At 73.8% G+C, this 47,295-nt stretch carries 46 protein-coding genes, 1 tRNA gene and 1 pseudogene; 27 read left to right on the forward strand and 21 right to left on the reverse strand.

Annotated elements, in window-relative coordinates:
• Positions 1 to 47: 47 nt before the first annotated feature.
• The 4 genes from ACIP82_RS35365 to ACIP82_RS35380 all read right to left on the reverse strand — a co-directional run bounded on the left by ACIP82_RS35365 (position 48) and on the right by ACIP82_RS35380 (position 3,799).
• Positions 48 to 971: a reverse transcriptase domain-containing protein gene (locus ACIP82_RS35365; protein WP_400659513.1), complete on the reverse strand. Its 924-nt coding sequence runs from the start codon at positions 969 to 971 to the stop codon at positions 48 to 50.
• 549 nt (positions 972 to 1,520) lie between these two features.
• Positions 1,521 to 1,730 (reverse strand): hypothetical protein, encoded by a 210-nt coding sequence (locus ACIP82_RS35370; protein WP_400659516.1) that lies wholly within the window; start codon positions 1,728 to 1,730, stop codon positions 1,521 to 1,523.
• A gap of 244 nt (positions 1,731 to 1,974) precedes the next feature.
• The gene (locus ACIP82_RS35375) at positions 1,975 to 3,117 is read right to left on the reverse strand and encodes a Fic family protein (RefSeq protein WP_400659517.1); all 1,143 of its coding nucleotides are present in this window, start codon (positions 3,115 to 3,117) and stop codon (positions 1,975 to 1,977) included.
• Positions 3,118 to 3,178: 61 nt separating this feature from the next.
• Complete coding sequence (locus ACIP82_RS35380) at positions 3,179 to 3,799, reverse strand: DciA family protein (protein ID WP_400659519.1); 621 nt, start codon at positions 3,797 to 3,799, stop codon at positions 3,179 to 3,181.
• Positions 3,800 to 3,823: 24 nt separating this feature from the next.
• Here ACIP82_RS35380 and ACIP82_RS35385 point away from each other — a divergent pair, with 24 nt between their 5' ends.
• The 7 genes from ACIP82_RS35385 to ACIP82_RS35415 all read left to right on the forward strand — a co-directional run bounded on the left by ACIP82_RS35385 (position 3,824) and on the right by ACIP82_RS35415 (position 13,368).
• Complete coding sequence (locus ACIP82_RS35385; protein WP_363609423.1) at positions 3,824 to 3,964, forward strand: hypothetical protein; 141 nt, start codon at positions 3,824 to 3,826, stop codon at positions 3,962 to 3,964.
• A gap of 170 nt (positions 3,965 to 4,134) precedes the next feature.
• On the forward strand, positions 4,135 to 4,557 hold the full coding sequence (locus ACIP82_RS35390; protein ID WP_400659521.1) for a hypothetical protein: 423 nt from the start codon (positions 4,135 to 4,137) through the stop codon (positions 4,555 to 4,557).
• A gap of 176 nt (positions 4,558 to 4,733) precedes the next feature.
• On the forward strand, positions 4,734 to 7,067 hold the full coding sequence (secD, locus tag ACIP82_RS35395; protein ID WP_400659523.1) for a protein translocase subunit SecD: 2,334 nt from the start codon (positions 4,734 to 4,736) through the stop codon (positions 7,065 to 7,067).
• 300 nt (positions 7,068 to 7,367) lie between these two features.
• On the forward strand, positions 7,368 to 8,276 hold the full coding sequence (locus ACIP82_RS35400; RefSeq protein ID WP_363609417.1) for an Lrp/AsnC family transcriptional regulator: 909 nt from the start codon (positions 7,368 to 7,370) through the stop codon (positions 8,274 to 8,276).
• Between the two features lie 151 nt (positions 8,277 to 8,427).
• A complete protein-coding gene (locus tag ACIP82_RS35405; protein WP_400659526.1) occupies positions 8,428 to 9,897 on the forward strand; it encodes an APC family permease in 1,470 nt (489 codons plus the stop codon).
• Positions 9,894 to 11,540 carry an amidohydrolase gene (locus tag ACIP82_RS35410; RefSeq protein WP_400659529.1) on the forward strand — a complete coding sequence of 549 codons (1,647 nt, stop codon included), beginning with the start codon at positions 9,894 to 9,896 and terminating at the stop codon, positions 11,538 to 11,540. The genes ACIP82_RS35405 and ACIP82_RS35410 overlap by 4 nt, the downstream gene beginning before the upstream one ends.
• A gap of 190 nt (positions 11,541 to 11,730) precedes the next feature.
• Entirely contained in the window at positions 11,731 to 13,368 is a 1,638-nt protein-coding gene (locus ACIP82_RS35415) for an alkaline phosphatase D family protein (protein ID WP_363609411.1), read from the forward strand.
• Positions 13,369 to 13,473: 105 nt separating this feature from the next.
• Here the strand turns inward: ACIP82_RS35415 and ACIP82_RS35420 are convergent, their stop codons facing one another.
• Both ACIP82_RS35420 and ACIP82_RS35425 read right to left on the reverse strand, forming a co-directional pair.
• The gene (locus ACIP82_RS35420) at positions 13,474 to 13,791 is read right to left on the reverse strand and encodes an SHOCT domain-containing protein (protein WP_400659532.1); all 318 of its coding nucleotides are present in this window, start codon (positions 13,789 to 13,791) and stop codon (positions 13,474 to 13,476) included.
• A gap of 26 nt (positions 13,792 to 13,817) precedes the next feature.
• Positions 13,818 to 14,246 carry a DUF6325 family protein gene (locus ACIP82_RS35425; protein WP_400659535.1) on the reverse strand — a complete coding sequence of 143 codons (429 nt, stop codon included), beginning with the start codon at positions 14,244 to 14,246 and terminating at the stop codon, positions 13,818 to 13,820.
• A 245-nt stretch (positions 14,247 to 14,491) separates the two neighbouring features.
• Here ACIP82_RS35425 and ACIP82_RS35430 point away from each other — a divergent pair, with 245 nt between their 5' ends.
• Entirely contained in the window at positions 14,492 to 14,998 is a 507-nt protein-coding gene (locus ACIP82_RS35430; RefSeq protein WP_400659537.1) for a nucleoside deaminase, read from the forward strand.
• 31 nt (positions 14,999 to 15,029) lie between these two features.
• On the opposite strand, the gene ACIP82_RS35435 is transcribed toward ACIP82_RS35430, so the two are convergent.
• Genes ACIP82_RS35435 through ACIP82_RS35445 form a run of 3 tightly spaced genes read right to left on the reverse strand, consistent with a single transcriptional unit; the run spans position 15,030 to position 17,669 of the window.
• A complete protein-coding gene (locus ACIP82_RS35435; RefSeq protein ID WP_400659540.1) occupies positions 15,030 to 16,046 on the reverse strand; it encodes an NAD(P)/FAD-dependent oxidoreductase in 1,017 nt (338 codons plus the stop codon).
• Positions 16,043 to 16,597, reverse strand: a complete 555-nt coding sequence (locus tag ACIP82_RS35440) for an isoprenylcysteine carboxyl methyltransferase family protein (RefSeq protein WP_400659543.1) — start codon at positions 16,595 to 16,597, stop codon at positions 16,043 to 16,045. The genes ACIP82_RS35435 and ACIP82_RS35440 overlap by 4 nt, the downstream gene beginning before the upstream one ends.
• Before the next feature lie 7 nt (positions 16,598 to 16,604).
• Positions 16,605 to 17,669 (reverse strand): type III polyketide synthase, encoded by a 1,065-nt coding sequence (locus ACIP82_RS35445; RefSeq protein ID WP_400659545.1) that lies wholly within the window; start codon positions 17,667 to 17,669, stop codon positions 16,605 to 16,607.
• 96 nt (positions 17,670 to 17,765) lie between these two features.
• Here ACIP82_RS35445 and ACIP82_RS35450 point away from each other — a divergent pair, with 96 nt between their 5' ends.
• A complete protein-coding gene (locus ACIP82_RS35450; protein WP_400659547.1) occupies positions 17,766 to 18,668 on the forward strand; it encodes a UbiA family prenyltransferase in 903 nt (300 codons plus the stop codon).
• Between the two features lie 103 nt (positions 18,669 to 18,771).
• Here the strand turns inward: ACIP82_RS35450 and ACIP82_RS35455 are convergent.
• Positions 18,772 to 18,845 (reverse strand) — tRNA-Cys (locus ACIP82_RS35455).
• A gap of 184 nt (positions 18,846 to 19,029) precedes the next feature.
• Here ACIP82_RS35455 and ACIP82_RS35460 point away from each other — a divergent pair.
• Positions 19,030 to 19,842, forward strand: a complete 813-nt coding sequence (locus ACIP82_RS35460) for a hypothetical protein (protein ID WP_400659549.1) — start codon at positions 19,030 to 19,032, stop codon at positions 19,840 to 19,842.
• A gap of 76 nt (positions 19,843 to 19,918) precedes the next feature.
• Here ACIP82_RS35460 and ACIP82_RS35465 read toward each other — a convergent pair whose 3' ends face one another.
• The 4 genes from ACIP82_RS35465 to ACIP82_RS35480 form a co-directional block, all read right to left on the reverse strand.
• Positions 19,919 to 20,578: a polysaccharide deacetylase family protein gene (locus ACIP82_RS35465; RefSeq protein WP_363609393.1), complete on the reverse strand. Its 660-nt coding sequence runs from the start codon at positions 20,576 to 20,578 to the stop codon at positions 19,919 to 19,921.
• A 420-nt stretch (positions 20,579 to 20,998) separates the two neighbouring features.
• A complete protein-coding gene (locus ACIP82_RS35470) occupies positions 20,999 to 22,189 on the reverse strand; it encodes an SPFH domain-containing protein (RefSeq protein ID WP_363609391.1) in 1,191 nt (396 codons plus the stop codon).
• A gap of 100 nt (positions 22,190 to 22,289) precedes the next feature.
• A complete protein-coding gene (locus ACIP82_RS35475; RefSeq protein WP_363609389.1) occupies positions 22,290 to 22,511 on the reverse strand; it encodes a hypothetical protein in 222 nt (73 codons plus the stop codon).
• Positions 22,512 to 22,967: 456 nt separating this feature from the next.
• Entirely contained in the window at positions 22,968 to 24,407 is a 1,440-nt protein-coding gene (locus ACIP82_RS35480) for a helix-turn-helix domain-containing protein (RefSeq protein WP_400659553.1), read from the reverse strand.
• Positions 24,408 to 24,727: 320 nt separating this feature from the next.
• Here ACIP82_RS35480 and ACIP82_RS35485 point away from each other — a divergent pair, with 320 nt between their 5' ends.
• Positions 24,728 to 27,931, forward strand: a complete 3,204-nt coding sequence (locus tag ACIP82_RS35485) for a M28 family peptidase (protein ID WP_400659556.1) — start codon at positions 24,728 to 24,730, stop codon at positions 27,929 to 27,931.
• A 94-nt stretch (positions 27,932 to 28,025) separates the two neighbouring features.
• Here the strand turns inward: ACIP82_RS35485 and ACIP82_RS35490 are convergent, their stop codons facing one another.
• Positions 28,026 to 28,790 carry a DedA family protein gene (locus ACIP82_RS35490; protein WP_400659558.1) on the reverse strand — a complete coding sequence of 255 codons (765 nt, stop codon included), beginning with the start codon at positions 28,788 to 28,790 and terminating at the stop codon, positions 28,026 to 28,028.
• Between the two features lie 263 nt (positions 28,791 to 29,053).
• Here ACIP82_RS35490 and ACIP82_RS35495 point away from each other — a divergent pair, with 263 nt between their 5' ends.
• On the forward strand, positions 29,054 to 30,625 hold the full coding sequence (locus ACIP82_RS35495) for an FGGY family carbohydrate kinase (protein ID WP_400659561.1): 1,572 nt from the start codon (positions 29,054 to 29,056) through the stop codon (positions 30,623 to 30,625).
• Positions 30,622 to 31,632 (forward strand): NAD(P)-dependent oxidoreductase, encoded by a 1,011-nt coding sequence (locus tag ACIP82_RS35500; protein WP_400659564.1) that lies wholly within the window; start codon positions 30,622 to 30,624, stop codon positions 31,630 to 31,632. Before ACIP82_RS35495 ends, ACIP82_RS35500 begins: the two co-directional genes overlap by 4 nt.
• Positions 31,633 to 31,829: 197 nt before the next feature.
• Here the strand turns inward: ACIP82_RS35500 and ACIP82_RS35505 are convergent, their stop codons facing one another.
• On the reverse strand, positions 31,830 to 32,465 hold the full coding sequence (locus ACIP82_RS35505) for a class II aldolase/adducin family protein (protein ID WP_363609378.1): 636 nt from the start codon (positions 32,463 to 32,465) through the stop codon (positions 31,830 to 31,832).
• 79 nt (positions 32,466 to 32,544) lie between these two features.
• Positions 32,545 to 33,531 carry a sugar-binding transcriptional regulator gene (locus ACIP82_RS35510; protein WP_400659567.1) on the reverse strand — a complete coding sequence of 329 codons (987 nt, stop codon included), beginning with the start codon at positions 33,529 to 33,531 and terminating at the stop codon, positions 32,545 to 32,547.
• A gap of 197 nt (positions 33,532 to 33,728) precedes the next feature.
• Here ACIP82_RS35510 and ACIP82_RS35515 point away from each other — a divergent pair, with 197 nt between their 5' ends.
• The 11 genes and pseudogenes from ACIP82_RS35515 to ACIP82_RS35565 all read left to right on the forward strand — a co-directional run bounded on the left by ACIP82_RS35515 (position 33,729) and on the right by ACIP82_RS35565 (position 41,798).
• Positions 33,729 to 35,051, forward strand: coding sequence for an MFS transporter (locus ACIP82_RS35515; RefSeq protein ID WP_363609375.1), 1,323 nt, complete (start codon positions 33,729 to 33,731; stop codon positions 35,049 to 35,051).
• Between the two features lie 201 nt (positions 35,052 to 35,252).
• Positions 35,253 to 36,563 carry a cytochrome P450 gene (locus ACIP82_RS35520; RefSeq protein WP_400659570.1) on the forward strand — a complete coding sequence of 437 codons (1,311 nt, stop codon included), beginning with the start codon at positions 35,253 to 35,255 and terminating at the stop codon, positions 36,561 to 36,563.
• A 176-nt stretch (positions 36,564 to 36,739) separates the two neighbouring features.
• The gene (locus tag ACIP82_RS35525) at positions 36,740 to 37,174 is read left to right on the forward strand and encodes a MarR family winged helix-turn-helix transcriptional regulator (protein WP_400659573.1); all 435 of its coding nucleotides are present in this window, start codon (positions 36,740 to 36,742) and stop codon (positions 37,172 to 37,174) included.
• Between the two features lie 17 nt (positions 37,175 to 37,191).
• Positions 37,192 to 38,034 (forward strand): ABC transporter ATP-binding protein, encoded by an 843-nt coding sequence (locus ACIP82_RS35530; RefSeq protein ID WP_400659576.1) that lies wholly within the window; start codon positions 37,192 to 37,194, stop codon positions 38,032 to 38,034.
• Positions 37,994 to 38,869 (forward strand): ABC transporter permease, encoded by an 876-nt coding sequence (locus tag ACIP82_RS35535; protein WP_363609367.1) that lies wholly within the window; start codon positions 37,994 to 37,996, stop codon positions 38,867 to 38,869. The genes ACIP82_RS35530 and ACIP82_RS35535 overlap by 41 nt, the downstream gene beginning before the upstream one ends.
• Before the next feature lie 36 nt (positions 38,870 to 38,905).
• A pseudogene (locus ACIP82_RS35540) lies at positions 38,906 to 39,046 on the forward strand (glycosyl hydrolase); the annotation flags it as partial.
• 54 nt (positions 39,047 to 39,100) lie between these two features.
• Positions 39,101 to 39,265 carry a hypothetical protein gene (locus ACIP82_RS35545; protein WP_363609365.1) on the forward strand — a complete coding sequence of 55 codons (165 nt, stop codon included), beginning with the start codon at positions 39,101 to 39,103 and terminating at the stop codon, positions 39,263 to 39,265.
• Positions 39,220 to 39,477: a glycosyl hydrolase-related protein gene (locus ACIP82_RS35550; protein WP_400659578.1), complete on the forward strand. Its 258-nt coding sequence runs from the start codon at positions 39,220 to 39,222 to the stop codon at positions 39,475 to 39,477. Before ACIP82_RS35545 ends, ACIP82_RS35550 begins: the two co-directional genes overlap by 46 nt.
• 101 nt (positions 39,478 to 39,578) lie before the next feature.
• On the forward strand, positions 39,579 to 40,532 hold the full coding sequence (locus ACIP82_RS35555) for an ROK family protein (protein ID WP_400659581.1): 954 nt from the start codon (positions 39,579 to 39,581) through the stop codon (positions 40,530 to 40,532).
• 163 nt (positions 40,533 to 40,695) lie between these two features.
• Positions 40,696 to 41,082 (forward strand): type I phosphomannose isomerase catalytic subunit, encoded by a 387-nt coding sequence (locus ACIP82_RS35560; RefSeq protein WP_400659583.1) that lies wholly within the window; start codon positions 40,696 to 40,698, stop codon positions 41,080 to 41,082.
• A 134-nt stretch (positions 41,083 to 41,216) separates the two neighbouring features.
• On the forward strand, positions 41,217 to 41,798 hold the full coding sequence (locus ACIP82_RS35565; RefSeq protein WP_400659586.1) for a hypothetical protein: 582 nt from the start codon (positions 41,217 to 41,219) through the stop codon (positions 41,796 to 41,798).
• A 61-nt stretch (positions 41,799 to 41,859) separates the two neighbouring features.
• Here the strand turns inward: ACIP82_RS35565 and ACIP82_RS35570 are convergent, their stop codons facing one another.
• From ACIP82_RS35570 to ACIP82_RS35580, 3 genes are all read right to left on the reverse strand, one after another.
• Positions 41,860 to 42,402, reverse strand: a complete 543-nt coding sequence (locus ACIP82_RS35570; protein WP_363609357.1) for a thioesterase family protein — start codon at positions 42,400 to 42,402, stop codon at positions 41,860 to 41,862.
• Entirely contained in the window at positions 42,399 to 42,722 is a 324-nt protein-coding gene (locus ACIP82_RS35575; protein WP_400659589.1) for a hypothetical protein, read from the reverse strand. Before ACIP82_RS35575 ends, ACIP82_RS35570 begins: the two co-directional genes overlap by 4 nt.
• Before the next feature lie 461 nt (positions 42,723 to 43,183).
• Positions 43,184 to 44,176 carry a DUF6528 family protein gene (locus ACIP82_RS35580; RefSeq protein ID WP_400659591.1) on the reverse strand — a complete coding sequence of 331 codons (993 nt, stop codon included), beginning with the start codon at positions 44,174 to 44,176 and terminating at the stop codon, positions 43,184 to 43,186.
• Positions 44,177 to 44,629: 453 nt separating this feature from the next.
• Between ACIP82_RS35580 and ACIP82_RS35585 the strand changes: the two genes are divergently transcribed.
• Positions 44,630 to 44,779 (forward strand): hypothetical protein, encoded by a 150-nt coding sequence (locus ACIP82_RS35585; RefSeq protein WP_400659594.1) that lies wholly within the window; start codon positions 44,630 to 44,632, stop codon positions 44,777 to 44,779.
• Between the two features lie 2 nt (positions 44,780 to 44,781).
• Positions 44,782 to 45,969, forward strand: a complete 1,188-nt coding sequence (locus tag ACIP82_RS35590) for an enoyl-[acyl-carrier-protein] reductase FabV (protein WP_400659598.1) — start codon at positions 44,782 to 44,784, stop codon at positions 45,967 to 45,969.
• Between the two features lie 194 nt (positions 45,970 to 46,163).
• On the opposite strand, the gene ACIP82_RS35595 is transcribed toward ACIP82_RS35590, so the two are convergent.
• The gene (locus ACIP82_RS35595) at positions 46,164 to 46,646 is read right to left on the reverse strand and encodes a cysteine/serine endopeptidase inhibitor (protein WP_363615392.1); all 483 of its coding nucleotides are present in this window, start codon (positions 46,644 to 46,646) and stop codon (positions 46,164 to 46,166) included.
• Between the two features lie 298 nt (positions 46,647 to 46,944).
• Here ACIP82_RS35595 and ACIP82_RS35600 point away from each other — a divergent pair, with 298 nt between their 5' ends.
• The gene (locus ACIP82_RS35600; protein ID WP_400659596.1) at positions 46,945 to 47,199 is read left to right on the forward strand and encodes a hypothetical protein; all 255 of its coding nucleotides are present in this window, start codon (positions 46,945 to 46,947) and stop codon (positions 47,197 to 47,199) included.
• The last annotated feature ends 96 nt before the right edge of the window (positions 47,200 to 47,295 follow it).

Genomic DNA, 47,295 nt, shown 5'->3' on the forward strand with positions numbered 1-47,295 from the left:
GGCCTACCTCCATCACCAGTGCAGCATCACGTCGGAAGTTTCCGTCTCTACACCGGAACCTCCCTCAGTGTTCGTGGCGCACAGTCGTCCGCGTAGCGGACGAATCGCCAAACAGGGAGCCCCTTCCAGACACGGCGCCGGCGCCTCATCTCGGTCGACATAACCTCTCCTGGCTTCCACGGAGCCGTCATATGCTCATCAAGCACAGACAGTGCAATGTTGGCCAAGAGCGGCGATAGAATGCCCCCTTGCGGCGTACCGCTCCGCGTTTCTGAGACTGTGCCGAGTTCCGTAAGAACCCCGGCTTTCAGGAACGCTTTGATGAGCCGCAGCACGCGCTTGTCCTTGATCCTTCCACGAACCCGTTCCATCAGGGCTGAATGGTCGATGGAGTCGAAGCACGCTTCGATATCGGCATCCAGTACCCATCGGTATCCACGAGTCCCGTAAAAGTGAATCTCGGCAATCGCATCATGTGCGCGCCGCTCGGGCCTGAAGCCATATGAGACTGGTTCGAAATCTGCCTCAAAGATTGGCTCCAGGACAAGTTTCAGCGCCGCCTGGACAACCCGATCCGTTACCGTGGGGATTCCCAGGCTGCGAACCTTTCCAGAACCGCCCGGCTTGGGGATCTTGCGTTCCCGAACCGGTTGCGGTCGGAACTCACCCGACTTGATCGCCGAACGAAGGTCCTCCAGGAACCGCGACACCCCGATCTCTGCTTCGATGCGTACGGGCGTCAGCCCGTCCGTCCCAGCAGTGCGGGCTCCGCGGTTGGCCTCGACCCGCCACCACGCCATCCTCAGCGTGGCTGGGTCATGCACGAGGTTGAACAGGTCGTCGAATCGGCGGCCCTTCTGGTCCGCCGCCCAACGGTGAAGTTTGGCCTGCATCTCCGATACCTGTTGATTTGAACTCGCGGGGAGCCCCTCCAGCACGGCGTCGCCATTCGGCGGCGCATCTTTCGGCATTGCAGTCCCTCCCTTCTGATTCTGCTGCCGCCCTTCGCCATGTGACCGGCTTTCCCGGTCTCGGACTACTACGGCGGCTCCGCCCCGTCCAGGCCCGTTCGACTGACGGTGTGCCCAGCCTTTGTCCGCACTGGATGTGCGGATGAAGGCGAGGGCCTAGACGGTTCCCGTGTTCACTCGCATTCGATCGACGGATTAGGCACCCAACTTTGCCCCCGCGACATCGCCGTGATTACCCCGCAGCACTTCATCACGGCCTCCCCTTCGCTGCACACATATCACTCTGGGAAGTTCTCCGCTCCACGACGGGAGCGGGTCTGCGTCGCCTCCGGCCCAGATCCGCCAGGTTAGAGCCGGTGCCACTTGTAGGAGCGTAAAACGCTGGTTCCTCTCGTATACCTTTCCGTCTTGCTTGCCGAACCCGCCCTATCTGGCAGTGCTAGAACGTCCCGGATTTGTCAGGGCTGCTCCCGCCTTTCTCGGCACCTCCCGAGTCAGGCTGCCCTCAGCTTCGCTATTCTGCTGCGACAGAACAGCGGTGGTGGTCTTTCACCACCACTCGAATACAAGCGCCTCACGGCGCACGTGCGCGAAGTGGCAGACCCGGTCGGTGTAGAGCTTCGTCGTCAGCTGGTCGCCGCGGCCGCCGAGCAGCGACCCGCACCAGAAGGTGTCCTCGCTGTGCTCCTGGCGGAAGGCATCCAGCTCGATCGCCTCCAACGGCAGGATCAGCGGCACCTCCGATGCCGCGCTGCCCAACACCGCCGTCTGAATCCGCCGCTTGTCACCCGGAAACGACAACCCCCAAACTCGGGCCTGACCATGGCTGTTTCATCGTGCCACCACGCCGTGCCGGGCACCGGGGAAACGGCGCAAGTCCCACCAAAGCACTGGTGAAGCCGACGGAACAGAGTGCCGGCGGGGGCGTGGACCGGCAGACGAACGCTCGGGTTGATCTCCAGCAAGCCGGTGGCCGGCCTCCGTACCAATCGCGAACCGCCTGCTATACGGCGGTATACGGGTTGACGATGGTGTGGTGCCGTTGCGCGGTTTCCAGGACCTTCCGCGGAAAGCGGGGCCCGGCAACGTAGTGACGGCCCTTCGTCTGCCCGACCGCTGTCAGAAGTTCCGCCTTGGTCAGGGCCTGCAGGTCCCTCGTCGTCTGTTGGGTGTTGATCGCTTCGGCTTTCTCGTAGCGCGAGCGGCGCACCCGCCCCACCATCGCCACTTCGTGCAGAGCGGTCGTCTGGCGCTCGGTGATCCCGTAGCTGCCGGCTACCTCGATGAGCTGTGTCCAGCAGTCATTGGACCGGTCGACGCGACGCTGGACCCGCTGCGTCTGCTGGTGGTAGGCGAGGAGATTGAACTTGATCCACGGCAGTGCGTCCCGCTGGGGTGACCAGACCGGACCGCCGACCTCGCGCAGCACCTTGTAGTAGTCCCAGGTGTTGCCGGGCATCCCCAGCCACTCCTCGATCGAGGAGAACTCGGGGGCGAGGACTCCGCCCCGGGCGATCAGGAGGGTTTGCAGAGAGCGGGACATCCGGCCGTTGCCGTCCGACCAGGGGTGGATCTTCACCAGGTTGAGGTGCGCCATCGCGGCCCGCACGAGGACGTGGCTTTCGAGGTCGTCATCGTTGAGCCAGTCGACAAGCTCACTCATCAGACCGGGCAGCAGCTCGTGGTCCGGTCCCTCGTAGTCCGTGGCCAGGTCGTCGCCGGGGGCCGTGATCCGAATGGCCGTCCTGCGCCACTGCCCGGCGGTCTTGAGCGGGTGGTGGTGGCCCTGGAGCATCCAGTGCAGGGCGTTGAGCAGTTCCTTGCTGTAGCGGAAGTCAGCGGCATCGTGGAGGGACTGGATGTAGGCCATGGCCTGCTGGTAGGCCAGGGTCTCCGTCTTGTTCTCGTCGCTGGCCTCGACCTCGCGCTCGCCGTCCATCAGGTCGGCGACATCCCTCGCGTCGACCTGATAGCCCTCGATGGTGTTCGAGGCCGCGATGGCACTGGCCGTGAGGGCCTTGCGCAGGTCGAGGGTCCATTTCATGGGGGCCTGCTGAACCGCGTACCGCAGCTGGTCGCGCATGGAGTTGATCTGCTCCAGGACCTGATGGTCGACGGACTCGAGGCGGGGCGTCTGATACAGCATGAATCAATGATACCCAGCTCCTATCATTCAATCATTCCAGGCTGCCGAGCCGCGGTCCTCGTCACGCGGCACCGCGGGTGAGGGCCGGCGGCGACTGGCGGGCGGTGCGCAGCGGGACAGTGTGGCCGCAGACGACGGCGACGGCGGCGTGGTGGCGGGCGAGGAACTCGCGGGCGCGGGCGGCTTCGGCCAGGGCCTGCTCGTCCTGGATGGGCGGGCGGTGATCCCGTTCGGGCTCGCGCAGGCGGTTGCAGTGCCGGCGCAGGATCTCCTCCCGGGCTGCGGCTTCTTCGTCGAGCGTGGCCTGGCGGGCCTGGGTCTGCTCACGCATCTGTTGGCGGAGCTGCTGGTAGGCCACGCTGTCGGCAGGTGGCGGCGCGGTCGGCGCGGGGGCCGGGTCCGTCGTCGGCCGGACGGGGGCGACCGGCTCGGTGTCGGGTGTCGGGGCGGGGGTGGCCTGGCCGGCGCGGATGTCGATGGCGCGGACGGTGTCGGGCCGCGCCGCGTTGAGCTTGGTCAGGAGCTGGCGCTGTTCCAGGCGGAGCTTGGTGGCCCAGGCCGGGGAGTCGCAGGTGATGCGCAGGGTGCGGGTGTCGGCGTTGAACCCGGCCGGGAACCAGTGCAGGGCGGCGTCGGCGCCCGTGGAGGTCGCCTCCGCCTGGGGCGGGCCCGCCGTCCGCACAGGGCCAGGGAGGGCCTTCACCGGGTGCGGGGCACCCAGGACCCGCGCTCCGCCGCACCGTGCGCGCCGGTCGGGAGTAGACGCTACGCGGCGGTGGACAGCCCGGCCCGGGTGGACAAGGGGGTCCAGCGGCTCCAGCGGGCGTTCGGGGAGACGGCCCGCTGAGCACCGTCCGGCCCGCCGCGCGACCTGCGCCGGCCCCCGCCGGACCGTGACTCCGGCCCTGGCCGGTCCGCTCCGCCGCCCGAACCTCCCCGCGCGGCGGCGCCGTCGCCTACAGTGAGAGCTTCTTGCGGACGGGACCGGGTGACGGCACGGGCGGGGAGGGGGCCGGAGTGGAGCGACGCGTACGTCGGGCCGCGGCGGCCGCGCTGTCCTGCGCGTTCCTCGCGGCCTGGGCCGTCTGCCAGGTCCTCCTCGGCACGGCGACGGGCGCGGCGCAGCCGGCCCCCGACGCGCCGCCCGCCGTCGCCGCCCCGGCCGCCCCCGCCGCCGTACGGCTCGGCCCGGCGGGCGCGGAGGTCCGGCGCACCGCGGACCGCCCCGACTCCGACGTCGCCCAGCGGCGGACGGCCGCCGCCGAGCCCGGCGTCCGGCTGCCCGCGCTCCCGCCGGCCGCGCTCCCGGCCGCCCGGACAGACGCCCCCCGGCCCCGGGCCTGGATGTACGCCCCGGGGCCGCGTCAGGAGCGGGCGCCGCCGTCCGACCACTACGACCCCCGCCACACCCGCGGTCCCCCCTCCACCCGGTCCAGCTGACGTCCCACCGCGCCCGCCGACCCGGGTGCCGCGGCCTGCCCGCGGCCCGGACGGGAGGGCTCCGGCCACCGTGCCCGGAGCGTTCCCGGCGACGCGCCATCCCCTCGCGTCCGCCCGTCCCGGGTGCGGCGTCCCCCGCGGACGCCCGGCTCCCGCGGACCGCCCGTGGAGTACCCATGCCTACTCGCCGTGCCACGTTCTGGCGCGCGCTCGTCGCGCTCGCCGTCGTCGGTGTCTCGCTCTACGTCGCCCTGACCACCCCGCCCCGCCTCGGCCTCGACCTGCGCGGCGGCACCCGGATCGTCCTGGAGACCCAGAACTCGCCCACCGTCCGCGCCGACGCGGACGCCACCGACCGGGCGCTGGAGGTGCTGCGCCGCCGGGTCGACGGCCTCGGCGTCGCCGAACCCTCGCTCGTCCGCGCCGGGGAGCGGCGCATCGTCGTCGAACTCCCCGGCGTCCAGGACCCCCGCGAGGCCGCCGGGGTCATCGGCCGCACCGCCCAGCTCACCTTCCACCCCGTCACCGCGACCGCCGACGGCCCGGCCGGGCCCCCCGCGGCGGACGGCTCCCGGGTCCTCGCCGACCCCGGCCTCCCCGGCGGCCACCTGCGACTGGGCCCGCCGGTGCTGACCGGCGACGGCGTCAAGGACGCCTCGGCCGTCCTCGACACCCGGACGGGCCTCGGCTGGAGCATCGACCTCTCCTTCCGCGGCTCGGCCGGCGACGCCTGGGCCCGGCTCACCGGGGAGGCGGCGTGCGCCGCGCCGGCCGACCCCGCCCGCCGGGTCGCCATCGTGCTCGACGACCGCGTCCTGTCCGCCCCCGGCGTCCAGGAGAGCGTGCCCTGCGGGCAGGGGATCACCGGCGGTTCGACGCAGATCACCGGCGGCTTCTCGGCCGACGAGGCCCGCGACCTCGCGGCCCTGGTGAAGGGCGGCGCGCTGCCGGTCCCGGTGACGGTGATCGAGCAGAGCACCGTCGGCCCCACCCTCGGCGCCGAGGCGATCCGGGCCAGCGCCCTGGCCGCGGTCATCGGCCTGCTCTGCACCGGGGCTTTCATCATCGCGGTGTACCGCCTGCTCGGGGTGCTGGCCACCGTCGCGCTGGCCCTCTACGGACTGATCTCGTACGCCGCCGTGGTCGCGCTCGGCACGACGCTCACCCTGCCCGGGCTGGCCGGCTTCGTGCTCGCCATCGGCATGGCGGTGGACGCCAACGTGCTGGTCTTCGAACGGGCCAGGGAGGAGTACACCGCGCCCCGGGCGGCCGGCCCCGGCAAGGAGCGCGACCTGCGGCGCCCGCTCCGCGTCGGGTTCGCGAAGGCGTGGAGCGCGGTGGCCGACTCCAACGTGACGACGCTGCTCGCCGCCGGGCTGCTCTTCGTGTTCGCCACCGGCCCGGTCAAGGGCTTCGGGGTGACGCTCTCGATCGGCGTGCTGGCCTCGATGTTCTCGGCCATGCTGATCACCCGGCTGCTCGCCGAGTGGGCGGTGCGCCGGCCGGCCGTCGCCCGGCGGCCCGCCCTGACCGGCATGGCCACCATCGGCCGGCTCCGGACCCGGCTGACCCGGCGGCCGCCCCGGCTGATGCGCCACCGGCGGCGCTGGCTGGTTGCCAGCGCCGGCCTGCTGCTGCTCGCCCTGGCCGGGATCGGCGGGCGCGGCCTGGACTTCGGCGTCGAGTTCACCGGCGGCCGGGTCGCGCAGTACACCGCCGCACAGCGGGTCGACGCGGACGCCGCCCGCACGGCGGTGGTCGACGCCGGGTTCCCGCAGGCCGTGGTGCAGACCACCGGCGACACCGGCGTGTCCGTCCGCACCAAGGAGACCGGCGACGACCAGCAGCAGCGCATCCGGGAGGCGCTCACCGGCGTCACCGGCGAGCTGTCCGTGGAGCGCGACGAGCTGATCGGGCCGAGCCTCGGCAGCGAGCTGCGCGGCTACGCGCTGGCCGCGCTCGGGCTCGCGGTCGCCGCCCAGCTGCTCTACCTCACGATCCGCTTCCGGTGGACCTTCGCAGCCGCCGCGGTGATCGCGATGGCGCAGGACCTGCTGCTCGTCCTCGGCCTCTTCGCCTGGCTGGGCAAGCCGGTGGACAGCGTCTTCCTCGCCGCGCTGCTCACCATCGTCGGGTACTCGGTCAACGACACGGTGGTGGTCCTGGACCGGCTGCGCGAGCTGCGCCGGACCGGGACGAAGGCGAGCTGGGCGGACCTCGCGGACCGCGCCGTGGCGCAGACCCTCCCCCGGACGGTGAACACCGGCATGGGGGCGCTGTTCGTCCTGGTGGCCCTGGCGGTCCTCGGCGGCGACTCGCTCGCCGACTTCTCGGTGGCGCTGCTGGCCGGGGTCGTGGTGGGCACGGCGTCGACGGTGTTCACCGCGATGCCGGTGGTCGTGCTGCTCCAGGGGCGGTTCCCGGACCGGCCGCGGGAGGCCCGGGAGGCACGGACGCCGCACGCGGCGGGCGCGGCGCGGGCGCGCGACCACAACGGGGCGGTGGTCTGAGCGGCGCTCGATCCGCTCCCGGAGTCCGGTCGGGGAGCGGTGCTGCGGCTGCTCCAGGACGGTTTCCTTCACCGCGCGGGGGAGGCCTCCGCGGTGGGCGAGGGCCGCCTGCAGCGGGATGGGGACAGCCTGCCGACTACGCCACCGTGGTCCGGACGTCCAAGAGCAGCGCCCACCGGTACGCGGCGGCCGTCGCGCGCCATACGGAGGCCCGACCGGGCGGGTGCGCTCCGCCCCCGGCGGCCGCCGGCCGGGGCGGTAGATTGCCGGGACTCCCCGCATCGTCCTCAGGAGCTTCCCGTGCTCGACACCACCGACGCCGCCCTGGTGCGCGAACTGCAGCGCGACGGCCGGGTCAGCTACCAGCGGCTGTCCGAACTCCTCGGCATCTCGCGGGAGGCCGCGCGGGCGCGGGTGCAGCGGCTGCTCCAGCGCGGCGAGGTGCGGATCGTCGGCATCGTGCCCCCGTCGGTGGCCGGGATCGAGGCGGTCGCCCATGTGTCGCTGGACGTGTCGGGCCCGGGCGGACCGGTCGCGGCGGCGGCGGCCGCGCGGCGGGCGACCAGCTTCGTCTCCTGCACGGCCGGGCCGCAGAGCGTGCTCGCCGAGATCCGGGTCGCCGACGGGGCCGCCCTGGAGCGCGAGTTCGCGGCGCTGCGGGCGACACCCGGGGTGCGGCGGCTGGAGGTGTTCCGCTGCGCCGAGCTGGTCCGGGACGCCTACGCGCCGGAGGTCGCGGGCGGGCGGCCCGGTCCGCCGCCCGCGCTGGACGGGGCCGACCGCCGGCTGCTCGGGCTGCTCCAGCTGGACGGCCGGGCCAGCTTCGCCGCGCTGGCCGAGCGGATCGGGCTCTCCCAGCCGGCCACCCGGGCGCGGGTGCTGCGGCTGCTGGAGCTGGGCGCGGTGCATGTGACCGGGCTGGTGGAGTCGCGTGCGCTGGGCGTGCGCGAGGCCGCCGGGGTCGGCCTGGGCGTGCGGGGGCCGGTCCGGGCGGTCGCCGAGGCGGCCGCCGGACTGCCGGGGGTGAACTACGTGGCCACCGGCTACGGGCGCTTCGACGTGGTGTGCGGCCTGGACGCCCCGGACCGCTCGGCGCTGCTCGCCGGGCTGGAGGCGGTGCGCGCCCTGCCGGGCGTGGCCCGCTCGGAGTCCTGGGTGCACCTGGACATCGTCAAGGAGTCCTACACCTACGATCTACCCATCCGATAAGCGATTTCTTCTCCTGGAAAGCACCAGGCGAACGATCCGCCCACATAACAGATTCTGATAGGCGAAACGATATAAATGAACTCTTGACGCGTTCTTTTCGCCTCGCCTTCAATGGCCGGACACCTTCCCCCGCGAGAGAGTCCGGTCACCGATGACGTCTTCTCCTCCCCCTCCGCCCGCGGTCGCGGCGCTGCCGCGCTCGCTGGGCGTCTTCGGCGGAGTCCTGCTGACCCTGTCGTGCGTGACGCCCGCGTCGTCGCTCTTCATCGTCGTGCCCCCGCTGCTGCAGTCCCAGGGCAGCGGCGCGGTCATCAGCCTGCTGGTGGCCGCCGTGCTCTCGCTCGGGGTGGGCCTGTGCTACGCCGAGCTCGGCACCCTGGTGCCCAGCGCCGGCGGCGAGTACTCGATCGTGGGGCAGGTGCTCGGCCGGCTGGCCGGCTGGCTGGTGTTCGTGATCTCGATCGTCTCGCTGCTGGTGATCCCGCCGATCATCGCGCTCGGCACCGCGGACTACCTCGGCTCGGTGCTGTCGCTGGACCCGGCGGTCGCGGGCGGCGCGGTGATGGCGCTCGCCGTCGCGGTGGGCGTCCTGGACATCAAGTCCAACGCCCTGATCACCGGGATCTTCCTGGGCCTCGAAGTCCTCGCCGCCGCCGTCGTCACCGTGCTCGGCCTGACGCACATCCAGCAGCCGGCCTCGACCCTGGTGCACGCGGTCGTGCCGGACGGGCAGGGCGGCACCAGCCCCTTCACCCTCGGGCTGCTGATCTCCGGGCTGACCGTGGCGATCTTCACCTACAACGGCTTCGGCACCGGCATCTACCTCTCCGAGGACCTCCGCGACCCGCGCCGCTCGGTCGCCCGGACCGTCCTCTGGTCGCTGCTGGCCGGGGTCGTCGTCATCACCCTCCCGGTGATCGCGATCTGCCTGGGGGTGAGCTCCCCGGACCAGCTGGCGGCGGGCGATCTGGTCGCCATCGTCGACTCCTGGGCCGGCAGCGCGGTCGGCACCTTCGTCAGCCTCTGCATCGCCGCCGCCATCCTCAACGCCGTCATCGTGATGGTGATCCAGAACGGCCGGGTGCTCTACGCCTCCGCCCGCGACCGCACCTGGCCCGACCGGGTCAACCGCGCCCTCGGCACCCTGCACCCGCGCTGGGGCTCCCCCTGGGTCGCCACCCTCGCGATCGGCCTGCCGGGCGCGGTGCTGGCGCTCACCGTCCCGATCGAGGCGCTGCTCGGCTTCACCGGCGTGGTCGTCGCGGTGATCTACCTGCTGCTCGGCATCGCCGCCCTGGCCGCCCGGCGCGGCCGCCACCGCGCCACCGGCGCCTGGCGGATGCCGCTCTGGCCGGCCGCCCCCGTCCTCACCACCGTCGTCCTCGGCTACACGCTCACCCGGCAGACCGGACGCGATCTGCTGATCACCCTCGCGGTGCTGCTCGTCGGGGTCCTCTACTGGTTCCTCTACCTGCGCCCGCGCAGCGCGACGCACTGGGTGCTCAGCCTGCCCGCCGACCAGACCGCCGGGACCGGCCCGGCACCCCGGGCCGCCACCGCCGTCCCTGTCACCGCTGCCGCCACCGCCACCGCCGCCACCACCGCTTCGGAGAACTCGTGAACCGCCCCGCCGAACTGATCGTCCACAACGCCCATGTCCACACCGTCGACGAGCGGCGCCCCCGGGCCGAGGCGGTCGCCGTCCGCGACGGCCGGATCGCCTGGGTCGGCGACGGAGACGGCTGGCGCGAGCTGGCCGGCCCCGGCACCGAGGTGGTCGACGCCCGCGGACGGCTACTGGTGCCCGGCTTCGTGGACAGCCACAACCACGTCCGGCTCGGCTCCGACGCGGCCTGCGTCCAGCTGGCCGGCGCGGCCGACCTGCCCGAGATCGGCCGCCGGATCGCCGACTGGCTGCACCGCAACCCGTCCGCCGACTGGGTCGAGGCCGAGGCCTTCGACTACTCGGCCGTCCCCGGCGGGCGGATGCCCACCGCCGCCGACCTCGACCCGTACACCGGCGACCGGCCCGCCTTCGTGCTCAGCTACGACGTGCACACCGTCTGGCTGAACACCGCCGCCCTGCGCCGCCTGGGCATCACCGCGGCCACCCGTGAACTCCCCTTCGGCACCGTGCGGACCGACCCGGCCACCGGCGAACCCACCGGATTCCTCACCGACTTCGCGGTCCGCGGCCTCTCCCGGGACGGGCACCGGGCGCTGCGCGCCGCCGGCGTCCCGTGGGCCGCCCCCGACCGGCAGTACGGCCGGCTCTGCGCGAGCCTCGACCTGGCGGCCCGGTACGGCCTGACCACCGTCGTCGAACCGCAGAACTCCCTCGACGACCTGGCCCTGTTCGAGCGGGCCATCGCCGAGGGCCGGCTCCGCTCGCGCCTGGTCGCCGCGCTCTTCCACCCGCGCGGCACCACCCCGGCGGAGCTCGCCGGGTTCGCGGCGGCGGCCCGCCGGCACAGCGGCGACCGCTTCCGGGTCGGGCCGCTCAAGCTCTACATCGACGACGTGGTGGAGCCGCACACCGCCGCCCTGCTGGAGCCCTACGCGGGCCACCACAGCCACCGCGGCGAGACCTTCTACCCCGCCGAGGAGTTCGCCGAGGTGCTGGCCGGCCTCGACGCGGCCGGCTTCCAGACCTTTGTGCACGCCACCGGAGACCGGGGCATCCGGACCGTGCTCGACGCGGTCGAGCACGCCCGCCGGGTCAACGGGGCCCGGGACGCCCGCCACCAGGTGGTCCACGTCGAGTGCCTCGACCCGGCCGACGTGCCCCGCTTCGCCGAACTCGGCGTGGTCGCCTGCATGCAGCCCCGGCACTGCTCCCCCGACATCGCCGGCCCCGGCCGGGACTGGGCCGAGGCCGTCGGCGAGCAGCGCTGGTCCAAGGCCTGGCCGATGCGCAGCCTCCAGGAGGCCGGTGCGGTGCTGGCGTTCTCCAGCGACTGGAACGTCGCCGAGATGGATCCGCTGGTCGGCCTCTACACCGCCGTCACCCGCCAGGGCCTGGCCGGCGGCGAGGCCTGGGTGCCCGGCGAGACCGTCTCGCTGGCGGACGCGCTGCGCGGCTACACCCTGGGCAGCGCCTACGCCAACTTCCTGGACGACCGCCTGGGTTCGCTCACCCCCGGCAAGCTGGGCGACCTGGTGCTGCTCTCGGAGGACCTCTTCGCCCTGGACCCGAAGGCCCTGCTGGACGCCCGGGTCGACCTCACCGTGGTCGGCGGCGAGGTCGTCCACCGGGCCGGCTGACCCCCGCTCCGCCCGGCGGCGCGTGCGCGCCGCCGGGCCCCGGCCCCGGCCCGGCTCTGCGGCAATTGACCGTTTCGGACACCGCTCTCATCTGATGATCACTCATTTGCCAGCAATCGGACTCCTGGCGTACGGCGCCGTCCACTCGAATTCCTTCGCACACCGTCGAGATTCGAAAGGCACTGGACCCATGGCCCGTACCGCCGATCACCTGTCGCCCGACCAGCAGCTCAGGGAGGCGGCGACCCGCCTCGGCCGCCGACGGTTCCTCACCGTCACCTCGGCCGCCGCCGCGCTGGCGTTCACCACCAACCTGCCCGACGCGCAGGCGGCCGACGCCGAACTGGCCCCCCGCTCGCTGACCGAGAACCCGTTCACCCTCGGCGTGGCCTCCGGCGACCCGCTCCCCGACGCGGTGGTGCTGTGGACCAGGCTCGCCCCCCGCCCGTACGAGCCGGGCAACGGGCTGCCGCCCACCGGCACGGTGCGCGTCGGCTGGGAGATCGCCCGGGACGAGCGCTTCCGGAAGGTCGTCCGGCGCGGCACGGCCAGGGCGCACGCGGAGTTCAACTACAGCGTGCACGTCGACGTGGACGACCTCGACGCCGACCGGGTCTACTGGTACCGGTTCACCGTCGGCAGCTGGAGCAGCCCGACCGGGCGCACCCGCACCGCGCCCGCCCGGGGCCGGAAGCTCGACGAGGTCCGCCTCGGCCTGGTCTCCTGCCAGGCCTACGAGGACGGCTACTTCACCGCGTACCGCCACCTCGCGAACGAGAACCTGGACGCCGTCTTCCACGTCGGCGACTACATCTACGAGTACGGGATCGACGCGGTCGGCGGCGACCGGAAGTACACCGACCGCACCCTGCCCGCGCTCTACAACCACGAGACCACGACGCTGGAGGACTACCGGCTCCGGTACTCCCTCTACAAGACCGACCCGGACCTCCAGGCCGCGCACGCCGCCTTCCCCTGGTACGTCACCTGGGACGACCACGAGGTGGAGAACAACTACGCGGCCGGCATCCCCGAGAAGGGCCAGTCGCCCGAGGCGTTCGTGGCCCGCCGCGCCGCCGCCTACCGGGCCTACTGGGAGAACATGCCGCTGCGCATGCCGAAGCCCGACGGCACCGACCTGAAGCTCTACCGCCGCGTCCACTACGGCCAGTTGGCGCAGTTCGACATCCTGGACACCCGCCAGTACCGCTCCGACCAGGCCAACGGCGACGGCTGGCAGTACCCGACCCCGGAGTCCGCCGACCCGGCGCGCACGCTCACCGGCGCCACCCAGGAGCGGTGGCTGCTGGACGGCTTCCGCCGCTCCAGCGCGGTCTGGAACGTGCTGCCGCAGCAGGTGGTGTTCAGCCAGAGGAAGAACACCACCAACCCGACGTCCAAGCTCTCGATGGACGCCTGGGACGGCTACCCGGCCGCGCGCGAGCGGCTCCTGACCGGGGTCGAGCGGGCGGGCGTGAAGAACCTGGTGATCCTCACCGGCGACGTCCACGTGGCCTACGCCCTGGACGTCAAGCGGGACTTCAACGACCCGGCGTCCCGGACGGTGGGCGTCGAGTTCGTCGGCACCTCGATCAGCAGCGACGGGGACGGCGAGGAGCGGCCCTCCAACTGGAGCACCCTCCTGGCGGCCAACCCGCACATGAAGTTCTACGACGGGCGGCGCGGCTACACCACGCTCACCCTCGACCGCCGGCACGCGCGCGCCGACTACCGGACCGTCTCCCACATCACCACGCCGGGCGGCACGATCAGCACCTCCGGTTCCTTCGTCTCGGAGGCCGGCCACCCCGGCATCCAGCAGGCCTGACACCCCCCTCGGACGCCCCCTCGGGCATGCGCCGGGCCCTCCGTGCCACCGCCGGCACGGAGGGCCCGGCGCATCACGGGGCCGGCGTGTCACGGGCCCGGCGCATCACGGGGCCAGGACGCGCTGCTTGGCAGCGGCGAACTCCTCCTCGCTGAGCATCCCCTGCGCCCGGAGCGCGGCGAGGCGTTCCAGACCGGCCAGCACCTGGTCGTCCGGCGGAGGAGGCGGTGGAGGCGGTGGAGGCGGCGGAGGTGCGGCAGCGGGTGGCGGCGGTGCGGCGGCGGGCGGCGGTGCGGCGGCCTGCTGGTGCCGGGCGGCGACGCGGCCGGAGACCGCGGTCGCGGTGCCCGCCACGACGGCGGTGCGGGCGGCGGTGCCGATCAGCCCCGGGCGCCCGCCTCGGGAGAGACGACGGCCGATCATGAGCTTCTCCTCCTCGGGTGGGGCGGTCAGGGCTTGTGGCCGATCGCGACGAGATCGGCCTCGACGATGCTCAGCGGGACCTGCTCCCGGGCCACCAGCAGGCCGCCGGCCTCCTTCAGCGCCCGGACGAGCGGGGTGGCCCAGCTGTTCTCCCAGACGATGATCGCGGCGGAGCTGTCCGGCGGGATCTCCTCGCAGACCGAGGCGAGGTCCTCCTCGCTGAGCAGCCCCTGGATCTCGCCGTCCACCTCGGAGAAGGCGGCGGCCTCGTCCTCCTCCAGCGCGTCCAGCTCCAGCACCCGGGCGGTTCCGTCCGCGTCCCGCTTGATGAAGGTCAGATCGATGATGCGGACGATGCCCTCCGAGGTCAGACGCTTGAGCTCGGGGACGATGTCACCGCGGAACCTGTTGCCCGGGAAGGCGATGACCGCGTACTCGACCGGTCCGATGTCCATGACGGACCTCCCGTGTCGGCGCCCGGTGGCTGCGGGCGGGTGCTCTCCCATCGTGCGCCCCGGCGCAACCGGGTGCGAGTGGAGCGGGAGGGTCCCACGCCCGGCCGCACCGACCGTGTGGCGCCGCCCCGTCGGAGCGCCGTCATGAGAGCGCCCGGCCACCCCTGTGTCCGGCCGTGCCGCCCTACCGTGGGGTCCACCGGCATCGGACGCCGCTGAGCCCGCGAGACCGAGGAGACCACCGTATGACCGCCACCGGAACCCCCTCCGACCCCGCCGCGACCGAGGCCGACCGGACCCTGCTGCTGGCCGCCGTGGCCGCCGCCCGCCGAGCCAGGGAGGCCGGCAACCACCCGTTCGGCGCACTGCTCGTCGGACCCGACGGCGCCGTGCTGCTGGAGGCGGAGAACACCGTCGTCACCGGGCGCGACGCCACCGGCCACGCCGAGACCAACCTGGTCCGGCTGTCGACCGCGAGGTACGACGCCGGCTTCCTGAGCCGGTGCAGCCTCTACACGAGTACCGAGCCGTGCGCGATGTGCGCGGGTGCCGTCTACTGGTCCGGCATCGGCCGGGTCGTCTACGCCCTCGGCGAGGACGAGCTGCGCGCGATGACCGGGCCCGACGAGAAGAACCCGACCCTGGCACTGCCCTGCCGCCGGGTGTTCGCCGCCGGACAGCGGGACCTGCCCGTGGTCGGCCCGGTGGACACCGACGGTGCCCGCGAGGTCCACCGGGACTTCTGGGGCTGAGGGCCCGGGCCGGAAGGTCCTCCCGGGGCGGTCAGCCGAGCCGGTTGACGGCGGCCGCGAAGGCGGCGGGGAAACGGGCGGCGGTGGGCACGATCCGGTGTGCCAGCCGGGGCTGCCCACGCAGCCAGAGCAGGGAGCCGGTCAGCAGCCGGTACTGCCGGGACACCCGGCGCCACGCCGACTCGTACTCCTGCGGCCGGTCGGCCCGGACGCAGCGCACCAGTTGGTCGGCCGCGCCGAGGGCGATCGACAGGCCCTCGCCGGTGAGCGCGTCGACGTAGCCGGCGGCGTCGCCGACCAGCAGGACGCGCCCGGCCACCCGGGCGCGGACCCGCTGGCGCAGCGGTCCGGCGCCGAGGACGGGCGTCGCCGCGGCCCGCGGCAGGCGGGCGGCCAGCCGGGGGAACCGGGCCAGTTGCTCGTCGAACGGGCCGCGGTCGCCGGTCAGGACGGCGACCCCGACCAGGCCGGGGCCGACCGGGGTGACATAGGCCTCGGACCGGGCCGACCAGTACACCTCGACGCAGTCCGTCCACGGCGGTACGGCGAAGTGCCGGCGCAGCCCGTACCGGGCCGGTGCCCGGCCGGACCGGGCCTCCAGGCGCAGGCCGCGCCGGATCGGTGAGTGCAGGCCGTCGGCGGCCGCGAGGTAGCGGGCGGTGATCCCGGCCGCCGTGACGCTGTCGCGGCCCTGGTGGACGGCGGTCACCCGCAACGGCAGGACGGCCACGCCGAGTTCGCGGGCCCGGCGGTCCAGCGCGGCGTGCAGGTCGGTCCGCCGGACGCCCAGGCCCGGGTCCCCCCGGAAGAGCCCCTCGGCCTGGTGGCGGTCGTCCAGGTAGCGGATCCCCCGGAGGGCGTGTCCGTCGACGGTGACGCCGAGCTCGGCCAGCGCCCGCCGGCCGGCGGGCATCAGCCCCTCGCCGCAGGCCTTGTCGACCGGCGTCCGGCGGGGCTCGGCGACCACCACCTCCAGGCCGGCCCGGGCGGCGTGGATCGCGGTGGCGAGTCCGGCCGGGCCGCCGCCGGCCACCAGGAGGTCGATCACGGGGCCGTACCGGACGGGGCCGGGGCGCGGTCCGGTACGGCGGCCGGGGCCGCGCGCAGGGCGGCGTTCTCGCAGCGCAGCCGGACCGCGAGGAGGGGGAGGTTGAGGAGCGTGAAGCCGGCCGCGGTGAGCCAGGCGGTGTGGACCAGGGGCAGTGCGACGCCCTCGGCCACGACCGCGAGGTAGTTGGGGTGGTTCAGCACCCGGTACGGGCCGGTGGCCACCAGGGGCAGGCCGGGGACCACGAGCACCCTGGTGTTCCAGCGTGGTCCGAGGGTGCCGACGCACCACCAGCGCAGGGCCTGCGCCGCGAGCGCGAGCAGCAGCGCCGGCCACCCGAGCGCGGGCAGGAACGGCCGGTCCGCCCAGGCCGTCTCGGCCAGGCAGCCGGCCAGCAGGGCGGTGTGGAGCAGGACCATGACGGGGTAGTGGCCGCGCCCGTACTCGGTGGCGCCGTGCCGCCGGCTCCAGGCGGTGTTGCGGCGTGCGGTGCGGAGCTCAGCCAGGCGTTCGGCGGCCACCAGCAGGACGAGGGCGGTGTAGGGGGTCATCGTCGGCCTACCAGCGGATCAGGACGAGTTCGGAGCAGAAGCCGGGCCCCATGGCGAGCAGCAGGCCCGGGGTGCCGGCCAGCGGGGGGCGCAGCGCGAGGGTGTCGCGCAGGATGTGCAGCACGGAGGCCGAGGAGAGGTTGCCCACCTCGGCGAGCGAACGCCAGGTCAACTCCAGTGCCTGGGCGGGTAGATCGAGGCTCTCGCGAAGGGCGTCCAGGACCTTGGGGCCGCCGGGGTGGCAGACCCAGGCGGTCACGTCCTGGAGCTTCAGGTCGTGGTCGGCCAGGAACGCGCGGACCTCGGGCCCCAGGTGACGGCGGACCAGTCCGGGCAGTTCGCCGCCGAGCAGGATCCGGAAGCCGCCGTCCCCGATGTCCCAGCCGAGCAGGCGCTCGGTGTCCGGGTAGAGCCGGCTGCGGGTCGCCACCACGACGGGCCCGTCGTCCGGGCGGCGGCTCGGGTGGTCGCGGCCGACCGCGACCACGGCGGCCGCGCCGTCGCCGAACAGCGCGCCGGCCACCAGGTTCGCCGCCGAGGCGTCGGTCCGTTGCAGCGTCAGGGAGCAGAGTTCGACGGAGAGCAGGACCGCGACGTCGGCGGGCCGGCCTTCCAGGTAGTCGTGGAGCCGGGCGATTCCGGCGGCGCCGGCCACGCAGCCGAGCCCGAAGACCGGTACCCGTTTCACGTCCGCGCGCAGCCCGAGGCGGGTGGCGAGCCTGGCTTCGACGGACGGGACGGCGATGCCGGTCACCGAGGTGGAGATCAGCAGGTCCACGTCGCGCGGGCGCAGTCCGGCCTGGTCGAGCGCCTCGGCCAGGGCCCGTTCGCCCAGTTCGAGGGCCACCGTGATGAAGCTGTCGTTGGCTTCGCCGAACCCGCTCAGGGCCGCGTAGCGCTCCAGCGGCATGGCCAGTCGGCGGCCGCGCACCGTGGACGCGGCGTGCAGCCGGTCGAGCAGTTCGCGCCGCCCCTCCCCCACCGCCCCCATGGCCGCCAGCGCGTCCGTGATCTCGTGCTGTTCGTACCGGTGCTCCGGCAACACCCCGTGGACGGCTGCGATTCGCGTCATTGCCCCAGCATAGGGACGAACAGCATCAAATCGCCCTCAGCCGCGAGGGCCGCGCCGATCCGGCCCTGCGGCCCCGGCCGGATCTAGCATCACGGTGTGCCCACCACCGAAAGCGGTCGTAGCGATGTCCACCGGGTCGGCGGAGCCGTGGAGTTGACGCACCGTCGAGCAGGCCGGTCGGCGCTCGCGCTGCTGCGGGCGTGCCACCCCGAGCCGACGGCGGCGGTCACCGTGCTGATGACGGCGCTCGCCGCGGTGTCCGGGCGGAGCGCGGCCGGCTGCCTGCTGGTGGCGTCCGCCGTGCTCACCGGTCAGCTGTCGGTGGGCTGGTGCAACGACCGGGTCGACCTGGCGCGTGACCTCGCGGCGGGCCGGCGGGACAAGCCCCTGGCCGCGGGCGCGCTCGGCCCGACGACGGTGTCCGTCGCGGCGGGCGGCGCGCTGGGCCTCTGCGTGCCGCTGTCGCTGGCGAGCGGGCCCTGGGCGGCCGCCGCCCATCTGTCCGGTGTCGCGGCGGCGTGGGGTTACAACCTCGGCCTCAAACGCACCGCCGCCTCCTGGCTGCCCTACGCCGTGGGCTTCGGCGCGCTGCCCGCCTTCGTCACGCTGGGGCTGCCCGGCCATCCGTGGCCGCCCGTCTGGTCGGCCACGGCGGGGGCGCTCCTGGGTGTCGGGGCGCACCTCACCAACGTGCTCCCGGACATCGAGGCCGACCTGGCCGCGGGCGTGCGCGGACTCCCCCAGCGACTGGGCCGCCGCCGGGTCCGGGCGCTCGCGCCCGTCGTGCTGCTGGCCGCGTCGGCCGTCCTGGCGTTCGGGCCCGCCGGACCGGCCGGACGCGCCGGGTGGGCCGCGTTCGCCGTCACCGGTGCGCTGGCCGCGGCCACCGTGCTGCCGACCGGCCGGGATCCGCGCAGCCGGCTGCCGTTCCTGGCGACCCTGGGGCTGGCGGCGACCGCCGTGGCACTGCTTCTGCTGCGCGGAGCCGCGCCGGCCTGAGCGCGCCCGCGCTCCGGGCGGGGCGCGTCCGGAGCGCGGGCGGGCGGCGCCCGCCGGCAGGAGATCCGGCGGGCGCCGCGTGAGCGGGCCCCGGTCGGGGCGCTGGAGGTGGAGATAGGAATCGAACCCATGTACGCGGCCCTGCAAGCCGCTGCCTCGCCTCTCGGCCACTCCACCGGGCGACGTGTGCAACATTAGGGCAATGCTCCGGAAATCCCGCACCCCGACACACGGGAAAACGCCGCGCCGCCTCCCCGGGCCTTTCCGGACACACGCTCCGCCCGGCGTTTCCGCGCGCCACTCGTCCCGGCGGTAACCTGCTGCGTGCAGTGCCCCCGATCCGAGAAGATGGGATTCACACGTGACGGTCAAGGATTCCCAGCCGGCCATTTCTGTCAGCCCCGTATTCACCGGGCCGGCCGCCCGCTGCCAGTACAAGAGCCTGCCGCTGCGGGACCTCCCCCCGCTCGGCCTCGTCCGCCAGGCCCGGATGGCGCGCGAGGAGGCCCGCGAGCGCCACGCCGGGGTGCCCGCGCCCGGCCGCCCCTCGGCGTTCGCGGTCGGCGACTGGGTGCGGGTCAAGGACGCCGATGCCGTCCGGGCGACCCTCGACGAGCAGGACCGCCACCGCGGTCTCTGGTTCACCGACAGCCAGTGGTCGTACTGCGGCCGCACCTACCGGGTCGAGCACATCGTCCGGCGGATGGTCGACGACCACTACCGGATGCGCCGCCTCTCCTCCACCACGACGCTGGCGGGCGCCACCTGTCTGGGCGCGGACCGGACGCAGGGCTGCGGGCTGGCCTGCGCCCTGCTCTTCCGGGACGAGTGGCTGGAGCCGTCCACGGCGGAGGCGGCCCACGTCATCCCGTCCGACTACCGGGCCACCGTCCGCAGCCTCCCGGAGATCCAGGCCACGCTGGACGGCTCGGGCCGGCTGCACGGGGTGCCGTTCCACCCCGGCATGGCCAGGTTCGCGGGCACCCGCCACGGCGCGACCCACGTGGGCCACCGGGCGCTGGCCTGGTGGCAGCGGCCGGTCGGCGGCGACTGGTACGTCCTGGACAGCCTGCGGTGCGGCGGCGAGCCGCTGCCGGAGACGGGCTGCGACCGCCAGTGCGGCCTGCTGTGGCACGCCTCCTGGCTCCGCCTGGAGCCGGCGACCGGCGAGTGAGACCCACGGCCGGGCACCGGGCCGGCTGCGGCCCGGCGCCCGGTCGCGGCAGCCCGGTCGCGTCAGCCCGGTCGCGTCAGCGGGTCCAGCGGTGGCGCAGGTACTTGGCCGTCAGGCGCAGCGGGCCGTCGCGGTCCCCCACATAGCTGCGCGGGAGAGTGTGCGGGCCGGCCGCGGCCCCGGGGCTGACGGCGCAGGCGTGGGTGTAGCCGGCCGCTTCGACGGCCCCGACGGCGGCCGGGTCGAAGGACCCGTACGGGTAGCAGAAGCCCTCGACGGCGCAGCCGGTGACGTCCTGGAGGATGCTGCGGCTCTCCGCGACCTCGGCGGTCAGCCGCTCGGGGGCGAGACCGGCCAGGGCGACATGCGTGAGGCTGTGCGAGCCGACCTCCATCCCGGCGTCGACCACGGCGCGGACCTGCCGGGCGGTCATCAGGGGCTTGCGCGGCCCTTCGCGGTCCCAGTCGTTGTCGGCGCCCATCTTCCGCGCCACGACGTAGACGGTCGCCGTGAAGCCGTGGTCCGCCAGGAGTGGCACGGCCTGGTCGAGGAAGTCCCGGTAGCCGTCGTCGAAGCTGAGGCCGACGAGCCCGGCCGCGGTGCCGGCGGCGTGGGCGCGCTCCAGCTCGCCGACGGAGACCCCTCGCAGGCCGCTGTGCGAGAGCCAGCGCAGCTGGCCGCGGAGCCGGTCGGGATGCACCGTGACGAGGTAGGGGTCCTCGGGTTCGGTGTCCACCGAGTGGTACATGAGCGTCCACGGGCGGCGCTCCGCCCGGCGATCGCGGCCCTCCGGACCCGATGGGGGGAGAACAGCGGAACCATGCTCAGAGAGCGTCATCTTCAACCCCGCCGTCGATTCGCCCGTCATCCGCCTGGGCGTGCCGAATCGGCCCACGGAATCAGGAGTCCCTGCTCGGTGCAGTCGAGCACGGTGGATTCTGGCAGACCGGATCACGGCAATGTGACCACCGGGGCTGTTACACGGAGGAAATACTTCGCACGGCGCATTAATTCCGTGCGGGTATGACAATAATTCCTAATTGAGGACTGTTGATCGACCTCGCGCGAGAAAATCCCGCACGAGGTCCGCGAGATCCGCGAGATCCGGGAATATCAACTGCCCGGAATATTCGGACTGCCGGGCCGCACCCGGCGGTCAGGTCTTCTCGGGCGTGCGGGGAGTGGGCCTTCCGTTGACGGCCGGGGCCGCCACCCCGGGCTGGAGGGAGTGCAGGATGGCCAGGCCCTCGCCGACGATGCCGGCCGCCAGCTGGTTGACGCCGTCGGTGCCGTTCAGCACGGTGAGGCTGGCTCCGGCCATGCCGCGGGCGGCCGCCTCGGCGAGCGCCGGCAGGTTCTCCACCACCCGGTTGGCCGCGATGAGCTCCTGGTTGCCGTCCCGGAGCGAGGCGGCCCGGGCCTTGTTGGCATCGGCCTGGGCCTGGGCGATCGTCCGCTCGGTGTAGGCGTTGCCGTCGGCCTCGAACTTCGCCCGGTCACGGCTCGCCTCGGCGAGCGTCCGCTGCCGGTACGCCTCGGCGTCGGCCGGGCGGCGGACCTCCGCCTCCAGACGCTGGGCCGCCAGCGCGGCCTGGCGCTCGGCGAGGGCCGTCTGCTGCTCGATGACCTCCTGGGACGCCCGGGCCTGGGCGAGCGGGCCGGCCTGGGCGGCGCGGGCGTTGGACTCCTCGGTCTGCGCCAGGAAGCCCGCCCGCTTGATCGCGGTGTCACGCTCGTACTCGGCCTTCAGCGCGGCGGCCTGCTGCTCGCGCTCGGTGGCCTCCTGGTCCGCCTTGGCCCGGGCGATCCGGGCCTGGCCGGCGACCGCCGCGGCGTGCGGCGCGGCGAGGTTGTCGATGTAGCCGGTGGCGTCCTCGATCTCCTGGATCTGCAGGGCGTCCACCACGATGCCGAGCTTCTCCATCTCGCCGTGGCTGCCGGCCATGACCTCCTGGGCGACCCGGCTGCGCTCACGGATGATCTGCTCCACGGTCAGCCCGCCGATGATCGAGCGCAGGTGCCCGGCGAAGATCCGGCCGACCAGCTCCTCCATCTGGTTCTGCTCGGACAGGAAGCGGCGGGCGGCGTTGGCGATCGACACCGCGTCGTCGCCGACCTTGAACACGCAGACCGCGCGGACGGTGAGCCGGATCCCCTGCTGCGTCACGCAGTCCTCCGCGATCTCCGCCTCCTGCAGGGCGAGGGAGAGCATCCGGGCCTTCTGCTTCACGGGGAGCACGAAGCTCCCGTGCCCGGTGACGATCCGGAACTGGGTGTCCTGCGACTGCCGCTTGGACCCGGAGATGAGCATCGCCTCGTTGGGGGCGGGAACGTGCCAGAACAACATGACTGACCACCTGGTGTACTACACGGGTTCGTACTGCTTCCTACCGCGCGGGTTCCGGCCGCACGGGTTCCGGCTCGTCCCGGTTCCGGCTCGTCCCGGTTCAGGACGGCAGGAGTTCGACGAGCACCGAACGGGCCGAGATCATGTCGACCACGACCACCCGGGCGTCCCGGCCGACCGGTTGTGCGGCCCACGCCGCGAACGCCTCCGATCCACCCCGCAGCGCGACCAGCACCTCGCCCGGTCCGTCGGACGGGATCGGCACCGTCACCCTGCCGACCGCCCCGACCGGGCTCCGCGAGGAGTCGTCGATCTCGTCCATACGCCCTCGCACCGGGAATGTCTCCGGCCGCCGTCGCGCCGGACCGTGCACTGTCACGCGGCGACACCGCCTCCCGGAGGCCCACACCTCCGGCTTCTCCGACTCTCGGGAACACCGGCGGCGGCAGCCGACGGCGACACTGTCCCCGATGTCTTCCACGGTACTCCGGGCCCACCGGAAGACCACCGGCCGAAGGGCGGGCCCGGGCCGCCGACACCCGGCCCGGACGAGGTGGGCACCGCGTACGGGAAGCCGGTCGCGGTGGGTCACCGGGGCCGGGGTGGGCCCTTCCTTTCCCCCCCGGGTCGCCTCCGGGCGCTCCGGCCCGCTGCCGACACTCCTCGCTCCGGCGCTCGCACCCCTCTTTCCCCCGGGCACCATCGGTGACGACCCGTCGGGCACCTGGCGGGAGGAATGCCCCTCCCGCCCGGCCGGGGCGGGGGCAGGGTGGGCCGTTCAGCCGGCGAGTTCGGCCAGGCGGTCTGCGGTGTCGGCGAGTTCGGGCCGGCGGTGGCGCTGGGCCACCAGCCGGCCGCGCAGGCCGCGCAGTTCGTGGCCGACCAGCGCGGGCAGGCCGGGGGTGGCGCCCTCCAGAGCCGGCCCGAGCAGCGAGACGGCGGCCTGGGGGTCGTGGGCGCAGAGGTGGCAGTCGGCGACCCGGACGGTGAACAGCAGCCGGGTGGCGGGGAGTTGGGCCGGGCCGAGCAGGCGCAGCGCCGTCCGGGCGGCGTCCAGGGCGCGCTGGGCGAGCCGCGGGTCGCCGACGGCGGCGGCGACGTCGCGCAGGGCGGCGGCGGCCCCGGACTCCACCCGCAGGTGCATCGAGGCGATGGAGAGCCAGGGCGCGTCGGACTCGTCGCGCTCGCCGATGTGGTCGAGGTGCAGCCGGGCGCGGGCGATGTGCCGGACGGTCTCCCGGACGTCGCCCGCGAGGCCGTGCGCGCGGGCCTGGCCGACCTGGGACATGGCGCCGGCCCAGTGCCGGCCGGGGGCGGCACGGCCGATCTCGCGGGCGTAGCCGAGGGCGGCGGCGGCGTCGCCGTCCAGGCGGGCGAGGGTGCTCATGTCGCTGAGCGCGGCGACCTGGGTGGCGGGGTCGTCGGCCAGTTCGGACCAGCCGAGCGCGCGGTCGAAGCAGGCCATCGCGGTGGCGTTGCGGCCGTGCTGCATGCGCAGCGCCCCGGCCGCGTGCGCGTACTCGGCGGCGAGCAGGGCGAGCGGGCGGCGGCGGTCGGCGGGGGTGCCGGGCAGCCGGCCGAGGACGGCGTGCAGGGTGCGTTCGACGGCGGCGGCGAGGCCTGGGTGCGGGCGGTCCTCGCCGGAGCGCAGGTGGGCGGCGAGCAGCCCGGTGAGGGCGTGCGCGGTGTCGGCGTCCAGGGGTGGCGGAGCGGCGGGGTCGGCGGCGCAGAAGGCGGCGTGCAGTTCGGCGATGTCGGCGGCGTCCGGGACGGCGCAGCCGGCGGCGCCGTGCAGCGGGCAGAGCAGGCCGTAGTCGGGGAGCCGGCCCGGCGGACGGCCGGGCGGGAGGGGCGGCAGCGGCGCCGGCGGCGGGGGGCCGCCGGGCAGCGGCGGGCGGAAGAGGCCGGACGGGATGGCCGCGGCGGGCGGCGGGGGCTGGGCGGCCCGCTGTTCGGCATCCTCGGCCCGGTCGCAGGCGGTACGCAACTCGCCTCCGGTGGCGAGCAGTTCGTCGATCCGGTCGGCGATCCTCGGCGTGACCCTGCGGATGCCGTGTTCGAGTTTGCTGACGGCGGTGTGGTCGTAGCCGATCTCGGCACCGAGCTGGGCCTGGGTGAGGCCGGCGCGTCGGCGCCAGTGGCGCAGCCGGGCGCCGAAGGCCCGCCAGAGGTCGGCGGCGGACGCCGCGGACGGCGCGTCTGCGCGGTTCCGGTGCACGGGCTTCCTCCCCCGAGTCCTCCCCGCCCTTCGCGGTCTTCCGACTCTGAGGACGGTACTCGACGAGCGCCCGATCCGTACATGAGGTGGTCTCAACCTCTTCCTTAAGGTGGTCTCAACCTCTTTGCGGGATCGGAGACTTGACAGAACTTGCCAACCCCTCTGAACTGCTGCGACTTCCGTTGACCCGAACATGACGGTGTGTGAGGGTTCCGGTCACCCGAGCGCGGACGGCCCGCACGGCCGCCCCCCGATGCGGCCTGCGGTACGGCACTGGCACGTCGTCCGCGGTCGAGGACCCCCACGTTCGAGGAGCCTCGATGCAACACAGACTGACAGCAGGGAGGCTGCTGACCGCAGCCACCACCCTGACCGTTCTGGCCGGAATGCTCGCCGCCACCAGCGCCGGGCAGGCCGCCGCCGACCCCGGTCCGGCCGCCGCTCCACCGAGCGCACTGGCCGCGGCCGTCTCCGCCGCCGACCAGGCCGCCGCGGCGGGCCTGGACGCCCTGGCCAAGGGCCCGGGCGAGACCTACGAGCGCACCGCGGTGACCCCGTGGCTCGGCGGTCTGTACTCGGTCGCGTACGAGCGCAGTTACCACGGCCTGCCGGTGGTCGGCGGCGACGCCGTCGTCATAGCCGACGGCCAGGGCCGGGTGCGCGGCCTCCAGTCGGCCGCCTCCGGGCCGGTCGGCGGCTCCACCACTCCCGTGGTGAGCGCCGCCGACGCCGAGAAGGCCGCCCGGACCAGGCTCGCGACCGTGGACGGCGTCGAGTCGCGCCGTCTGGTCGTCCGGGTCAAGGACGGCACCGGACGGCTCTCCTGGGAGACCGTGCTCACCGGCCGGACCGCCACCGCCCCCAGCCGGCTGCACGTCTTCGTGGACGCCCGCACCGGCGAGGTCGTCGACAGCTACGACGACGTCCGGGCCGGCACCGCCAACAGCAAGTGGAACGGCCCCGCCCCGGTCACCATCAGCACCACCAACTCCGGTGGCTCGTACTCGCTGCGCGACCCCGGCCGGCCCGGGCTCAGCTGCGCCGACTACAGCACCGGCCAGGTGTTCAGCAAGTCCAGCGACTCCTGGGGCACCGGCAACCCGACCAGCAAGGAGACCGGCTGCGCCGACGTGATGTTCGCGGCGCAGAAGGAATGGGACATGCTCCGCGACTGGCTGGGCCGCAACGGCCACAACGGCAACGGCGGCAGCTGGCCGGTCAAGGTCGGCCTGAACGACGTCAACGCCTACTGGGACGGCTCCTCGGTCTCGATCGGCCACAACAACGCCAACGAGTGGATCGCCGCGATCGACGTGGTCGGCCACGAGTTCGGCCACGGCCTCGACCAGTACACGCCCGGCGGCGCCAACAACGAGTCCGGCCTGGGCGAGGCGACCGGCGACATCATGGGCGCCCTCACCGAGGCGTACGCCAACGAGCCGGCCCCGTACGACACCCCGGACTACACCGTCGGCGAGATGATCAACCTGGTCGGCAACGGGCCGATCCGGAACATGTACAACCCCTCGCTGGTCGGCAACAACCCGAACTGCTACTCCTCCTCGATCCCGAACACCGAGGAGCACGCCGCGGCCGGCCCGCTGAACCACTGGTTCTACCTGCTCGCCGAGGGCTCCAACCCGGGCGGCGGCAAGCCGACCAGCCCGACCTGCAACAACTCCTCGGTGACCGGCGTCGGCATCCGGGACGCCGGGCGGATCTTCTACGGCGGCATGCTGCTCAAGACCAGCGGCATGACGTACAAGCGGTACCGCACCGCGACCCTGACCGCGGCCAAGAGCCTCGACCCGAGCTGCACCTTCTTCAACCGGGCCAAGGCCGCCTGGGACGCGGTCGGCGTGCCCGCGCAGACCGGTGACCCGGCCTGCACGACCAACGGCACCAACGACTTCTCGCTGGCCCTCGGCCCGGCCTCCGGTTCCGTCCAGCCCGGCGCCTCGACCAGCTCGACGGTCACCACGGCCGTGACCCAGGGCACCGCGCAGACGGTCAACCTGACCGCCTCGGGCGCACCCAGCGGCGTCACCGTCTCCTTCAACCCGTCCTCGGTGCAGGCGGGTTCGTCCGCCACGATGACCGTCTCGACGTCCGCCGCGGTGCCCGCCGGCACGTACACCATCACGGTGACCGGCACCGGGAGCGCCACCCACACCGCGCAGTACACGCTGACGGTCGGCGGCGGCAACCCCGGCGGCAACGCGCCCGACATCGACGTGGCCAAGGTGCAGGCGCACCTGACCCAGCTGAACACCATCGCCTCGCAGAACGGCGGCAACCGGCGGGCCGGCAGCGCCGGGCACTCCCAGTCGCTCGCCTACATCAAGGGCAAGCTCCAGGCGGCCGGCTACACCGTCAGCGAGCAGACCTGCACCTCCTGCACCTACACCTCCAACAACCTGATCGCCGACTGGCCGGGCGGCCCGGCCGACCAGGTGACCATGTTCGGCGCCCACCTGGACAGCGTGGCGGCCGGGCCCGGCATCAACGACAACGGCTCCGGTTCGGCCGTGCTGCTGGAGAACGCGCTGGTCCTGGCGCAGCAGAACCCGAGCCTGACCCGGCACGTCCGGTTCGCCTGGTGGACCGGTGAGGAGCAGGGCCTCCAGGGCTCCCAGTCCTACGTCGGCCAGCTGAGCTCGGCCCAGCGCGCCGCGATCAAGGGCTACTACAACTTCGACATGGTCGGCTCGCCCAACGCCGGCTACTTCATCAACAACATCGGCTCCACCACCTCCGCGCCGATGAAGGCGTACTGGGACTCGCTGAACCTCCAGCCGGAGGAGAACGTCGAGGGCCAGGGCCGCTCGGACGACTACTCGTTCCAGCAGGCCGGCATCCCCACCTCCGGCTACGCGGCCGGCGCCAGCGCCGTCAAGACCTCGGCCCAGGCGGCGAAGTGGGGCGGCACGGCCAACCGGGCCTACGACTCCTGCTACCACCAGTCCTGCGACACCACCGGCAACATCGACGCCACCGTCCTCAACCGCAGTGCGGACGGCGTCGCGTACACCGTGTGGAAGACCTCGGTCGGCGGCACCGTGCCGACCAACGACTTCTCCGTCGCGGTGAACCCGGCGACCGGCAACGCCACCCCGGGCGGCTCCACCACCGCGACCGTGTCCACCGCCACCACCGCCGGTTCGGCCCAGACGGTGAACCTCACCGCCTCGGGCGCGCCGGCCGGCGTCACGGTCTCGTTCAGCCCGTCCTCGGTGCAGTCCGGCTCGTCCGCGACCATGACGGTCTCGGTCGGCGCCTCGGCCGCCGCCGGCACGTACAGCATCACGGTGACCGGCACCGGCTCGGTCGCCCACAGCACCACCTACTCGCTGGTCGTCGGCACCGATCCCGGTAACCCGGGCGGTACCTGGGCCGCGGGCACCACCTACCAGGCGGGCGACGTCGTGACCTACGGCGGGGTGAGCTACCGATGCCTCCAGGGCCACCAGGCCCAGGTCGGCTGGGAGCCGCCCATCGTCCCGGCCCTGTGGCAGCGTCTCTGACACAGAGGGGGTCCGTGCCGCGGTTCGTCGAGGGGGACGAACCGCGGCACGGCCGCGTTCACACCGGCCCGGCCGCCCGTCGGCGGCGGGCCCGTCACTCCCCCGGCCGGGGCCTGGAACCCGGACCCGGCCGCGGCTCCGGTTCCGGTTCTGGCCGTGACTCCGGCTCCGGTTCCTTTCCCGGCCTCGTTCCCGGCCCAGGGCCGGGCCCCGCCGTCGGCTCCGGGGAGCCGCCCCGCCTGCGCCGGGACAGCAGCAGCGGCAGCGCCGAGACCGCCACCAGAACCAGGACCACCGGCAGCAGATAGTCGCCCACCTGCGGGAAGGACGCGCCCAGCGCGAAGCCGGCCAGGACCGTGCCCTGGGTCCAGAGCAGCCCGCCCACCACCTGCCAGAGCACGAACGTGCGGGTCGGCACCCGCAGCGCGCCGGCCAGCGGCCCGAGCACGGAGCGCACCATCGGCAGGAACCGCCCGAGCACGATCGCCCGGCGCCGCCCGTAGCGGTGCAGCAGGTCCTCCGAGCGGTCCACCGCGGTCCTGAGCCGGGGGCCCCGGCCGCGCGCGGTGAGCGCCCGGCCCCCGTGCCGCCCGAGCACGAACCCCAGCTGGGTACCGGCCACCGAGCCGACCGCCGCGCAGAGCAGCACCTGCCAGAGGGTGAGGTAGGGGCCGTGGTGCTCGGCCGCCGTGGGCGCCGAGGCGCAGAGCACCCCGGCCGGGAAGAGCAGCGTGTCACCGGGGACGAGGAAACCGACCACCGGCACCCCCGCCTCGACGAAGGTCACCACCAGGACCGCCAGCGCGCCGTAGGCGGCGAGCAGCGAGGACCCGCTGGTCACATCGAGCGCGAAGGCCATCCGTCACCCCAGCCGGTGCGGCCGGACCACCGGTCTGCGTGGCCCTCCGGCCACTCTAGGGCTTGTCCGACAATTCCCGCCACGCGCACGCGAACCGTCGGACAGGCCCTGGTGCGTCCGGGAACGGCGCACGTGGCCCGGCGAGCGGCGGGCGGGCGGGGCCGGTTGACTACCGCGGCCCGGACGCCTAAGTTCACCGTACTTTAGATCATCTCTTGAACTATTGTTCAGTGATGGTGGGCTCGGCTGTGGGAGGTCCATCAGTGACTCGGCAGGCAGTGGTCGGCATCGACGCCGGCACCACCGCGGTCAAGGCTGTCGTCCTGGCGCGAAGCGGCGAACAACTCGGCTGGTCACGCGTGCCCCTGCGGGTCGCGCGCCACGGCGACCGGGTGGAGCAGGACATGGACGAGGTGTGGTCCGCCGTCCGTACCACCGTGCGGGAGTCCGTCCGGCAGGCCGGCGAGGGCGTGGAGATCGTCGCGGTGGGGGTGACCGGGCAGGGCGACGGCGCGTGGCTGGTGGACGCGGCCGGCCACCCGTGCGGGCCGGCCGTGATCTGGATGGACGGCAGGGCCGCCGGCCGGGTCGCCCGGTGGGAACGGGACGGCCGCGCCGCGCTGGTGCGCCGGAGCACCGGCTCCGCCCTGTTCCCCGGCGCCCTGCCGGTCCTGCTCGAACAGCTGGCGGAGGAGCGCCCCGAGCAGGTCGAACGGGCCGCACACCAGCTGAACTGCAAGGACTGGATCCGCTTCCGGCTGACGGGTGAGGTGGCCACCGACGCCTCCGAGGCGTCGCGCACCTATCTGGACGTGGCCACCGGCGCGTACTCCGACGAGCTGATCGACGGGCTCGGCCACCAGCGCTTCCGGAGGCTGCTCGCGCCCGTCCGACCGCCGCAGGCCGCGGCGGGCACGGTCAGCGCCGAGGCCGCCGACGCCACCGGCCTTCCGGTCGGCGTCCCCGTGGCGGCCGGCCTGGTCGACAGCGCCGCCGCGGGCGTCGGCCTGGGGGCCGTCCGGCCCCGGGACGCCTACCTCATCGTGGGGACCACGGCCTTCGCCGGGACGATCCACCAGGACAGCGGGGGCTGCCGCGCCGAGGGCCGGATCACGCTGGCGACCGGCTTCGGCCGCCAGGTCATCGAATGCCTCGCCCCCATGACGGGCGCGCCGAACCTCGACTGGGTCCGTACGGTGACCGGGCTGGAGACCAGCGACTGGGCGGAGGTGGAGCGTCTCGCACGGGCGGCCGGCCCCGGCGCGGGCGGTGTCCTCTACCTCCCCTACGGTTCGCCCAGCGGTGAGCGCGCCCCGTTCGTCGACAGGGCGGCGTCCGCCTCCTGGCTGGGCATGAGCGTACGGACCACGCCGGGGGAGCTGCTGCGCGCCGTCTACGAGGGGATCGCCTTCACGCTGCGCGAGTGCCTCGGGGAGCCCGTCCGGGGACGGGCCCTGCGGATCGCGGGCGGGTCGGCCTCGTCGGACCTGTTCTGCCAGGTGCTCGCCGACGTCACCGGACAGCCGGTGGAGCGTTCCACCGAGCCCGAGCTGGGAGCACGCGGAGTGGCCGCGCTGGCCATGGTGGCCGGCGGCCTCGCCGACGACCTCGACGCGGCACTCGCCGCCCTGGCCTGCCCGGCCGCCACGTTCCGGCCCGAGCCCACGCTGCGGGACCTGTACGACCGCCAGGCACGCACGTTCGCCGCCGCCCGGGACGCCCTGCGCCCGGTCTGGCCCGCGCTGCGGGAGCTGCGCTCCCCCACGCCCACGTCCTCAGCCACCCCTGCCCCCTCAGCGTCGGCGGTCCGCGCCGACGGAATGGAGACCTCGTGACCAACGCGTCGCCCCGTATGCGGCTGCTCATCACCGCGCCCTTCGATCCGGCGGCCGCCGAACGGCTGACCGACCTGTTCGACGTCGAGACCGTGGAGCCGTCCATGGCGGGCGACTCCCTCGCCAGGCCGGAGCTCGCCGAACGGCTCGCGGCGGCGGACGCCGTGGTCTGCGAGGTGGACAAGCTCGACGAGGCCGCCCTGGCGGCGGCACCCGCGTTGAAGTTCGTCGTCTCCTGCCGGGCCAACCCCGTCAACGTCGACCTGCCCGCCTGCACCCGGCGCGGCATACCGGTCGCCGCGACCCCGGCCCGCAACGCCGAGATCACCGCCGATCTCGCCTTCACGCTGATCCTGTCCACCGTCCGGCACACCGGCGAGGCCGAGCGCTGGATGCGGGAGGGCAACTGGAAGGCCGACGACCTGTTCGAGCCCTACGTCCGCTTCCGCGGCATCGGCCTGGGCGGGCGGACCCTGGGCATCCTCGGCGGCGGCGCGATCGGGCGCCGGGTGATGCGCCGGGCGCTGGCCTTCGGCATGAAGGTCCTGGTCCACGACCCCTTCCTGGCGCAGGGCGCCTTCGGGGACGACGCCGAGGTGGTCGCCCTCGACGACCTCATGAGCCGCTCCGACGTCGTCACCGTGCACGTGCCCCTCAACGCCTCGACGGTGGGCCTGGTCGGCAGCGAGCAGATCGCCCTGATGCGCCCCGACGCCTACTTCGTCAACGCCGGCCGCGCGGCCGTCGTGGACGAGGCCGCGCTGATGACGGCCCTGCGGGAGAAGCGGATCGCCGGGGCGGGCCTCGACGTGTTCTGGAACGAGCCGCCGGACGCCGACTGCGAGCTCTTCCGGCTCGACAACGTCACGCTCACCCCGCACATCGGCGGCGCGTCCGACGACGTCGTCACCGAGCACTCCCGGATCGCCGAGCAGGCCCTGCGCGCCTGGGCCACGGGCGGGCAGCCCGCCGCCGTGGCGAACGCGCGGGAACTCGCCTCCTCCTGACCGGCCCTCCGGCGAAGGCCGCCGACCGTCCACCGGTCGGCGGCCTTCGCCGTGCCCTTCGCCGTGCCCTTCACCGGGCTCGCCGTGCCGTCGGTGCCCCGGCGGTGGGCCCGCGTCGGTCCGGCGGCGGAACGCCCCGTGGGCGGGCACCTCCTGCGTCAGGGGGTGCCCGCCCACGGGGCGTCGAGGTCAGCCGGTCACGCGTGGTGCAGGGCGGCCAGTTCCTCGGCCGGGAAACCGGCGGTGGTGTTGCCCAGGGTCAGTGCCCGGTACGTCGCGGTGGCGGCCTCCTCCAGGTTCATCGCACGCCGGAAGGCCATCCCGATGTCCTCGCCGAGCGACGAGCAGCCGTGGTGCGAGAGGACCATGCAGTCGTGCTGCCGCGCCTGCTCGGCCGCGACGTCGGCCAGCTCGTCCGACCCGTTCGGGTAGTACGGCACGGTGCCGACGGAGCGGACGTAGTAGGCGTGGTCGAGGCTGATCAGCCGGATCGGCTCCCCGAGCGCGTCCAGCAGGACCGCGTGCTGGGGGTGCAGGTGCACCACGCAGTTCACGTCCGGCCGCACCTGGTAGGTGCGCTGGTGCAGCTTCCACTCGCTGGAGGGCCGGGCCGCACCCGCCGTCCGCTCCCCGGCCAGGGTCATGACGGAGAAGTCGGCCTCCTCCAGCCGGTCCAGCCACGTCCCCGCCCCGGTGACCACGAACTCGTCGCCGCCGGGCAGGCGCGCCGACAGGTTGCCCCCGCTGGCGAGGACCAGCCCGCGCTCCACGACGAGCCGGCCGACCTCGGCCAGCCGCTCGCACAGGTCCTCACGGGTATGAACTGGCTTCACATCATGTCCTTTCCTATGACCGCTCGTACGACCGCTCGGGGCCGCACGAAAGTGCTCGCAAAGGTGCTCGCGAGGGTGCTCACGAAGACGCTCCGGCGGAGGCGGGCGCACCGGCCGGGGCGTCGGCCCCGGCGGCCGCCAGCAGGCCCTCGGCCGTACTGCTGTCCGTCACCAGCACGTTGATCAGCCCCTGGCTCAGCGCGACCCGGAGGGCCTGCAGCTTGGCGGCGCCGCGCGCCACACCGATCCGCACCGGCACCGCCCGCAGCTGCGCCAGGCTGAGACCGATGAGCCGGTCGTCCACCTCGCACGGGACGGCGGCGCCGTTCGCGTCGAAGAACCGGCCCGAGATGTCCCCCACCGCGCCCCGGCCGCGCGTGGCGGCCAGGTCCGACGCGCTCAGGTTCTCCACGAGCAGGCCGGTCCTCCCGCCGATCCCCGCGACCAGCACATCGGCCGAGACGGCCCGCTCCAGCGTCTCCTGGACGGCCGGGTCCTCCCGCCACACCTGGGCCGCCTGCGGAGTGCGCGCCAGCAGGGGGGCGGGCAGGTGGTAGGCGTGCCCGCCGGCGCCGGCGGCGAAGGCGAGGGCCAGCTCGTGGGAGCTGGCCGCGCGCGAGATTCCGCCGCCGCTCCCGGTGAGCGGGACGAAGTTCACGTCCCGGGCCGCTCCCGGCCGCAGGTGCCTGGGGATGGTGGCGACGGACGCCGACAGTCCGACGGCGACGGTCGCCCGGTCCTCCAGGAGGGCGCTGACGCACTCGGCGGCCACCGCCCCCAGGGAGTGGGCGGCGCGGGCCTCGTCCTCGAAGGTCGGCCCCACCCACGCCTGGCGCAGCGGGTAGGCGCGCCCCAGGGCCGACTCCAGCCCCACGAACAGGTGGTCGTCGCTGTGCACCGTGATCTCGACGATGCCCACCCGGCGGGCCTCCGCCAGGAGCCGGGTGACCTTGATGCGGGAGAGTCCGCAGAGATCGGCGATCTCCTGATGGGTCAGGCCGTGCTCGTAGTACAACCGCGCGATCTTGCCCAGCGGTGGCTGCCTGTGATCATTTGTTCGCTCCATTGATCCTCCGTTCAGATCCTGCCCTCAGTCCGGCCGATGGTCAAGAGGGCGGCGAACAGGGGGCGGGCACCACGCCGACCAGCGAAAGAGAGCCCGCCGATGCCTTGACAGCGGGAGGGGTGGAGCTCATATTACATGCACTTTGGTTCGAGTTTTGATCAAATGTTCACGCGCTCGTCACGTGCCCCGGAGGACACATGACCCCCACCTCTCACACCGCGGCCGACACCGCCGCGGCCCGCCCCGGACTCCTCGAAAGACAGGGGATCGTCCGCCCGCTCGCCTTCGGCTACCTCGCCGTCATGCTGTTCATGGTCGGCGACGGCATCGAGTCCGGCTTCCTCTCCCCCTACCTGGAGTCCCGGGGGCTCTCCGGCAGCGAGGTCGCCCTGCTGTGGACGGTGTACGGCCTCGTCGTCGCCGTCGCCGCCTGGCTCTCCGGCGCCCTCGCCGAGGCATGGGGGCCCCGCAAGGTCATGCTGCTGGGCCTCGGCATCTGGGCCGTCTTCGAAGTGCTCTTCCTGAGTGTCGGCGTGGCCGCCGGAAACTACCCGCTCATGCTCCTCACCTTCGGCATCCGCGGACTCGGCTACCCGTTCTTCGCCTACGGCTTCCTGGTGTGGATCGCCCTGGAAACGCCGGAGGACAAGCTCAGCCGCGCCGTCAGCTGGTACTGGTTCGCCTCCACCACCGGCCTCGGCGTCATCAGCTCCTACTTCGCCGGCGCGGTCATCCCCGCCATCGGCGAGATGGCCACCCTCTGGCTCTCGCTGGCCTTCGTCGGCGCCGGCGGCGCCATGGTCGTCTTCCTCGTCCGCGCCCGCGCCGCCGCACCGGCGGCGGCCTCGACGAAGGAGTCGCTGACCAGGATGCTCAGCGCGCTGACCATCGTCAGGACGCACCCCCGGGTGGGCATCGGCGGTGTCGTCCGGCTGATCAACACCCTGTCCTTCTACGCCTTCGTGGTGTTCCTGACCACCCACATGACCCGCGACGTCGGCTTCTCCACGGCCCAGTGGCAGACCATCTGGGGCACCATGCTGCTGGCCAACGTCGCGGCCAACCTCCTCTCCGGCTACGTCGCGGACTGGATCGGCGGCATCAACACCATCGCCTGGGGCGGCGGACTCGGCTGCTTCGTGACGGTGCTCGCGCTCTACTACGTCCCGCAGGCGACCGGCCCCAACTTCGGTGTCACCATCAGCATCGCGATCGTCTACGGGCTGGCCCTCGGGGCGTTCGTGCCGCTGTCCGCGATCATGCCGATGCTCGCCCCCCGCCACGTCGCGAGCGCGGTCGCCATCCTCAACCTCGGCGCCGGGCTCAGCCAGTTCGCCGGCTCGGCCGTCGCGGCCCTGGTCGGCCCGATCGGCGCCGGCGGCACCGTCTGGGTGCTCGCCTGCATCTACCTGGTCGGCCTCGTCCTCACCTTCTTCCTCAAGGAACCGAAGGCCGGAGCCGGTAACCACCCCGCCCCGGAAGCCGCACCCGCACCGCTGTCGGCGGCCGCCGACAGGTAGCCGCGAGACCGCTGCGGCCGGACCCGCCGGGCACCGCCGGGCCGGTCCCCGGGCCGCAGCGCCACGGCCGGGGGCCGGCCGGCATAGAGTCGGTCCGCCGAACCGACGGTCCGTCAGGCGGGGTTCTCCGGAACTCCGGCGGGCGGCCCGGTCCGGCGGACCGCCAGGCGGACCGGCCGCCGGCCGGAGGAGGAGAAGCCCGTGGACACGGAACCGCAGCGCACCCCGGCCGCACCGCCCGTCCCCGAGCTGGCGGCCGAGGCCGTCGAGCAGTGGCGCGCGGAGGAGGCCGAACTGGTCGAGCTGCTGGCCCGGACCCGGCAACGGCTCGGCGGCGTCTCGGCGTTCCGGCTCGGACCGGCGCCCACCGTCCTGGTCACCGACCCGCACGCGGTCCAGCACGTGCTCGGCCGCCACCCGGACCGGTACGTCAAACGCTCCCACCGCGCCCGGATGCTGGTCGGCGACGGCGTCCTCTCCGCCACCGGCGACGCCTGGAAACGTCAACGACGGCTGCTGCAGTCGCAGTTCACCGGGCCCGGGATGCGCCGCTACGAGCAGCGGATCGCCGGCGCCGCCCGCCGCACCGCCGACCGCTGGTCCGGGTACGCGCGCACCGGCGGGCCCCTCGACGTGGGCGAGGAGATGCGGCGCTTCGCCCTGGACACCATCTGGCGCGCGCTCACCGGCCACCCCCTGGACGACCACGCCGAGCGTGAACTCGCCTCCGTGGCCACGGTGGTGGCCGCGCTGCCGACCCTGCCCGCCGGCGGCGCCGACGCCCGGGACGCCGTCGCCGCCGACCTCGCCAGGATCGACGCCGTCGCCCAGCAGGCCATCGACACCGCCCGCCGCGCGCCGGCCGGGCCCGACGGCCCCGGTGTGCTGCGCGTCCTGCTCGACGCCGGTGCCGAGCACCCCGAGTACACCGACCGGCTGATCCGGGACGAGCTGGTCACCCTGCTGGTCGCCGGGCACGAGACCACCGCCACCACGCTGACCTGGCTCTTCCTCCTCCTCGACCGGCACCCCGAGGCCCGCGCCCGGGCGCTGGAGGCGGGCGCCGAGGGCTCGCCCGAGCGCCGGGAGGCCGTCCAGGCCCTGGTCAGCGAGACGCTCAGGCTGTACCCGTCGGCCTGGCTGCTCCCCCGGCACGCCGTCGAGGACGACACCCTGGCGGGCCACCGCATCGCGGCCGGCACCGACGTCCTGGTCTGTCCGTACCTGACCCACCGCGACCCCGGTCTCTGGCCGGACCCGGAGCACTTCGACCCCGGCCGTTTCACCACCCCCGGCCGGCGCCCCGCCCGGCCGGGCGCCTATCTGCCGTTCGGCCTCGGGGCCCGCGCCTGCCTGGGCGCCCAGTTCGCCCTCCGCGAGACCACCGCGCTGCTCGAACTCCTGCTGCCCCGGCACACCCCGCGCTTCCGGCACACGCCCACGGGCGCGGCCTACAGCATCACCGTCCGCCCCGACGGGCCCACCCCGGCCACGCTGGGGGCTGTGAGGTAGCTCTCATTGAGAGCTAAAATGAGGGTGTGACGTACCCGGAACCGCCCGGATCAACCGGACCAAGCGGACCACCCGGACCACCCGGACCACCCGGACCACCCGGACTCTCCCGAGTCGCCGACGGGCAGGGCTTCACCGGTGAGCTCGGTGATCTGCTGGCCGGTGTCCAACGGCTGATGCGACGGCGACTGCGGCGCGGACTGACCACGCCGAGGCTGCGCGGCGCACAGGTGGAGCTGCTGCGACTGGTCGCCGGCAGCCCCGGGATCAGGGTGTCCGTGGCGGCCAGGGAGCTCTGCCTCGCGGGCAATTCGGTCTCCACCCTGGTCAACCAGCTGGTCCGGGCCGGGCTGCTGACCCGGGAGGCCGACCCGGAGGACGGCCGGGCGGTCCACCTCGCCGTCACCGCCGAGGCCACCGCCCGGCTGGGCGCCTGGGACGCCCGCCGCCGGGCGCTGCTGGAGGAGCGGGTGGCGCTGCTCCCCGAGGCCGACCGGGAGGCCCTGCACGCGGCACTGCCCGCGCTGCGCAGGCTCGCGGACGGGCTGCGAACGGACGGCCTGCGAACGGACGGGCTGCGAACGAACGGGCTGCGGACGAACGGGCTGTGAACGGAAGGAGACCCACCATGACCACCGGTCCGGGTACCGCCGAGGCCGCTGTCTCCTGCATCGGGGTGGAGTACGCCTTCGGCGCCACCCGCGCGCTGGACCGGTTCGATCTGGAGGTCGGAACCGGCGAGGTGTTCGGCCTCCTCGGCCCGAACGGCGCCGGGAAGACCACCGCGATCCGCGCCATCACCACCCTGCTGCCGGTCCGGCCGGGCATGATCCGTGTCCTCGGGCACGACTGCGCCCGCGAACCGATGGCCGTCCGCCGCCAGCTCGGCTACGTACCCCAGCAGTTGTCCGCCGATGCGGCGATCACCGGCCGGGAGAACGTCGAACTGTTCGCCCGGGTCTACGACGTCCGGCGCCGCGAGCGGGCCGCCCGGGTCGCCGAGGCACTCGCCGCGGTCGACCTGACGGAGGCGGCCGACCGGCTGGCGGGCACCTACTCGGGCGGCATGGTCCGCCGGCTGGAGCTGGCCCAGGCGCTGGTCAGCGCGCCCCGGCTGCTCATCCTGGACGAGCCCACGATCGGCCTCGACCCGATCGCCAGGGACAGCGTCTGGGACCGCATCCACCAGGTACGGACCGCCGCCGGGATGACCGTCCTGGTCACCACCCACTACATGGAGGAGGCCGACGAGCACTGCGACCGGATCGGCCTGATGCACCGCGGCCGGGTCCGGGCCGTCGGCACCCCGGACGAGCTGCGCGCCGGGCTGGCCCGGGCGGGCGGGCGTCTGCCGTCCCTGGAGGACGTGTTCCGTCACTACGCCGGCAGCGGTCTGGGCGACGCCGCCGGAGAGGGAGGCGAGTTCCGCGATGTCCGACGCACCCGCACCACCGCGTCCCGGGTCGGCTGACCCGGCCGAGGCCACCGACGCGGCCACCGGACGGCTGCATCTGCTGCTCACCCCGCCGCAGGCCCGGCCGGCCTGGCGGGTGGTGCCGGCCCGGATGCTGGCGCTCTGCGCGGTGGAGCTGCAGAAGCTCCGCCACGACCGCACCGAGCTGTACACCCGGGCCGTCCAGCCCGCCCTCTGGCTGCTGATCTTCGGTGAGACCTTCACCCGGATCCGGGCCGTGCCCACCGGCGGCATCCCCTATCTCGACTTCCTCGCGCCCGGGATCATCGCGCAGTCCGCGATGTTCATCGCGATCTTCTACGGCATCATGATCATCTGGGAGCGGGACGCCGGGGTGCTCACCAAACTGCTGGTCACCCCCACGCCCCGGGCCGCCCTGGTCACCGGCAAGGCCTTCGCCGCCGGGGTGAAGGCGCTGGTGCAGGCGGTGGTCGTGGTGGTGATCGCGGCCCTGCTCGGCGTCTCGATGACCTGGAACCCGCTGCGGCTGGCCGGGGTGGCGCTCGCCGTGGTGCTCGGGTCCGCGTTCTTCGCCTGCCTCTCGGTCTCGGTGGCCGGGATCGTGCTCACCCGGGACCGTCTGATGGGCATCGGGCAGGCCATCACCATGCCGCTGTTCTTCGCCTCCAACGCCCTCTACCCCGTCGCCGTCATGCCCGGCTGGCTGCGGGCCGTCAGCCGGGTCAACCCGCTCAGCTACGAGGTGGACGCGCTGCGCGGCCTGCTGGTCGGGACGCCCTCGCACCTCGGGCTGGACTTCGGCGTGCTCACGTTCGCGGCACTCGTCGGCATCGCCACCGCCTCCGCGCTGCTCGGACGCCTCGCCCGCTGAGCACCCGGGACCCGCTGAGTACCCGGGAGGAGTGCCGGCCCGGTCTTCGAGGCATTCATGCGCCTCACCGAGGCCGGCGCCCGGCCGGCCACCGTCCTCGCCGAACGCGCGGCGGGCCAGGGGCACCTGGCCGCCCGCGGGATCACCGAGGTCGTCCGCCCCGACGACGTACGCTGACGTCCGACTCCCCCGTGACCCACCACCCTCAGTAACGCAACGGAGCCCGCTGCCATGCACGATGACCGCACCCTGGTCGAGTCCCGCCTCAAGCGCGTCCTGGAGGGGCGCATCCGCCCGGCGGTGCACCCCGAGTCCGTCCCGCTGGAGGTCGGCGTCTGGACGACGCGCTGGTGGTCAGCGCCGTCAAGCCGGCCGACGACCGCAGCGGCGACCTGATCGTCCGGGTCCACGAGGCGAACGGCGGCCGCGCCCGGGGCCGGCTGACCACCTCGTTCCCGCCGGCCGGGGCGGTGCCCTGCGACCTGCTGGAGCGGCCGTGGGACGGCACCCGCGGCGAGGTCACCATGACGGACGGCGGCATCGAGCTGGGCCTGCGTCCCTTCGAGCTGGTCACGCTGCGCCTCACCCCCGGCGGCACGGCCGCCTGACGCCGTCGCGCCGTCCGGCGTTCCCGGTTCCGTCGTACGGCGCCCCTGCCCGCGCGGCAGGGGCGCCGCCCCCGTCCCACCCCCTCCTGGAGTACCCCGCGATGACCGTCAACCCGCCCCGCCCCGCGCTGTTCGCCGCCCTCGACATCGGCGGCACGAAGATCGCCGGAGCACTCGTCGACGACCGCGGGGAGCTCCGCCGACGGATCCAACTGCCCACCCCGGCCCGGGAGTCCGCCGGGCAGGTGCTCGCCGTGGTGCACCGGGTCCTGGACCACCTCGCCGGGGACGGCGACTGGGCGCGGGTGAGCGCGGTCGGCATCGGCAGCGCGGGCCCGGTGGACCTCGTGCACGGCACCGTCAGCCCGGTCAACATCCCCGGCTGGCGGGCCTTTCCGCTCACCGCCGAGGCCGCCGCCCACCCGGCCGTGGCGGCACTCGGGGTGCCGGTGGCGCTGGCCGGGGACGGTGTCGCCATGGCGGCGGCCGAGCACTGGCGGGGCGCGGCGCGCGGCGCCGACAACGCGCTCTGCCTGGTGGTCTCCACCGGCGTCGGCGCCGGGCTCGTCCTGGACGGCGCCGTCCGGCCCGGCCCCAGCGGCAACGCCGGCCACCTCGGCCACATCAGCGTCGACCTCGACGGCGACCCCTGCCCGTGCGGCTCGCGCGGCTGCCTGGAGGGCATCGCCAGCGGAACGGCGATCGCCCGGCACGCCCTCGCCCGGGGCTGGCGCCCCTCGGGGGACGACCGCTCGGCGCGCGCCGTCGCGGCGGACGCCCTGGCCGGCGACCCGGGCGCCCTGGCCTCCTTCGACCGGGCGGCGCAGGCACTGGCCGCCGGGATCGCCGCCACCGCCGCCCTGGTGGACCTCGACCGGGTGGTCGTCGGCGGCGGCGTCGCGGCGGCCGGAGAGGCGCTGTTCGCCCCGCTCGCCCGCCATCTCGACCGGTACGCGGCGCTGCCGTACATCCGCGGCCTCGACGTCCGCCGCGCCGAACTCGGCACGGACGCCGGCCTGATCGGCGCCGCCGGGATCGCGGCCGGCCTTTCCTGACCCCGACCTCGATTCACCGCACAACTCCTGAACACGATCTGACGAATCGTCACGAGGGAACGGCGTGCCCGCCCCCACCCGACCCCCGTTCGCCTACCTCGCCAATCCGGTCCGCGATTAGAGCTTGTCTGACAGTTCCCGCCGCGCGCTGATGCGACGCGAAGTGTCAGACAAGCCCTACGCCTGGGGCTCCGTCACCGCGATCCCCGAACTCACCGGCACCGCGCCCACCGGCGCCCCGCAGGCCGAACCGTGGATGGGCGCCCACCCGTCGGCGCCGTCCTGCCTGGACGAGGGCGACGGCCCGCGCCCACTGGACCGGCTGATCGCCGAGGACCCGGAGGCCGAACTCGGGCCCGCGACGCTGGAGCGCTTCGGCCCGGAACTGCCGTTCCTCTTCAAGGTCCTGGCGGCCGAGCGGGCGCTCTCCCTCCAGGTCCACCCCACCCGTACGCAGGCCCGGACCGGGTTCGCCGCCGAGGAGGCCCGCGGCATTCCGCTGAACGCCCCGCACCGCACCTTCAAGGACACGGGCACAATCCCGAACTGATCTGCGACCTGGGCGACTTCGAGGCGCTCTGCGGATTCCGCCCGGCCGGGTCCACCGCCCGGCTGCTGGACGAGCCGGCCGTCCCGCTGCTCGCCGCCTGGGCCGCCGCGCTGCGCCACCGGCCCGCCGGGGAGGTGCTGCCCGCCCTGCTGCGGCACGTCCTGGACGACGTCCGCCCCGGCCCGGCCGACCTCGCCGCCGTCACCGGGGCGCTGCGGCGGGTGGCCGACGGCGGCGGCCCGCTCGCCGGGGCCTGCGCCGCGTACGCCCGGGCCGCCCAGGACTGCCCCAGCGACCCCGGCCTGGTCGCCGCGCTGCTGCTCAATCACGTCCGGCTCCGCGCCGGCCAGGCCCTCTTCCTCGACGCCGGCGTGCCGCACGCCTATCTGCACGGCGTGGGCGTCGAGTTGACGGCCAACCCGGACAATGTGCTGCACTGCGGCCTCACCGCCAAGCACGTCGACCTGGACGGGCTGGTGGCGGTGACGGCCTTCCGCACCGACGAGCCGAAGGTCCTCACGGCGGCTCCGGCCGGTGCGGGGATCGAGGAGCGATTCCCCTCACCGGCCGAGGAGTTCCGGCTCTCCCGGCTGCGGCGGGGCCGGTCGGCCTATCCGCGCCCCGGCGCCGGGCCCGTCCACCTGACCGGGCCGGGCGCGGAGCTGTTCCGCGTCACCACCGGCGGCCGGAGCGGCGACGGGCCCGCCGTCGGCTGACCACCGCCGGCGCCCCGGTCGCGCGACGCGGGACCGGCCGGCCCAGGTGGGGCCAACGACCCTAGAGCGCCGGGGCGTTGCAGCGTCTGCGCGCGCGGGGGACCTGGGTGGGCGGCCCGGTCCGCGCCGCGGGCACCGGGACCCGCTGCGGCGAAGCCGCGGGCCGCAGCTCGACCGGCCGCCCTTCCGGCATGAACGCCGAGAGGAACCGCCGCTCGGACGGGCTGAGCGCACGGGAGCGACCGGACTCACGGTCCCGGGCCACCACCACGGTGCGCGCCCTCATGTAGGTCAGCGGATCGCGGCAGACGTCCACCACGACCTGCGCGGAACTGCGGCCCAGCCGCTCCACCGTCAGCCGGACCAGCAGCGGCTCCGGCCGGTGGTACAGCTGTTCGAGGTAGTCGATCTCGTGCCGGGCGATCAGGAATCCGGACGGGAAAAGGTTCTCCCGGGCGGCGACGGGGTGGTGGCAGAACAGGTCGTAAATCCCCTCCTGGACATAGCCGACCAGGCGGGCATTGTTGATGTGGCCGTTCTCGTCGACGTCGCTCCACCGGGTGGGGCAGGCCAGGACATGCGCGGTGCGGGTCAGCGCGCTCACCGCTGCCTCAGCCCGACATCGCCCTGGCCGCCGACCGCGACGGGGAGCAGCGCCCGCCGCAACCGGGCGTAGTAGACGGCGTGTTCGGACGCCATCCGGGCCACCGTCCAGCCCTCCTCGGCCGCCTCGGCGGCCGCTTCGACGACCAGGCTGTCGAGCACTCCGTCAACGGCACGGCAGAGTTCGGCGACCGCTGCCAGGCGTTCGCGGACATCGGCCCCCCGGGCACCGCCCCGGGCGGGGAACGCCGCGAGCGATTCCACAGCGAGCTGCAGATCGTCGACGGTGTCCGGCCGGAACTCGGAAAGGCAATTGCGCACAGTCTTCTCCCAAAACAACTACAGCATTGTTGGATGTGTTCGAATCCGCCGGAGTGGTTCGAAGCCCCTCGGCGGAAAGGACGCTATCCCAGCGCGGGCGGCGCTCCGCACGTTTGGGGAACTCGACGGGAAACTGACCTCTATCGGAGTATGTGCGGGGGTATAAATATCCGCGCCGCCGCCCGAATGCCGACCGGCCCGGCCCGGCCTGTCCCGCCACCCCGCGCAACGCCTCTGACCTGCGACTTCACTCCTTCTCTGCGGGCCAGACTTCCGCCTCCTCACCGATCGTCAGGACCTCTCGGGCGGCAAACAGCCAGTGTCCGTCCCCGGCACACACGAAGCGGTCGTGATAACGGCCGACGATATAGACCCGGTGGCCGTCGTCCTCACCGGCCGGGGAGAGCCCGGTGGAACGGCTGTTCGCCGGCCGACGGCGCCCCGCACGCGACAGCCGCCGGTCACCGGCCGGTCCACCAGCGCGCCTTGTAGAGGTGCGTGCCGCGCAGCGTGCGGGTGCCGTCCGGGCGGTGCAGGGTGAGCACCGAGGTGCACCAGTCGCAGGGGCCCGCGTGGTCGGGGGCCGCGGTGAGGAGTCGGCCGGTGCCGGGTTCGTCGCCGACGCTCTTGAGGTCGCGCCCGGCCTCCTCGTCGCCGAGGCGGACCTGGTCGAACCGGTCCGTCGCCGGGTCGTACCGCCACAGGTGCGCGGCCGTGCTCACCCAGAAGCGGCCGCCGGGCGCGGAGGGTGCGGGCGTCGCGCGGACGGGCGCGAGGTCGTGTCCGCCGGGCTCGGGCAGCGGCGTGGTCCGGACGGCGGTGAGCACCGGTGCCGCCGCCGTGCCGCCCACCCGCAGAGCGGTCAGCACGTCGTCACCCACCGCCCAGAGCAGCCGGGTGGCCGCGTCCCAGTGGACGCCGTGGGCTCCCCCGAGCGGGTACGTCGCCCAGGTACCGCTGCGCGGGCCCTGCGAGGCGGGGTAGAGGCGGACCCACCCTCCGGTGCTGGCCGCGACGGCGACATTGCCGTCCGGCAGCAGCTCCACGCTGTGCGGATTGGCGGCTCCACCGGTATCGGTGGCCCAGTACGGCTCGCCGGTCGCGGTGTCGACGACGGCCGCCAGGCCGCCGGAGGCCGTGGTCAGCAGGAAGCGGCGCCCCTGACGGACCCGGCTCTTCGCCTCGGACGGATTCGACCAGCTGCGGGCGGGGGCCAGGTCCGCGAGCCGCGCGTCCCGGTCGGCGCTCCACGACCACACCACCGGGAGGCGGTCCGGCCCCTGGTAGGCCATCAGCTCCTCGGCGCTCTGCAGCACCAGGACCCGCCGGGACGCCTGGTCCACCACCACGACCGCCCACCCGGGCGGCGAGGCCGCCGCCGCCGGCGCCGGCCCGCCGAGCGCCAGCGTCAACAGGCCCACCAGCGCGACACGCAGCCCTCGCACCACCGTCACCACGACCACCCTCCGCCGTCCGGCTGCCCGGCTGTCCCGGGTACCCGGCCCAGCCTGCGGCGCGGCGTCCGGGCGTGCCAGCGGGCGCGCCCGGACGGGCCCGGCTACGCGGTGCCGGGTGCCTTCTGGACCGGATGGAGCGCGACCCGCGTCGCAGGTGGCGGTGGCGAGGCCGCCGTACTTCCGGTTGCCCGTCAGGATCCGGCTGCCCACCGGAATTTTCCGGGAATGCGCCGGAATACGACCGGGGAGATACCGGAGACGAATACGCGGCACTCGTTCCGCCCGCGGGCAACCGTCCGGAATTGCCGCGACGCCGCTGCCGGTCGCCCTCGCCACCGACCTGATGCGCCGCTTCACCGCCGCCGGATAGCCGAAGGAAGGACCTGACAGCAATGCCGCTTCCGACAAACGCGGAGCACATCCTCCGTCGCGCGCTGGCACAAGCCGCCGGTGCCCGGCCTGGATACGATCCCCGGAGACGGGCGCCTGGAGCAGGACCTCGGGATCGACAGCCCGGCCCTCGGCCGCCTGACCACCGACACGGACATCCGCTCACTCCTCGCGCGGCTCGACCCCCAACCGGAACGGACACCCCTGTGAGCATGCGAGAGGTCGCCCCCAAGGGGCGCGGATACCTGATCGTCAACTCCCACCCCGAGGGCTGCGCGGCGGTCGTCGACCGGATGTGGCAGGCGATCACGCCCCGCGAGGACGGCAGCGCACCCACCGTGCTGCTGCTGGGAGCCAGCGCCGGCTACGGGCTCGCCGTCCTGCTGGCCGGGCTGCGCCGGCACGGCATCCGCGGTGTCGGCGTCGCCTACGAGGCCCCGGAGACCGAGCGGCGTACCGCGTCGGCCGGCTGGTACCGCACCGCCGCCGCGGCCGCCCTCGCGGCGGAGAACGGCAACGACTTCACCTTCGTCAACGCCGACGCCTTCGGCGCCGACGCGAAGGCCTCGGTGCTGGACCTGGTCGCCGCGCAGTACGGCCCCGTCGACCACCTGGTCTACAGCCTGGCCGCACCGCGCCGCACCGACCCGCGGACCGGTACCGTCCACCACTCCGTCATCAAGCCGCTCGGCGAGGCCTACGAGGCCCCGTCGCTGGAGTTCACCGACGACATCGCGAAAGTCGGCTCGGTGAGGCTGCCGCCGGCCACCGAGGACGAGCGCGAGGCCACCACGAAGGTGATGGGCGGTGAGGACTGGGCGCTGTGGGTCGAGGCCCTGGCCGGGCGCGGCCTGCTCGCGGACGGCTTCACCACCGTGGCCCTGTCCTACGTCGGTTCCGAACTGACCGCTCCCGTGTACCGGCAGGGCACCATCGGCGCGGCCAAGGAGCATCTGGAGCAGACCGCGGCCACGCTCAACGACACGGTGCTCGCCGGCGGCACCGGCCGGGCGTTCACCGTGGTGGCCGGTGCCGCCGTCACACAGGCGTCGACCGCCATCCCCTCCATCGCCCTCTACACCTCGCTCCTGCGCGGCGTGCTGGGCGAGGACTTCCGCAGCACCGACCGGCAGGCCGTCGAACTGTGGGAGCAACTGACCGGCGCCGAACCGCTCGTCCTGGACGGGCAGGGGCGCATCCGGCTGGACGGCTGGGAGATGGACGAGGCCGTCCAGCAGCGGGTGCGGGCGCTGTGGGCCGACCCCGAGGCGGCACTGGAGGCCGACACCTCGGGGACCCGGTGGTTCCTGGAGCAGGTCCGGGCCCTGTACGGGTGGGACGTGCCCGGCGTCGACTACGGCCGGCCGGTGGAGACCACCGTGACGTGGCCCTCCGCCTGACGACAGCGTGGTGGTCGCCCCCTCCGAGGGGGCGACCACCACGCGTCTGCCGGATCCGCACGACGGGACACGGTTCGGCAACTCACCGACCGCCACCCCGCCGGCCTCGTACCGGCCTCCCTGATCCCCCGGCTCGGCGAATCCACCGGCGGGTCATGGGCGGATCATTGGGCGGATCATTTGCCGGACAGGCCTCAGCCGATGGTCGAGCCGGTGACGGGCTCGGAGAGGGGGACGGTCTCGCCGGCGAAGCCGGCCTTGACGAACTGCCAGGTGAGACCGTTGATGACGCCCTGGCCGAGCGGGGCGAGCTGGGCGAAGGCGGGCTGGCTGAGGTCGATGTGGGTGGAGTCGCAGGACGGACACTGGTCCTTGACCGGCACGGTGACGGTCTTGCCGTTGTAGGTCACCTTGACGGAAATGCCCTTGCAGACCGGGTCGTTGTTGGGGTTGGCGGTGGTCCACCAGGTGTGCGAGACCGCGACCAGCATCTGGGTGGCGGCGTTGATCTGGGTGCCGCAGGCACCGTAGCCGGCGTCGTTGTAGTAGGTCGCCTTGCCGGTCATCGGCTGGTTGATCGGTATCGCGGCGTTGGCCGTCCCCGCCGTCAGGGCGATCAACGCGGCGGCGGCGAGCGGGGCTCCGGCCAGGATCCTGAGGTTCTTGGCGACTCGCATGTGTTCCCTCCGGTTCGGTGCGGATGGCATGGCTGGCTGGCTGGGCAGGGGCGGTCCGCCGTTCTGCCGCTTGCGCGCAGGGTGAACAAGTAGTCTGTCGCGAACGGGAGTTCGGAGTCGTTCCGATCACCCCGAAATGGAACCTAGGCCAGGCCGGCATGCAAGGTCCATACCTTTGACGTGTTGTCATGAACACAAGTCAAGAAGCTTTACGAACGCGGCCGAAGGCTGGACCATGGGTGACCGCGCGGCACGGCGGACCGTTGACAGGGCACGTTCCGCTCCCCCTGGAGGCACTATGCGCACCGCGCTCCGCACCGCCCTGACCGTCACACTCCTCGGCGCCGCCGCCCTCACCCCCGCCCTCGGCACCGCCGAGGCTGCCGACGCGGCCCCGCGGGAGGTGAACCAGGGGTACAGCATCCCGGTCGGCGCGATCACCGACCTCGGCGCCCTGCCGGTGCTCGGGCACCTCGGGACGGACTTCGCCCGGCTGCTCGGGCCGACACCTCACGAGGCGGCTCGTGAGGCGGCTCGTGAGTTGTCGGCCTAGGCCCAATGCCGGTGACTTTGTGGTCGGTGTCTCGTTGGTTGTGGTGTGGCGAGGGTGGGGCAGGTCAAGTCGCCTGCGGATGAGCGGATATCGGAC

It is taken from the genome of Kitasatospora sp. NPDC088548 (assembly GCF_044753005.1).
Taxonomy (GTDB): domain Bacteria; phylum Actinomycetota; class Actinomycetes; order Streptomycetales; family Streptomycetaceae; genus Kitasatospora.

What these genes read in the sequence shown, in the direction of transcription:
- ACIP82_RS35365 (WP_400659513.1), bottom strand. Translation starts at nt 971, where the DNA reads ATGCCGAAAGATGCGCCGCCGAATGGCGACGCCGTGCTGGAGGGGCTC.
- ACIP82_RS35375 (WP_400659517.1), bottom strand. Translation starts at nt 3,117, where the DNA reads ATGCTGTATCAGACGCCCCGCCTCGAGTCCGTCGACCATCAGGTCCTG.
- secD (WP_400659523.1), top strand. Translation starts at nt 4,734, where the DNA reads ATGCCTACTCGCCGTGCCACGTTCTGGCGCGCGCTCGTCGCGCTCGCC.
- ACIP82_RS35405 (WP_400659526.1), top strand. Translation starts at nt 8,428, where the DNA reads ATGACGTCTTCTCCTCCCCCTCCGCCCGCGGTCGCGGCGCTGCCGCGC.
- ACIP82_RS35415 (WP_363609411.1), top strand. Translation starts at nt 11,731, where the DNA reads ATGGCCCGTACCGCCGATCACCTGTCGCCCGACCAGCAGCTCAGGGAG.
- ACIP82_RS35420 (WP_400659532.1), bottom strand. Translation starts at nt 13,791, where the DNA reads ATGATCGGCCGTCGTCTCTCCCGAGGCGGGCGCCCGGGGCTGATCGGC.
- ACIP82_RS35425 (WP_400659535.1), bottom strand. Translation starts at nt 14,246, where the DNA reads ATGGACATCGGACCGGTCGAGTACGCGGTCATCGCCTTCCCGGGCAAC.
- ACIP82_RS35430 (WP_400659537.1), top strand. Translation starts at nt 14,492, where the DNA reads ATGACCGCCACCGGAACCCCCTCCGACCCCGCCGCGACCGAGGCCGAC.
- ACIP82_RS35440 (WP_400659543.1), bottom strand. Translation starts at nt 16,597, where the DNA reads ATGACCCCCTACACCGCCCTCGTCCTGCTGGTGGCCGCCGAACGCCTG.
- ACIP82_RS35445 (WP_400659545.1), bottom strand. Translation starts at nt 17,669, where the DNA reads ATGACGCGAATCGCAGCCGTCCACGGGGTGTTGCCGGAGCACCGGTAC.
- ACIP82_RS35470 (WP_363609391.1), bottom strand. Translation starts at nt 22,189, where the DNA reads ATGTTGTTCTGGCACGTTCCCGCCCCCAACGAGGCGATGCTCATCTCC.
- ACIP82_RS35475 (WP_363609389.1), bottom strand. Translation starts at nt 22,511, where the DNA reads ATGGACGAGATCGACGACTCCTCGCGGAGCCCGGTCGGGGCGGTCGGC.
- ACIP82_RS35485 (WP_400659556.1), top strand. Translation starts at nt 24,728, where the DNA reads ATGCAACACAGACTGACAGCAGGGAGGCTGCTGACCGCAGCCACCACC.
- ACIP82_RS35490 (WP_400659558.1), bottom strand. Translation starts at nt 28,790, where the DNA reads ATGGCCTTCGCGCTCGATGTGACCAGCGGGTCCTCGCTGCTCGCCGCC.
- ACIP82_RS35510 (WP_400659567.1), bottom strand. Translation starts at nt 33,531, where the DNA reads ATGGAGCGAACAAATGATCACAGGCAGCCACCGCTGGGCAAGATCGCG.
- ACIP82_RS35515 (WP_363609375.1), top strand. Translation starts at nt 33,729, where the DNA reads ATGACCCCCACCTCTCACACCGCGGCCGACACCGCCGCGGCCCGCCCC.
- ACIP82_RS35525 (WP_400659573.1), top strand. Translation starts at nt 36,740, where the DNA reads ATGCGACGGCGACTGCGGCGCGGACTGACCACGCCGAGGCTGCGCGGC.
- ACIP82_RS35530 (WP_400659576.1), top strand. Translation starts at nt 37,192, where the DNA reads ATGACCACCGGTCCGGGTACCGCCGAGGCCGCTGTCTCCTGCATCGGG.
- ACIP82_RS35535 (WP_363609367.1), top strand. Translation starts at nt 37,994, where the DNA reads ATGTCCGACGCACCCGCACCACCGCGTCCCGGGTCGGCTGACCCGGCC.
- ACIP82_RS35545 (WP_363609365.1), top strand. Translation starts at nt 39,101, where the DNA reads ATGCACGATGACCGCACCCTGGTCGAGTCCCGCCTCAAGCGCGTCCTG.
- ACIP82_RS35555 (WP_400659581.1), top strand. Translation starts at nt 39,579, where the DNA reads ATGACCGTCAACCCGCCCCGCCCCGCGCTGTTCGCCGCCCTCGACATC.
- ACIP82_RS35590 (WP_400659598.1), top strand. Translation starts at nt 44,782, where the DNA reads ATGCGAGAGGTCGCCCCCAAGGGGCGCGGATACCTGATCGTCAACTCC.
- ACIP82_RS35595 (WP_363615392.1), bottom strand. Translation starts at nt 46,646, where the DNA reads ATGCGAGTCGCCAAGAACCTCAGGATCCTGGCCGGAGCCCCGCTCGCC.
- ACIP82_RS35600 (WP_400659596.1), top strand. Translation starts at nt 46,945, where the DNA reads ATGCGCACCGCGCTCCGCACCGCCCTGACCGTCACACTCCTCGGCGCC.